General features: G+C 71.1%; 45 protein-coding genes and 2 pseudogenes (1 of these 47 cut by a window edge). 17 read left to right on the top strand and 30 right to left on the bottom strand.

Annotated features, from left to right (window positions below; all coding sequences use genetic code 11):
• From QSK17_RS07055 to QSK17_RS07035, 5 genes are all read left to right on the top strand, one after another.
• Positions 1-230: the 3' end of a DeoR/GlpR family DNA-binding transcription regulator gene (locus QSK17_RS07055; protein ID WP_285703628.1), read on the top strand. 544 nt of this gene lie to the left of the window's left edge; only the last 230 of its 774 coding nucleotides appear in the window; the start codon falls outside the window, past its left edge; it ends in the stop codon at positions 228-230.
• 70 nt (positions 231-300) lie between these two features.
• Positions 301-1794, top strand: coding sequence for an amino acid permease (locus QSK17_RS07050; RefSeq protein WP_285703627.1), 1494 nt, complete (start codon positions 301-303; stop codon positions 1792-1794).
• Positions 1791-3236 (top strand): FGGY family carbohydrate kinase, encoded by a 1446-nt coding sequence (locus tag QSK17_RS07045; protein ID WP_285703626.1) that lies wholly within the window; start codon positions 1791-1793, stop codon positions 3234-3236. Before QSK17_RS07050 ends, QSK17_RS07045 begins: the two co-directional genes overlap by 4 nt.
• On the top strand, positions 3233-4717 hold the full coding sequence (locus QSK17_RS07040; protein WP_285703625.1) for an NAD(P)/FAD-dependent oxidoreductase: 1485 nt from the start codon (positions 3233-3235) through the stop codon (positions 4715-4717). Before QSK17_RS07045 ends, QSK17_RS07040 begins: the two co-directional genes overlap by 4 nt.
• The gene (locus QSK17_RS07035) at positions 4714-5982 is read left to right on the top strand and encodes an NAD(P)/FAD-dependent oxidoreductase (RefSeq protein ID WP_285703624.1); all 1269 of its coding nucleotides are present in this window, start codon (positions 4714-4716) and stop codon (positions 5980-5982) included. Before QSK17_RS07040 ends, QSK17_RS07035 begins: the two co-directional genes overlap by 4 nt.
• A gap of 104 nt (positions 5983-6086) precedes the next feature.
• Here QSK17_RS07035 and QSK17_RS07030 read toward each other — a convergent pair whose 3' ends face one another.
• A complete protein-coding gene (locus tag QSK17_RS07030; protein ID WP_285703623.1) occupies positions 6087-6833 on the bottom strand; it encodes an N-acetyltransferase in 747 nt (248 codons plus the stop codon).
• Positions 6834-6912: 79 nt separating this feature from the next.
• On the opposite strand from QSK17_RS07030, the gene ybaK reads away from it, so the two are divergent.
• Both ybaK and QSK17_RS07020 read left to right on the top strand, forming a co-directional pair.
• Positions 6913-7413 (top strand): Cys-tRNA(Pro) deacylase, encoded by a 501-nt coding sequence (ybaK, locus tag QSK17_RS07025; protein ID WP_285703622.1) that lies wholly within the window; start codon positions 6913-6915, stop codon positions 7411-7413.
• 91 nt (positions 7414-7504) lie between these two features.
• Complete coding sequence (locus tag QSK17_RS07020) at positions 7505-8896, top strand: amidase (protein WP_285703621.1); 1392 nt, start codon at positions 7505-7507, stop codon at positions 8894-8896.
• A 39-nt stretch (positions 8897-8935) separates the two neighbouring features.
• On the opposite strand, the gene QSK17_RS07015 is transcribed toward QSK17_RS07020, so the two are convergent.
• Positions 8936-9418, bottom strand: coding sequence for a hypothetical protein (locus QSK17_RS07015; RefSeq protein WP_285703620.1), 483 nt, complete (start codon positions 9416-9418; stop codon positions 8936-8938).
• Positions 9419-9480: 62 nt separating this feature from the next.
• Between QSK17_RS07015 and murA the strand changes: the two genes are divergently transcribed.
• The gene (gene murA / locus QSK17_RS07010) at positions 9481-10785 is read left to right on the top strand and encodes a UDP-N-acetylglucosamine 1-carboxyvinyltransferase (RefSeq protein WP_285703619.1); all 1305 of its coding nucleotides are present in this window, start codon (positions 9481-9483) and stop codon (positions 10783-10785) included.
• 54 nt (positions 10786-10839) lie between these two features.
• Positions 10840-13167: a transglycosylase domain-containing protein gene (locus tag QSK17_RS07005; protein ID WP_285703618.1), complete on the top strand. Its 2328-nt coding sequence runs from the start codon at positions 10840-10842 to the stop codon at positions 13165-13167.
• On the opposite strand, the gene QSK17_RS07000 is transcribed toward QSK17_RS07005, so the two are convergent.
• A complete protein-coding gene (locus tag QSK17_RS07000; RefSeq protein WP_285703617.1) occupies positions 13151-14260 on the bottom strand; it encodes an LAGLIDADG family homing endonuclease in 1110 nt (369 codons plus the stop codon). The two genes, QSK17_RS07005 and QSK17_RS07000, sit on opposite strands and share 17 nt — an antisense overlap.
• Before the next feature lie 134 nt (positions 14261-14394).
• On the opposite strand from QSK17_RS07000, the gene QSK17_RS06995 reads away from it, so the two are divergent.
• Together QSK17_RS06995 and tnpC are read left to right on the top strand one after the other, a co-directional pair.
• Positions 14395-14589, top strand: coding sequence for a coiled-coil domain-containing protein (locus QSK17_RS06995; RefSeq protein ID WP_285703616.1), 195 nt, complete (start codon positions 14395-14397; stop codon positions 14587-14589).
• Between the two features lie 82 nt (positions 14590-14671).
• A pseudogene (gene tnpC / locus QSK17_RS06990) lies at positions 14672-15874 on the top strand (IS66 family transposase); the annotation flags it as partial.
• 53 nt (positions 15875-15927) lie between these two features.
• On the opposite strand, the gene QSK17_RS36390 reads toward tnpC, so the two are convergent.
• From QSK17_RS36390 to QSK17_RS06975, 3 genes and pseudogenes are all read right to left on the bottom strand, one after another.
• Positions 15928-16320 (bottom strand): PHP domain-containing protein, encoded by a 393-nt coding sequence (locus QSK17_RS36390; protein WP_502889151.1) that lies wholly within the window; start codon positions 16318-16320, stop codon positions 15928-15930.
• Between the two features lie 65 nt (positions 16321-16385).
• A complete protein-coding gene (locus QSK17_RS06980) occupies positions 16386-16688 on the bottom strand; it encodes a chorismate mutase (protein ID WP_285703725.1) in 303 nt (100 codons plus the stop codon).
• 123 nt (positions 16689-16811) lie between these two features.
• Positions 16812-17375 (bottom strand): annotated as a pseudogene (locus QSK17_RS06975) (hypothetical protein); the annotation flags it as partial.
• Between the two features lie 287 nt (positions 17376-17662).
• Here QSK17_RS06975 and QSK17_RS06970 point away from each other — a divergent pair.
• Complete coding sequence (locus QSK17_RS06970; RefSeq protein ID WP_285703615.1) at positions 17663-19978, top strand: serine/threonine-protein kinase; 2316 nt, start codon at positions 17663-17665, stop codon at positions 19976-19978.
• A gap of 87 nt (positions 19979-20065) precedes the next feature.
• Here QSK17_RS06970 and QSK17_RS06965 read toward each other — a convergent pair whose 3' ends face one another.
• Both QSK17_RS06965 and QSK17_RS06960 read right to left on the bottom strand, forming a co-directional pair.
• Entirely contained in the window at positions 20066-21487 is a 1422-nt protein-coding gene (locus QSK17_RS06965; protein WP_285703614.1) for a M1 family metallopeptidase, read from the bottom strand.
• Positions 21488-21626: 139 nt separating this feature from the next.
• Positions 21627-24446: a M14 family zinc carboxypeptidase gene (locus tag QSK17_RS06960; RefSeq protein ID WP_285703613.1), complete on the bottom strand. Its 2820-nt coding sequence runs from the start codon at positions 24444-24446 to the stop codon at positions 21627-21629.
• A gap of 418 nt (positions 24447-24864) precedes the next feature.
• On the opposite strand from QSK17_RS06960, the gene QSK17_RS06955 reads away from it, so the two are divergent.
• Positions 24865-26610 carry a serine/threonine-protein kinase gene (locus tag QSK17_RS06955; protein ID WP_285703611.1) on the top strand — a complete coding sequence of 582 codons (1746 nt, stop codon included), beginning with the start codon at positions 24865-24867 and terminating at the stop codon, positions 26608-26610.
• A gap of 43 nt (positions 26611-26653) precedes the next feature.
• On the top strand, positions 26654-28081 hold the full coding sequence (locus tag QSK17_RS06950; RefSeq protein WP_285703610.1) for a pyridoxal phosphate-dependent decarboxylase family protein: 1428 nt from the start codon (positions 26654-26656) through the stop codon (positions 28079-28081).
• Here QSK17_RS06950 and QSK17_RS06945 read toward each other — a convergent pair.
• The 4 genes from QSK17_RS06945 to QSK17_RS06930 form a co-directional block, all read right to left on the bottom strand.
• Entirely contained in the window at positions 28078-29007 is a 930-nt protein-coding gene (locus QSK17_RS06945; protein WP_285703609.1) for an RluA family pseudouridine synthase, read from the bottom strand. The two genes, QSK17_RS06950 and QSK17_RS06945, sit on opposite strands and share 4 nt — an antisense overlap.
• Entirely contained in the window at positions 29000-29584 is a 585-nt protein-coding gene (lspA, locus tag QSK17_RS06940; RefSeq protein ID WP_285703608.1) for a signal peptidase II, read from the bottom strand. The genes QSK17_RS06945 and lspA overlap by 8 nt, the downstream gene beginning before the upstream one ends.
• Complete coding sequence (locus tag QSK17_RS06935) at positions 29548-29943, bottom strand: TraR/DksA family transcriptional regulator (protein ID WP_285703607.1); 396 nt, start codon at positions 29941-29943, stop codon at positions 29548-29550. Before QSK17_RS06935 ends, lspA begins: the two co-directional genes overlap by 37 nt.
• 186 nt (positions 29944-30129) lie before the next feature.
• Positions 30130-30399: a DUF167 domain-containing protein gene (locus QSK17_RS06930; RefSeq protein ID WP_285703606.1), complete on the bottom strand. Its 270-nt coding sequence runs from the start codon at positions 30397-30399 to the stop codon at positions 30130-30132.
• A gap of 298 nt (positions 30400-30697) precedes the next feature.
• Here QSK17_RS06930 and ileS point away from each other — a divergent pair, with 298 nt between their 5' ends.
• Positions 30698-33856: an isoleucine--tRNA ligase gene (gene ileS / locus QSK17_RS06925; protein WP_285703605.1), complete on the top strand. Its 3159-nt coding sequence runs from the start codon at positions 30698-30700 to the stop codon at positions 33854-33856.
• Positions 33857-33956: 100 nt separating this feature from the next.
• Here the strand turns inward: ileS and QSK17_RS06920 are convergent, their stop codons facing one another.
• The 18 genes from QSK17_RS06920 to mraZ form a co-directional block, all read right to left on the bottom strand.
• Positions 33957-35126 (bottom strand): hypothetical protein, encoded by a 1170-nt coding sequence (locus QSK17_RS06920; RefSeq protein ID WP_285703604.1) that lies wholly within the window; start codon positions 35124-35126, stop codon positions 33957-33959.
• Positions 35127-35174: 48 nt separating this feature from the next.
• On the bottom strand, positions 35175-36038 hold the full coding sequence (locus QSK17_RS06915; RefSeq protein ID WP_285703603.1) for a DivIVA domain-containing protein: 864 nt from the start codon (positions 36036-36038) through the stop codon (positions 35175-35177).
• 49 nt (positions 36039-36087) lie between these two features.
• The gene (locus QSK17_RS06910; protein ID WP_285703602.1) at positions 36088-36375 is read right to left on the bottom strand and encodes a YggT family protein; all 288 of its coding nucleotides are present in this window, start codon (positions 36373-36375) and stop codon (positions 36088-36090) included.
• An 83-nt stretch (positions 36376-36458) separates the two neighbouring features.
• On the bottom strand, positions 36459-36989 hold the full coding sequence (locus tag QSK17_RS06905) for a cell division protein SepF (protein WP_285703601.1): 531 nt from the start codon (positions 36987-36989) through the stop codon (positions 36459-36461).
• A gap of 210 nt (positions 36990-37199) precedes the next feature.
• Positions 37200-37922, bottom strand: coding sequence for a YggS family pyridoxal phosphate-dependent enzyme (locus QSK17_RS06900; RefSeq protein WP_285703600.1), 723 nt, complete (start codon positions 37920-37922; stop codon positions 37200-37202).
• 22 nt (positions 37923-37944) lie between these two features.
• Positions 37945-39378, bottom strand: coding sequence for a cell division protein FtsZ (gene ftsZ, locus QSK17_RS06895; protein WP_285703599.1), 1434 nt, complete (start codon positions 39376-39378; stop codon positions 37945-37947).
• Between the two features lie 245 nt (positions 39379-39623).
• Positions 39624-40292: a cell division protein FtsQ/DivIB gene (locus QSK17_RS06890; RefSeq protein WP_285703598.1), complete on the bottom strand. Its 669-nt coding sequence runs from the start codon at positions 40290-40292 to the stop codon at positions 39624-39626.
• Between the two features lie 160 nt (positions 40293-40452).
• Positions 40453-41850: a UDP-N-acetylmuramate--L-alanine ligase gene (gene murC, locus QSK17_RS06885; protein WP_285703597.1), complete on the bottom strand. Its 1398-nt coding sequence runs from the start codon at positions 41848-41850 to the stop codon at positions 40453-40455.
• Positions 41851-41884: 34 nt separating this feature from the next.
• On the bottom strand, positions 41885-42964 hold the full coding sequence (murG, locus tag QSK17_RS06880) for an undecaprenyldiphospho-muramoylpentapeptide beta-N-acetylglucosaminyltransferase (protein WP_285703596.1): 1080 nt from the start codon (positions 42962-42964) through the stop codon (positions 41885-41887).
• A 37-nt stretch (positions 42965-43001) separates the two neighbouring features.
• Complete coding sequence (gene ftsW, locus QSK17_RS06875) at positions 43002-44237, bottom strand: putative lipid II flippase FtsW (RefSeq protein WP_285703724.1); 1236 nt, start codon at positions 44235-44237, stop codon at positions 43002-43004.
• A 77-nt stretch (positions 44238-44314) separates the two neighbouring features.
• On the bottom strand, positions 44315-45733 hold the full coding sequence (gene murD, locus QSK17_RS06870) for a UDP-N-acetylmuramoyl-L-alanine--D-glutamate ligase (RefSeq protein ID WP_285703595.1): 1419 nt from the start codon (positions 45731-45733) through the stop codon (positions 44315-44317).
• Complete coding sequence (gene mraY / locus QSK17_RS06865) at positions 45715-46791, bottom strand: phospho-N-acetylmuramoyl-pentapeptide-transferase (RefSeq protein ID WP_285703594.1); 1077 nt, start codon at positions 46789-46791, stop codon at positions 45715-45717. Before mraY ends, murD begins: the two co-directional genes overlap by 19 nt.
• Positions 46788-48155: a UDP-N-acetylmuramoyl-tripeptide--D-alanyl-D-alanine ligase gene (locus QSK17_RS06860; RefSeq protein WP_285703593.1), complete on the bottom strand. Its 1368-nt coding sequence runs from the start codon at positions 48153-48155 to the stop codon at positions 46788-46790. The genes mraY and QSK17_RS06860 overlap by 4 nt, the downstream gene beginning before the upstream one ends.
• 48 nt (positions 48156-48203) lie before the next feature.
• The gene (locus QSK17_RS06855; protein WP_285703723.1) at positions 48204-49775 is read right to left on the bottom strand and encodes a UDP-N-acetylmuramoyl-L-alanyl-D-glutamate--2,6-diaminopimelate ligase; all 1572 of its coding nucleotides are present in this window, start codon (positions 49773-49775) and stop codon (positions 48204-48206) included.
• Between the two features lie 40 nt (positions 49776-49815).
• Complete coding sequence (locus QSK17_RS06850) at positions 49816-51546, bottom strand: peptidoglycan D,D-transpeptidase FtsI family protein (RefSeq protein ID WP_502889161.1); 1731 nt, start codon at positions 51544-51546, stop codon at positions 49816-49818.
• 641 nt (positions 51547-52187) lie between these two features.
• On the bottom strand, positions 52188-53246 hold the full coding sequence (gene ftsL / locus QSK17_RS06845) for a cell division protein FtsL (protein WP_285703591.1): 1059 nt from the start codon (positions 53244-53246) through the stop codon (positions 52188-52190).
• Complete coding sequence (rsmH, locus tag QSK17_RS06840; RefSeq protein ID WP_285703590.1) at positions 53243-54223, bottom strand: 16S rRNA (cytosine(1402)-N(4))-methyltransferase RsmH; 981 nt, start codon at positions 54221-54223, stop codon at positions 53243-53245. Before rsmH ends, ftsL begins: the two co-directional genes overlap by 4 nt.
• Positions 54224-54477: 254 nt before the next feature.
• Positions 54478-54909: a division/cell wall cluster transcriptional repressor MraZ gene (gene mraZ / locus QSK17_RS06835; protein WP_285703589.1), complete on the bottom strand. Its 432-nt coding sequence runs from the start codon at positions 54907-54909 to the stop codon at positions 54478-54480.
• A gap of 443 nt (positions 54910-55352) precedes the next feature.
• On the opposite strand from mraZ, the gene QSK17_RS06830 reads away from it, so the two are divergent.
• On the top strand, positions 55353-56363 hold the full coding sequence (locus QSK17_RS06830) for an AAA family ATPase (protein ID WP_502889150.1): 1011 nt from the start codon (positions 55353-55355) through the stop codon (positions 56361-56363).
• Positions 56364-56421: 58 nt separating this feature from the next.
• On the top strand, positions 56422-57648 hold the full coding sequence (locus QSK17_RS06825) for a DUF58 domain-containing protein (protein ID WP_285703588.1): 1227 nt from the start codon (positions 56422-56424) through the stop codon (positions 57646-57648).
• The last annotated feature ends 23 nt before the right edge of the window (positions 57649-57671 follow it).

Below are 57671 nucleotides of genomic sequence, written 5' to 3'. Positions count from 1 at the left end.
CGCTGGCGGGGCTCACCGACTACTACCTCGACGAGGTCGCGACGAAGCGGGTCATCCTCGCGAACACGGCGCGCACCTACGTGCTGGCCGACAGCACGAAACACGGCAAGGTCGCCGCCTACCGGGTGTGCGGCCTGGACGGATTCTCCGGTCTCATCACGGACCGGGAACCACCACCCGAACTCGCATCCGCCCTGGTCAGGGCGGGTGTGGAGGTAATCAGGCCGTAAGCTCGGCCCGGCGGCGCGGCCACGCCGCCGGACCCGGACCGCTCACTTTCTTCGCAGCAGGAGACGATCCATGTCCCATAGTTCCACGCCCGCACCCGGGGTCACGACCGGGAGCGACAGCGCCGCCGACGAGGCGATCTCGCACGCGGGTTACTCCCAGCAGTTCAAGCGCACCCTGAAGTCGTTCGAGTCCTTCGCGGTCGCCTTCTCGTTCATCTCGATCACCACCGGCCTGTTCTCCACGTACGGCACCGTGCTCGGCAAGGGCGGCCCGGCCGGCATCTGGACCTGGCCCATCGTGGGCGCGGGCACCGTGATGGTGGCCCTGGTCTACGGCATGCTCGCCAGCCGGATCCCGCTGTCCGGCTACAGCTACCAGTGGGCGAGCCGGCTGGCCTCGCCGGTGCTCGGCTGGTGGTTCGGCTGGGTGTCGTTCGCGTTCCTCGCGATCGTCGCCGTCGCGGTCGACTACGGACTCGCCCAGACGGCGCTGTTCCCGCTGTTCGGCTGGACCTACACCCCGCTGAGCGGCGCGCTGGTCACCGCGGTCGTGCTCCTCGTGCAGATGGTGCTCATCATCTGGTCCACGCCCATCACCACCAAGATCAACAACCTCGCGGTGAGCGCCGAGATCGTCGCGATGATCGGGCTCACCCTGCTCATCGCCGGGTTCGCGATCTTCGGCGGGCACGCCGAGTGGTCCAACCTGACCTCGACCGGCGTCGCGTCGCAGGACGGCTACTTCGGCTGGCTCGGGCCGTTCATGCTTTCCGCCCTGCTCGGCGCGTTCACCCTGGTCGGCTGGGAGTCGGCGGCCAACCTCGCCGAGGAGACCATCAACCCCAAGAAGGTGGTCCCCCGGGCCATGGTCCGCGCGATCCTGCTCAGCGTCGCCATCGGCATGGTGTTCCTGATCGTGGTCACCGCCGCGCTCGGCACGGACGTCGCGGGCATCACCGCCTCCTCCGCCCCCGTCGCCCAGGTCATCGCGAACGTGGTCGGCGCCGGCGTGGCGCGGGCCTTCCTCGTCGTCGTGAGTGTGGCCATCTTCGCCTGCGGTCTGGTCATCATGGTGAGCTGCAGCCGGCTCGTGCACGCCATGGCCCGCGACGGCCGGCTGCCGTTCTCCGGCGCGCTGAGCCGGGTGCCGCGCGCCACCGGCGGCCCCACCTGGGCCACCGTCGTCGCCGCCGGCGCCTCGCTGCTGATCGTCCTCACCTTCTCCGGCAACGCCGACGCCCTGGGCGAGCTGCTGGGCGCGGGCACGCTGATGCCCGCCATCCTGTACGCCGGGACCGTCGCGCTCTACCTCGGCACCCGGCGCAAGTACCGCCCGCAGCCGGACGACTTCCGGCTCGGGAAGTGGGAGAAGCCCGTCGTCGCTGGCGCCGTCGTCTGGCTGATCATCGAGCTGAGCATCTTCATGATCCCGTCCGACTTCCGCATGGCGCAGCTCTACGCCCTCGGCTCGCTGGTGCTCGGCGCCGTCGTGTTCGCCGTCGTCTGGGCCACCCGCAGGGACCGGCTGACCGCCGAGCCCGGCATGGGGGTGGAGGCGCTGTGACCACCGTCTTGGCCATCGACCAGGGGACGTCCGGCACCAAGGCCATCGTCGTCGGGCCGGACGGCGCCGTCCTGGCGCTCGCCGAGGTGCCCGTACGGCCGGCGTACCTGCCCGGGGGCCGGGTCGAGCAGAACCCGCAGGAACTGCTCGACTCGGTGCTCGCGGCGGGCCGCCAGGCGGTCGCGCAGGCAGGCCGGCCGATCGACGCGGTGACCCTGGCCAACCAGGGCGAGACCGTGCTCGCCTGGGACCCCGACACCGGGCGGCCGCTGACGACCGCGCTGGTCTGGCAGGACCGCCGCGCCGAGGACGTGTGTGCCGATCTCGCCGACCACGCCGGCCGGGTCGCGGAGCTGACCGGACTCGTGCTCGACCCGTACTTCTCCGCGCCCAAGATGGCGTGGATCCGCCGCAACCTCACCTCCGAGGGGGTGGTGACCACAACCGACTCCTGGCTGGTGCACCACCTCACCGGTGCGTTCGTGACGGACGCCTCCACCGCGAGCCGCTCGCTGCTGCTCGACCTGGACGCCGTCGACTGGAGCCCCGAGCTGCTGCGCCTGTTCAAGCTCGACGGCGAGCGGCTGCCGCGGATCGTCGCCTGCGACGAGGTCGTCGGCGCCACCCGGGCGTTCGGCGGGGAGATCCCCGTCGGCGGGCTCATCGTGGACCAGCAGGCCGCCCTCCTCGCCGAGGGCTGCCTGCGGCCCGGCGAGGCCAAGTGCACCTTCGGCACCGGCGCGTTCCTCCTGGCCAACACCGGCGAACGCGCCGTACGGTCCACCTCCGGCCTGACCACATCCGTGGCGTGGCGGGCCAGAGGCGGCACGCCGTACTGCGTGGACGGGCAGGTCTACACGGCGGCGTCGGCGGTGCGCTGGCTCGGCGACCTCGGCTTCATCGGGGGCGCCACCGACCTGGACGCGATCGCCGCGCCGGACAGCCAGGGCGCGCTGTTCGTCCCGGCGCTCGCCGGGCTCGCCGCGCCCTGGTGGCGGCCGGACGCGACCGCCTCGTTCCTCGGCATGACGCTGTCCACCCGTCCGGGCCACCTGGTCCGGGCGGTCCTCGAAGGGGTGGCCGCCCAGGTGGCCGACCTCGCCCAGGTCGTCGCCCGCGACCTCGGCTCTTCCCTGACCCGGCTGCGGGTGGATGGGGGGCTCACGCGTTCGGCGACGCTGATGCAGGCGCAGGCCGACCTCGCCCAGATGCCGGTAGACGTCTACCCGTCGCCGCACGCGACCGCGCTCGGCGCCGCCGCCATGGCCCGGCTCGCGGTGGATCCCGCGCTCGGCCTGGAGGAGGCCGTGCCGGCGTGGACGCCGTCCACGACGTACGAGCCGCGCTGGACGGGTGACCGTGCCGCCGAGTTCCTGGCCCGATGGCGCCGGGGCGTGGACGCGGCCATGGACAGGGCGGATCTGACGGGGAGCGAAGCATGAACACGCGGCAGATGAGGTACGGCCCGCTGCCGGTCGAGAGGGTCGACGTGGCGGTGATCGGCGGCGGGGTCGTCGGCGCCGCCGTGGCCCGCGCGCTGTCCGGGCACGACCTGACGGTCGCCCTGGTGGAGGCGCGCTGCGACGTCGGCGACGGCACGAGCAAGGCCAACACGGCGATCCTGCACACCGGGTTCGACGCCAAGCCCGGAACGCTGGAGTCCCGGCTCGTGCGGCGCGGCTGCGAGCTGCTCGGCGACTACGCGGCCACGACCGGCATCCCGGTCGAGCGGACGGGAGCGGTGCTGGTCGCCTGGACCGACGAGGAGCTGGCCGCGCTGCCGGGGCTGGCCGCCAAGGCGGTCAAGAACGGCTACGACCGGTGCGAGATCATCGGTGCCGAGGAGGTCTATCAGCAGGTCCCGGCGCTGGCGCCGGGCGCGCTCGGCGGGCTGACCGTGCCCGACGAGTCGATCATCTGCCCGTGGACCACCACGCTGGCGTTCGCCACGGAGGCGCTGTCCCGCGGGGCGTACCTGCTGTTCAACACCAGGGTCGAGGGCGTCGAGCCGCCCTCCGGCACGGCAGGGGACGCGGCGGACACCGTGTTGCGGACCAGCCGGGGCACGCTGCGCGCGGGCTGGGTGGTCAACGCCGCCGGGCTCGGCTCGGACGTAATCGACGGCCTCTTCGGGCACACGCGGTTCACGGTCACCCCGCGCCGCGGCGAGCTGTTCGTGTTCGACAAGCTGGCGCGGCCGATGGTGAACAAGATCGTGCTGCCGGTGCCCAGCTCGCGGGGCAAGGGCGTGCTGGTCAGCCCGACAATCTACGGCAACGTCATGCTCGGCCCGACCGCCGAGGACCGGGACGACCGGACGGACACCTCCACCTCGGAGCACGGCTTCGCGTTCCTGCTGGAGAAGGGCAGGAAGCTCATGCCCGCCCTGCTGGACGAAGAGGTGACCTCCTCCTACGCGGGGCTGCGGGCGGCCACCGAGCACGGCGACTACCAGGTGTTCCTGGACGCCGGGCAGCGTTACCTCGTGCTCGGCGGCATTCGCTCCACGGGGCTGACGTCGGCGATGGCCGTGGCCGAGCACGCGCTCGGCCTGCTCGGCGAGGCCGGGCTGCGGCTCGACGCGAAGGCGACGCTGCCGGACCCGCCGCGCATGCCCAACATCGGCGAGGCGTTCCCGCGCCCCTACCAGCGCGCGGACCTCATCGCCGAGGACCCGGCGTACGGCACGGCCGTGTGCTTCTGCGAGCGGGTCACCGAGGGGGAGATCAGGGACGCGCTCGCCTCGCCCATCCCGCCCGCCGACATCGACGGGCTGCGCCGCCGTACGCGGGCGCTGATGGGCCGCTGCCAGGGCTTCTTCTGCGGAGTCGAGGTCGAGGGGCGCCTGTGCGCCGGGGTCGCGCGGGCGAACAGGGAGCACGGGGAGCACGGGGACACCGAGAAGACGGGGGAAGCGCAGTGAGCGGCACGAACGGCGTCGCGCCGGACGTCACGACCGAGAGCCCGGACGTCGCCGTCGTCGGGGCCGGGCCGTCCGGACTGACCGCGGCACGGGAGCTCGCGGCCTCGGGTCTGGACGTGCTGGTGCTCGACCGGGAGTGGGAGGCCGGGGGCATCCCCCGGCACAGCGACCACACCGGGTACGGCCTGCGCGACCTGCACCGGGTCATGAACGGCCCGGCGTACGCGCGGCTGCTCGCCGAGCGGGCGGTCGAGGCGGGCGCCCGCGTGCGGACATCGGCGATGGTCACCGGCTGGGCCGGGGAGCGCTCCCTCGACGTCACCACCCCCGAGGGCCGGATCCGGGTGGACGCCCGCGCGGTCGTGCTGGCCACCGGCGCCAGAGAGCGCCCCCGTACGGCACGGCTGGTGCCGGGCGACCGGCCGCCCGGCGTGATGAACACGGGCCAGCTCCAGAACCTCGTCCACCTGCACCACCGCGAGGTCGGCACGCGGGCCGTGATCGTCGGCGCGGAGCTGGTGAGCTGGTCGGCGGCGCTGACGCTGCGCGAGGCCGGGTGCCGCACCGTGCTGATGACGACGGAGCACCCGCACGCGGAGTCCTACGCCGCGTTCAGCGTGCCCGGCCGGGCGGTGCTGCGGGTGCCGGTGGCGACGCGGACCCGGGTGACCCGGATCATCGGGCACCACGCGGTGGAGGCGGTCGAGGTCGAGGACCTCGCCACCGGGGCGCGGCGCACGGTGCCGTGCGACACGGTGATCTTCACCGGCGACTGGATCCCCGATCACGAGCTGGCCCGCGCCGCCGGCCTCGACCTCGACCCCGGCAGCAAGGGGCCGCTGGTGGACAACGCCCTGCGCACCAGCCGTCCGGGCGTCTTCGCGGTGGGCAACCTGGTCCACCCCGTGGATACCGCCGACATCGCGGCGCTGGACGGCCACCACGTGGCCCGGCACGTACGCGACTACCTGACGGGCGTCCTGCCGCAGGGGCCGGGCATCCCGCTGCGTGCGGAGGCGCCGTTCACCTGGGTGTCCCCCGGCCTGGTACGCCCCGGGGCGGGGACACCGCCGCGCGAGCGGATCCTGCTGTGGTCGGCCGAGCAGCGGCTCGTCGCCCGGATCGAGGTGACCCAGGACGGACGGCGGATCGCCCGCCGGACACTCCCCTGGCCGGTCTCCCCGGGCCGGGTCTTCCGCGTGCCGTCGTCGCTGCTGTCCGGCGCCGACCCACACGGCGGCCCCATCACCATCTCACTCGCCTGACCTCGGCGGGGACCACGGCCCGCCTTCCGAACCATGCCCGTGCACGGTCCGGGAGGCGGGCCGTCGGCCGTGTCACGGAATCCGCGCCAGGCGGCGAACCCCGCTCAGCCCAGGCTGTGCCGTACCCAGACGTTGGGTTCGACGTAGGTGGCGTAGTCCTGTTCCGGAACGCAGCGGACCGGCACCAGGGCCCCGGGCACCTCCACCCAGCCGTCGGCGTCGAACGGCAGGCCGGTCCACTCGCGCCACTGCGCGAGCGAGCCCGGGACCGCCATCGAGGCGGGAGCCACCGAGTGGATCACACCGCCCGCCCGGACGTGGGTGCGCAACCACGGGTCGACCGGCAGCCCGTCGTCGCGGGTACGGAGCGCGTACTCGGCCATCGGCGTCGACGGCTCACGGTGCTTCCCGTTGGGGCGGACGGGGGCGACCAGTTCGGTGAAGCCCCGCGCCCTCACGTTCTCCCGCATCGCGGCCAATATCGTCCCGGACAGGCCCCTCCCCCGCCGGTCGGGCCGGACCATGATCTCGATCGCGCTCACGGTGTCGCATCGGACGCCGCGGCGGTGGTCGGAGAAGGCCCACAACAACGCCTGGTCCCACCCGTTCGGCGGCAGCTCCCCGCGTCCCGGCGCGCCGAGGACGAACGGAACGGCGTATGCCCGCGCCACGGCGACACCCTCCTCGTCCGTGGCGATGAGCGTGAACTCCGGGAAGGTTCCGGCGAGCCGCGGGAAATGCGCCCAGCCGACCGGATCGTTCTGGACGAACTCCGGCCAGTCATCCGGCATGTCGTGAATGGCGTCGCCGAGTTCGGGACGCTCCTCAAGCGTGGTGATCTTGACAGCCATCACGGCAGGCTACCCAGGAGCCGTGGGGAGGGCCAACCGGTTTCCGGCCGCCGGAACGGGATGCCCTACCCTTCGAGAGGTGAGCAAGACCAAGAGCAAGGGTGGGCAGGGCACGCCGGCGACCGTGGCGCTGGCGAAGGCGGCGGTGGACTTCACGCTGCACCCGTACGAGCACGACGCCAACGCGCAGGCGTACGGCGAGGAGGCGGCGGACGCGCTCGGCCTGCCGTACGAACGGATCTTCAAGACCCTGGTGGCCGAGACCGAGGGCGGACTCGCCGTGGCGGTCGTCCCGGTCTCGGGCAAGCTGGACCTCAAGGCGTTCGCCTCCGCGCTGAAGGGCAAGCGGGCGGCGATGGCGGACGCGGCCAAGGTGGAGCGGGTCACCGGATACGTCGTCGGCGGGATCAGCCCGCTCGGGCAGCGCAAGAAGCTGCCCACCGTGGTCGACGAGTCCGCGCTGGGCTTCGAGACGATCTACTTCTCCGCCGGGCGGCGCGGCCTGCAGATCGAGACGGCACCGGCGAACCTGATCGAGCTGACCGGGGCCGTCACCGCCCCGATCGGCAAAACCGGCTGAGCCGCCTCGGCGAACCTTGCCATCGCGGTCCGGCGACGGCTCCGCGAGACTCGGAGGGCCAGCCGTACGAGCGCTCCTGGGGGCAGCACCGATGACCGACCTGCACTACCTGACCGCGACCGAGATGTCGGAGCTCCTGCTGACGAAGCAGGTCAGCGCGGTCGAACTGGCCGAGGCCCACCTCCGCCGGATCGGCGAGGTGAACGACCGGGTCAACGCGATCGTCACGCTGACCCCCGACCAGGCGCTCGACCAGGCGAGACGGGCCGACGCCGCGCTGGCCGGAGGGGAGGTCCTCGGTCCGCTGCACGGGCTGCCGGTCGCGCACAAGGACCTGGTCGACACCGCCGGGGTCAGGACCACGTACGGCTCCCGCCTGTTCGCCGACCACGTTCCCGACGCGGACGACCTCCTGGTCAGACGGGTCCGGGCGGCGGGCGGCGTCATGATCGGCAAGACGAACACACCCGAGTTCGGCACCGGGTCGCACACCGTCAACGAGGTGTTCGGCGTCACCCGCAACCCGTACGACCCGGGAAGGAGCGCGGGCGGCAGCAGCGGAGGCGCCACGGCCGCCCTGGCGTCCGGCATGGTGCCGCTCGCCGACGGCTCCGACATGGGCGGATCGCTGCGCAACCCCGCCTCGTTCTGCAACGTGGCGGGGCTGCGCCCGACGCCCGGCCGGGTGCCGTCCAGGTCGCCGCACGCCGCCTGGTTCACGCTGAGCGTTCCGGGACCGATGGCCAGGACCGTCGCCGACCTCGCGCTCTTCATGCGCGCCATCGCCGGCTTCGACCCCTGCTCCCCGTACGCGGTGCGAGAGGACGGCGAGCGGTTCGGCGCGGGGCTGGAGATGGACGTCACCCGGGCCAGGATCGCCTACAGTCCCGACCTCGGGGGCCTGCCGGTGGACACGGAGACCGCCCGGGTGACCGCGGAGGCGGCCGGGACGCTGTCCGAGATGGGGGCCCGGGTCAAACTGGTCGATCTCGACCTCTCCGACGCCGAGGACGCGTTCCGCGTCCAGCGGGCGTGGTACTACGCGCTCAGCTACGGCGACCTGCACGGGGTGGGACCCAACGTGGCGTGGAACGTCGAGGAGGGCCGCAAGCTCACCGGCGACGACCTCGCCCGCGCCGAGCGGCTCCGCACCGGCCTCTACCACCGGATGAACGCCTTCTTCGACGAGTACGACTTCCTGATCGCCCCGGTCAGCCAGGTGCCGCCGTTCCCGGCGGACGATCCGTACGTCAGGGAGATCAACGGGCGGCCGATGCCGGACTACCTCGCGTGGATGCGGTCCTGCTACTGGGTCAGCGTGTTGTCCGCCCCGGCGATGTCGGTGCCCTGCGGGTTCACCTCCGGAGGGCTGCCCGTCGGCCTGCAGATCGTCGGCCGCCCGTGGGCCGACTTCGACGTGCTGCGCCTCGGCCACGCGTTCGAGCGGGCCACGGCGTTCGGCCTCCGGCGGCCGCGGCTCTGACCCGGGCCGGCAGGACGGGTGGGCCGGCCGAATGGCCCGCTAGTCGGACGCCTCGCGGTAGCTCAGCACGAACTCCAGCACCCAGAAGATCGCGGCGGCGAGGAGCGCCCAGATCAGCAACACCCCGTGCGCGGTCAGGCCGAGCGACTCGGTGGTCCTGAGCCCGCCGGGCGGAGCGGCCTGGATCATGGTCCCCGCCGTCGCCGAGCCCACCTGAAACGCGATGTACGCGCCGAGCAGCCCGCCTCCGGTCACCCCGAGCACGGCGCCGACGGGGGCGCGTCGGTGCGTCAGGAAATAGGCGGCCGCCCCCGAGGTCAGGCCGAGCACCCCGGTGATCACGGCGAACCAGCCGTCCGCGGCGATGAGCGTCTGCGACTCCGGATCGGCGAGGTGCGGGCCCGAGTCGGTCAGGACGAACGTGGACACTGGCGCCACCGCCGACCACACGAGTCCGGCCGCCACGCCGAGCGCGGCCAGCGCCAGCACCGTCACCGCCAATGTGACCAGTTCGACTCTCATATGCCGCACCGTCCCGATGCTACCTACGCGGAGCGGCGGCGGAACGCCGTTAGTCTTGCCACGTGAGTGAAGAGGTGTGGCAGATCGAGCCGTCCGGACCGTTGCGCGGCGACGTCGAGGTCCGGGGGTCCAAGAACGCGGTGTCCAAGCACATGGTCGCGGCCATGCTCGGGACCGGCCCAAGCACGTTGCACAACGCGCCGGAGGTCGGCGAGGTCGGCCTGACGGCGGCCATGCTGGAAGCTCTGGGCATCCACGTGGAGATCTCCCCCGGAGAGATCACGATCGAGCGTGGAGCGGAGATCCGGCCCCGGGTCCCGGAGGAGTACACCGGGCTCAACCGCATCCCGATCCTCATGCTGGGGCCGCTGCTGCACCTGGCGGGCGAGGCGTTCGTGCCCCTCGTCGGCGGCGACCCGATCGGGCGGCGGCCGGTGAACTTCCACGTCGAGGCGCTACGGATGATGGGCGCCGAGATCGAGGTCGGCGACACCGGCATCACCGCGAAGGCGACCCGGCTGCGGGGCAACCGGATCACCCTGCCCTACCCCAGCGTCGGCGCCACCGAGACGATCCTGATGACCGCCGTGCTCGCCGAGGGCAAGACGGTCATCAAGGGCGCCGCGATGGAGCCCGAGGTGGTCGAGCTGGCCCTGTTCCTCCAGCGGATGGGCGCGATGATCGAGCTCAGCCCCGACCGGCGCATCGTGATCGAGGGCGTCGAGCGGCTGCGCGGCGCCTCCACCTGGCTCGCCGGGGACCGCATCGAGGCGTTCTCCTACCTGGTGGCCGGCCTGGTGTCCGGAGGCGAGGTCCGGGTGCACGGCTGCCCGCAGGACCGGCTGGTCACCGCGATCACCACGCTGGCGCGCATGGGGGCGCGGTTCGACATCACTGACGAGTGGCTGACCGCGTCCGCCCCCGGCGGCCTGCGCGCCGCCGCGGTGCAGACCGACACCCACCCGGGGTTCATGACGGACTGGCAGACCCCGCTCATGGTGCTGTTCACCCGCGCCGACGGCATGTCCGTGCTGCACGAGACCGTCTTCGAGAACCGGCTCGTGTACGTGCCCGCCCTGCAGAAGATGGGCTGCGAGATAGAGGTGTTCGCGCAGTGCCTCGGCGGCCCGGCCTGCCGCTACCACGACAGCAACGCCAAGCACTCCGCGGTCGTGCGTGGCGTCTCCAAGCTGCGTGGGGCGGACGTCACACTGCCGGACATCCGCGCCGGGTTCTCGGCGGTGCTGGCCGCGGCGGTCGCCGAGGACACCTCGACGCTGCGTGGCGTGCACCACATCGAGCGCGGCTACCACCGCCCGTTCGAGCAGTTCACCTCCCTCGGGTTGAAGATCAGCAGGGGTATGTAAAAGCTTCCGCGCGGCATCGTGTGGAAAGTGGCGCGTGGTCGTAGTCATTACCTCGTGACCTTTCGACTCGCGTACGCCGGCGCGCTCGGAACGGCCGGCGCGCTCGGCGGCGTCCTGGTCGCCACCCTGGTCCTTCCGGTGGTCGGCGGCGTCGGTGTGGCCGCCAAGGAGGCGGCGCGCACCTTCACCGACCAGTTGCCCGCCCCGCCCGAGGACCCGCTGCCGGAGATGACCCGGGTGCTCGACCGCCACGGCAAGCAGATCGCCCAGTTCTACATTCAGAACCGCGAGTCGGTGCCGATCGACCGGATCGCCCCGGTCATGCGGCAGGCGATCGTCGCGATCGAGGACGCGCGCTTCTACGAGCACGGGGCGCTCGACGCCAGGGGCACCTTCCGCGCGCTGGTGACGAACGCCCAGGCGGGCGGCATCCGGCAGGGCGGCTCCTCGCTCACCCAGCAGCTCGTGAAGAACCTCCTGGTCAACCACGCCGAGACGGACCAGGAGCGGCAGCTCGCCCGGGTCCAGAACCTCGACCGGAAGATCAACGAACTGCGGTACGCGCTGGCTCTGGAGCGGAAGTACACCAAGGACCAGATCCTGGAGCGCTACCTCAACATCGCCTACTTCGGGGCGGGCGCGTTCGGCATCCAGGCGGCGGCCCAGCGGTTCTTCGGCGTGAACGCGTCCCGGCTGACGCTCCCCCAGGCGGCGACGCTGGCCGGGGCGGTGCGCACGCCGTACAACACCGACCCGACTCTGGGGGCGAAGCAGCGGCAGGCGCTGCGCGAGCGGCGCGATCTGGTGCTGGAGCGGATGGCGGAGCTCGGCGTGATCCGCCCGGCCGCCGCGAGGACGGCCAGGTCGAAGCCGCTGGGACTGAACATGCAGGCAGCCGGCGGAGGCTGCGGCCAGAGTCGCTACCCGTACTTCTGCCTGTACGTGCAGCACGAGATCCTGACGAACCCGGCGTTCGGCTACACCGCGGCCGACCGTGAGCGGACCCTGCGGCGCGGGGGGCTGGTGCTGCACACCACCCTGGACCCGCGGACGCAGCGGTCCGCGGAGCGGGCCATCGCGGCGCGCGTCGCCCCCGCGGACACCGAGGTCGCCGCGGAGGCCATGGTGGAGCCCGGCACCGGCCGGATCCGCGCCCTCGCGGCCAGCAAGGGCTACGGCCGCAACCCGGGCAACCGGAAGAACGGGCCGAACACCACCTACAACCTGCCCGCGGACCAGGCGCACGGCGGCGGCCTCGGTTTCCAGGCGGGATCCACGTTCAAGGCGTTCACGCTGGCGACCGCGCTGTCCCAGGGCTGGCGGTTCGGGGAGGGGTTCGAGACACCGGGCCGGTTCGTCCCCCGCGAGGGGTACACCAACTGCTCCGGCAAGCCGGTGAACGACCCGCGCGCCAGGATCTACAACGCGGGCGGCGAGGGCAGCGGCGGCGGGCCGTACAGCCTGGAACTCGGCACGTGGAACTCGGTCAACATCTTCTTCATGAAGCTGGAGCGCAAGGTCGGGCTGTGCAACGTCGTCAACACGGCGCGCAAACTCGGGATCACCCGGGCTGACGGCGCGCCCCTGCAGGAGGTGCCCACGTTCACGCTCGGTGTCAACGAGATGGACCCGACGACCGTGGCCGGGGCGTTCGCCGCCTTCGCCGCGCGCGGCCGCTACTGCCGCCCGGTCGCCATCACCGAGATCGTCGAGCGGGACGGCACCCGCGTCCCGATCCGGCGGAGCTGCTCGCGCGCGCTGCAGCCGGAGGTCGCCGACGCCGTCAACCACGTGCTCCAGGGCGTCTTCGCCAGGGGCACGATGCGCGGGCAGTCGATCGGGCGGCCGGCGGCGGGCAAGACCGGGACGAACAACGGCTACACCTCGGCGTGGTTCGCCGGGTACACGCCGGATCTGGCCGCCGCCGTGAGCGTCGGCGACATGCGCGGCTCCTACCGGTACCCGCTCACCGGGGTGACGATCGGCGGGGAGTACTACGGATCGGTCCAGGGGGCCTCGCTCCCCGGCCCCATCTGGGTGAACTCCATGATCGGCTCGCTCAGGAGGACCCCGCCGAGCCAATTCGTCCGGCCCGACATGGCGAGGTTCGGCGGCGGCTTCACCCCGGGGCTCAAGGAGCTGCTGGAGGCCCAGCGGAAGAAGGCGCGCGAGGCCCGTCTGAAGGCGCGGCACCGGCGTCTGCACCAGCGCGGCGCCGAGCCGTCCGTCCCGGACCTCGTCGAGCTCCTCCAGGGAGCCCAACCGGCCATGGCTGATGGGCAGGATCCGGCCACCGGGACCGGAACGACGACCGTGCCCATGACTGAGACCGGGCAGCCCGACCTGGCGGAGCCGCCGCCCCGCCTCATCTCGGGCAGGTAGCCCTCCTCGTCCGGCTCGTCAACCGATACCGGGCCTGATGTCGGGCCCGGTGACCTCCATCGCGATGATCTTCGCGCTTCTTGTGGTGGCGGGACGCCGGCGCAACGTACGCCTCGCAGTTGTGAAGAATGAAGTCCGAGACGTAGGAGTTGTCATCCTCGACTTCGAAGTTGAAGACTTCGCAGTCGAGGTCGACAGTCTCGACGCTCTTGATCGGTCGGTAGAGGTAACTGTTGTCCTCAAGCGTGCGGGCGTAGACACGCTCTGGCATGTAAGCGACCTGAAACCAGCGGTATTCGCGATCGGTCGAACCCTGCGGGAAGTTTCCTCGCTCAATTCCTGTAGATACTGTGACCCAATGGCCAAGGTCCGCAAGCAGGGTGCGGACTCCCCATGCCAGTGACCTGGAAGCGACCTTGACGTCGCGTCGTCCCGTGGTGTTGGAAGCTCGACCTGGGTTCCTGCCGTCGCCAGCGAGAAACCCTTCAAGAAAGCCATTTTTCGCATCGGCCGGTCCGTTGAGGATGCATGTTGGCACACGCTTAGACTTCGCGCCCATGCCAACAACGGACGCGAACACGTATGCCAGCGGAACGCTTGATGTCCTGAGTTCTCGCGCACCCCTCCCATCACGGATGTAGGTCTGTACGTTCGCGCCGTACTTGGCGAAGATTCGGCACACGCGCTGGGCCAAGGCATCCTCACTCTCACTGAGAGTGATCCCGATTTCCCCGTTCAGCTTTCCGGAGTTCACCTGCAGGTGGCCCTCGGCCGCGTAAATGCCGAGAAGATAACCGAAGTCGTAGTCCAGCGACACCCGGCGTGGCACATGGATCCACTGCTGGTCGGCTCGATACTTGGACTCGTACGAGCAGACCAATCCCCCGTCCGGACTCTCGGCGAAGGATTCGGGCAGATGGGGGAGCAGATCGAGCTCCGCTGTCTCTTCGGCCAGCTTGGGCAGGCATGCCCAAGAGTTCCAGCTCTCGATCCCCCCGTGCGCGTTTCTCCGTCCGAATGGGATGTCGCTGGGCTTCTTCCAGTTGACCCGTCCGTCTGGAGTTCTGACTAGAACGGGGTGCTCTTCGGTCAAAGTCAGTGTGCGTCCGTACCTTCCGGCAAGGCTGATGGTAAGCATTCACGCTGTACGCGGTGCGTGATGAGACGCTTGGCCGTGTGACAATCCGTCACTTTGATCAGACCGGGGCTGCATGGTGAGATCATCCGGTGTCCGCCCTGGAGGAGATGTCACGCGAGGAGCTGATCGCTCTGACGCGTGCGCTGCTGGCCGAGAATGCCCGGCTGACCGAGCGGGTGGGAGCGCTTGAGAAGGAGAACGCTCAGCTCCGCGAGCGAGTTGTGCGGCTGGAGCGGCTGATCTCACGTAACAGCGGCAACTCGGGGATGCCCCCCAGGCAATGACGACCAGCCGGGCAAGCCGCAGCCCAAGGACAGGCCCGCCCGGGGCGGCAAGCGTCGTCCGGGCAAGCAGTCCGGTGCGCCAGGAACCACACTGGCCTGGTCGCAGGACCCCGACGAGATGCTGGATCACTTTCCCGCCGGAGCCTGCGGGTGCGGCGCAGACCTGGCCGAGGCCGTTCATCTGGGCGTCACCGCTGCTCACCAGCAGGTCGAGGTGCCGCTGATGACCGCGCAGACCTTTCAGCACAACCTGCACACGGTGGAATGCCGGTGCGGGAGAGTGCACACCGCACCGCGCCCGCAAGGCGTATCGCCGGCGCCGGTCAGCCTCGGGGTCAACCTGCAGGCGTGGTGCGTGTACCTGATGGTGGCGCACGCGATCCCGGTGCACCGGTGCGTCGAGCTGATCGCCTCGCTGACCGGTGCGACGCCGTCGGCGGGGTTCGTCCACGGCATGATCGCCCGGGCCGCGCGGGCGGTCGCGCAGACCAACCTGCGCATCCGGACGCTGCTCACCTTGGCTTATGTGGTGTGCTGCGATGAGACGCCGATCCGAGTGGGCGCGGGCAAGGCCAAGAGGTATCTGCTGGTCGCCTGCACCGACCGCTACACCTGGTACATGCTGGGCGAGCGCACGCTGGCCAGTTTCAAGAAGTTCATCGTCGCCGACCTGACCGGTGTCGTGGTGCACGACCGGGATCAGAACTACGACTCGCCCGAACTCGGCGAGCGTGACCATCAGCTGTGCGTGGCCCATCTCCTTCGTGACCTGGAGGACTGCGCCGAGACCTACCCGACAGCCGCCTGGCCTGCTCAGATCCAGACCGCGCTGCGCGGCCTGATCCACGCCGCCAACCTCGCCCGCGAGCAGGGCAAGCAGAACATGGACGCGGGCACTCAGGCGATGTGGATCACCAGTTTCCGGCACGGGGTGCGGATCGGCCTGTCGGAGGTGCGCCGTATTCCCGGGCCCGCCAAGACCGTCACCCAGCCGATCGGCCGTGTCCTTTTGGAGGTGCTGCGTGACCGCGAGGCCGACGTGCTGCGTTTCGCCCGCGACCTGCGGGTTCCACCCACCAATAACCAGGCCGAACGCGATGTCCGTCCGGCCAAGACCCAGCAGAAGATCTCGGGACGGCTCCGCTCGGAGGTCACCACCGAACACCGGTATGCGATCCGCGGTTACCTGTCCACCGCCGCTAAGCACGGGGCCGATGTCATGACCGCGATCCGTGACGCGCTTGTCGGCCGAGCCTGGATGCCACCCGACCCGATTCCGGCCTGATTCCCGGCCACGATCCGCGGCGACTTGCGCCTGAAAGCGATCACTCCCTGCGATCATCCAGCGCCGGAACGCGCTGGACGTGAATGCTTACGGCTGATGGTGTAGGCCCGTCCGATGTAGGGGCGCCTCATCGTTCGCACAACACGACGGAACCGACCGCGGTGCGTGAGCACCATGTCGCCGGTTCGAATCTCTTCGACGCCCTTTACTCCTTCGGATGTGATGATCTCCTGGCCTGATAGCAGGCAGCCGATGATGGGCTTGACCCCGGCGCCGGTGGCCTGCTTGTAGAAGTCGTACGCGCCGTGCATGTTGCCGTGGTCGGTGATCGCGATCGCGGGCATGCCCAGCTCGCCCACGAGTTTGAGCACCTGCTTCAGGCGTGCCGCACCGTCGAGCATCGAGTACTCGGTGTGGACGTGCAGATGCACAAACGAATCACCCATGTGACCCCCGACTTCCCGGCGTTCCCCTTCCCGCGCGTCAGAGCCTACGCGCGATCGCGGGCACGTCAGGAGCGCCCGCGTTCCTCCTCGGCCAGGTGGAGACCTGCCTCGATCACGGCGTTCATCACGGGCGCGAGCCGGACCTCGCCCAGGCGGGGGGCACGGTGCGCCATGGCGGCGACCAGGCGGCGCTCCCTGTCCATGTCCCGCCCGGCGAACCCTCCGACGGGCTTGAGCCGCTGCACCGTACCGGCCAGCACCGCCCGGCGCTCCAGGAGCGTGGCGAGCGCCGCGTCCACCCGGTCGATGGCCTCCCTCGCCCGCCCGACGCTCTCCGGGGCCTCATGCCGTACGAGTGCGGCCAGCACCGTGGCGGCCTCCGCGGCGGCGGCGACCACGTCGGCGGGCGCGTCCGGGGCGAGCAGCAGGCCGTCCGCTCCGGCCGCGACGGCGGCGGCGGCGAGCGTGACGTCGCCGCCGAGGTCGGCGAGGACCGGCCGGCCCGACCGCTCGCGCGCCGCGCGCATCAGCGCCATGTCGAGCACCGCGACCGAGCCGTGCGTACGGCTCCCGTTCTCGCAGAGCACCACCCGGTCGTTGCCCTCGGCGACGCAGTAGTCGGCGATCGCGAGCCACTCTTCCAGCGTGGCGGCCGGGCCGCGCTGCACGACGATCGGCAGGCCGAGCCTGGCGGCCGCGCGGACCAACTGGAAGTCCTGCATCCAGGCCGCTCCCACCAGAACGCCGTCCGCCCCCGCGGCGACGGCGTCGAGGTCCTCGGCCGAGAACGGCTCCACGAGCAGCGGGCCGGACCACTCCGCGCGCGCCTCCGCGACCGCCTCGGCCGCGGACCGGCGGCCGTGTAGGGCGCGCAGGCTCAGCCATCGGGCGTCGTCACCGCCGATCACCGCGACCGGCAGCCCCTCCCCCACGGTCAGGGTCCCGATCCGTACGGCGGCGCGGCCGCCTGCATCGAAGACACCGGAGACATCGGAGACGTCAGGCTCCGCGGCCGGATCGGGCGGCGTGGCGGCGAGCTGGGCGGCCTGGGACATGTCGGCTCCTCGGTTAGGCCGGCCCCTCGACCGGCTCGTTGAAAACGAAAAAGGCAGAGACGATCGTCTCTGCCTCAGCCGGCTCCGGATGGTCGCTAGATCACGCGCCTGCGACCGGCCCTCCCGGAACCGGCTGCGTAAACGTGAAATACCGAGCCATGCATCGACCCTACCAGGCGTGCTCCACCGGTCGGAACGATCTGTCTCAGATAGCGGACGTGGTGCCATCGCCCGGGTTGATCCCTTTGTCATCCATGGGACGATCTATGCGTCCAGGAGGGGATTTGATGGCGCACGCGGAAGGCCGGCTGGTGGGCGGCCGGTACCACCTGATCGAACCCATTGGCCGAGGTGGCATGGGAATCGTCTGGCGAGCCCACGACGAGCTGCTCGATCGGACCGTTGCGGTCAAGGAGGTTCGTTACGACAGTGCGATGGGCGACCAGCTCGACGAGCTCAACCGCCGGACCATGCGCGAGGCGCGTGCGGCCGGGCGACTCACCCATCCGAACGTCGTCGTCGTCCATGACGTGATCGAGGAGGACGACCGGCCCTGGATCATCATGCAGCTCGTCCCTTCCCGTTCCCTCGGGCAGGTCATCCGCGAGGACGGCCCGCTCTCCCCCGAACGGACCACCGAGATCGGGCTGCAGGTCCTGGACGCACTGAAGGCCGCCCACGCGCAGGGTGTCCTGCACCGTGACGTGAAGCCGGAGAACGTGCTGATCACGGACGAGGGGCGGGTGGTGCTGACCGACTTCGGCATCGCGCGCCTGGAGGCCGACAACACCATGACCAGGACCGGGCTCATCGGCACGCCCGCGTTCATCGCCCCGGAGCGGCTGCGGGGCGACCCGGCCCAGCGCGAGTCCGACCTGTGGTCGCTCGGCGCCACCCTGTACGCCGCCGTGGAGGGCAAGCCGCCCCATGATCGCGGCATGCCCATGGCGACCATGCACGCCGTGCTCAACGAGGCCCCCGCCCCCGCCGTACACGCCGGGGAGCTGAGCGTCGTCCTCGAGCGTCTCCTGGAGAAGGAGCCGGCGGACCGGCCCAGCTATGACGAGACCGCCGAGCTCCTGCGGCGTTCGATGACCGGTACGGCACGGCCCAAGCCGGGAGGCGCGGCGGCCAAGGGCGCGGCGTCCTCCACGCCGGGAGCGCCGGGGACGCCGGGGACGCCGGCCTCGCGCAAGGAGCCGGCCGATTCTGGAGAGGGCGCGCGCCCGATCCCCGAGACGGGTCAGCGCTCCTGGGACGGCGCGGGTGGAGCCCAGGCGGGCGCCGACTCCCGGCGACGGCCGTACGAGCAGCCCGGGTCCACTCCCGGGTCTACGAACCAAACGGCGGTGGACGGCGACAGCGACACCGAGCCGGAGCTTCCGCTGCCGCAGCTCCCGCAGCCGGGGGCGGAGAAGCCCGCCGGTTCGGCGCCGGGATCGGGCGCCGTCCCGACGGGAACCGGTGCCGCGAAGCCCGCACCGGAGACCACGAAGGTCAGGGGAACCGCCGCCAAGCCCGCGACCGCGAGCGGGACGTCCGGCACGGAGACGTCCGGAACCGGCACGTCCGGGACCGGGAAGCCCGGCATCGGAAGCGCGAGCGTGACGTCAGCCGGCGGGGCAGCCTCGCCGGAATGGGGCGTCGAGCACGGCTCATCGGGCGCGGCGGAGCCGGACGCCGGGACGGCACGGCCCGAGCCGGACGCCGCCCGGCCCATCTCCGAGGCCCCGACCGCCTACTCCGCGCGGCGTCCGGGCGGTTCCATCGACCTCTCCGACAACGGTCCGATGGCCCGGTTCTTCTCCGCCGAGCAGGAGGAGGCCGTACCCGCCGGGCAGGCAGGGCAGTTCGGGCAGGCGGCAGGTGGCCACGCGGCGACCCAGCCGAGCGCCTCGTGGGGCGACACGCCGGCCGTGCCGGCGAGGTCCCGCCCGGTGCCGATGCTCCGAGCGGCCCTGGTGATCGTCCCCGCCCTCCTCATCGTCGCGGCCGTGGCCGGGTACATCGGCCTGCAGCAGGGCGCGAAGGAGACCCCCGCCGACGGCGCCGCGCAGAACTCCGCCGCGCCGGGGAAGGGCTCCGCGACTCCCAAGGCGTCCGCGAGTCCCGCACCGTCCACCGCCTCGCCCTCACCGAGCCCCTCCACCTCGGGCCCCGCGGAGATCCCCAAGGGCTGGCGTCGGTACAAGGACAAGACGGGCTTCTCGATCGCGCTGCCCAAGGGCTGGAAGGAATTCAGGCGGGACAGCGGCAACGTGTACTTCCGGGGCTCCGACCGCAGCCAGTTCGTGCAGATCGGCATGACCAGTACGCCCGGAAGCGACGCGGAGAAGGACTGGAGGAAGCAGGAGAAGACCGCCAGATACAAATTCGGCGGCTACGACCTCATCGACATCAGGAAGGTGAACTACTTCCAGGACGCCGCCGACTGGGAGTTCACCTGGCGGACCTGGAGCGGCAAGGCGCACGTCATCAACCGCGGCTTCGTCACCGACAAGCGCCACGGTTACGCCATCTACTGGCACACCCGGGACAGCCGCTGGAAGAAGGAGTACCACTACTTCGAGACCTTCACGGCGACCTTCACGCCCGCGAAGTGACCGCCGGCCGCGCGCCGGCCGGCGGTCCACTGACCCGGCCGGCGGGCCCTGAGGGAGGAGAAGGGCGCCGCCGGCCGGGACAGGCTCTCACCAGGAGGCGGGCTTGCCCTTCTGGAAGACCCACACGTCGAAGAAGGCGGTCAGGTCCATGCCCGACGCCTTCTCCGCGCTACGGATGAACGCGGCCGTGTCCGCGTTGCCGTGCCGGTGCTCGGCGGCCCAGTCCTTGATCAGCTTGAAGAAGGCCGTGTCGCCGATCTTGCCGCGCAGCGCGTGCAGCGTCATCGCCCCGCGGTTGTACGGCACGCTGCCGAACATGTCCACCGGTCCGGGGTCGGACAGCACGGTCTGCCAGAACGACGACGTCGCCGCGCGCCCGTAGTTGCTGCTGCCGTTGAACGTCTGCTGCGCCGTGGCGCCGCCGGTGTGCTCCGTCCAGAGCCAGGTGGCGTACGTCGCGAAGCCCTCGTTGAGCCAGATGTCCGACCAGCGGGTGGGCGTCACGCTGTCGCCGTACCACTGGTGCGCGAGCTCGTGCGCCATCGTGCCGATGCTCGGGGAGCTGGAGAAGATCGGCTTGGTCTGGGTCTCCAGGGCGTACCCGACGTTCGGCGCCCGGTCGATGATCGCCCCCGTGGAGGCGAACGGGTACGGCCCGAAGATCGTGGAGAAGTACTCCATGATGTCCGGGATCTTGGAGACGGTGTTCGCCGACTGGGCCACCAGGCGCGGGTCGACCGCCGTGTAGATCGGGATCCCGCTCGGGGTCTTCGACTCGGTGACGGTGAAGTTCCCGATGGTCACCGTGGCGAGGTAGGTCGCCATCGGCTCGGTCGAGTCCCAGACGAAGGTGGTCTTGCCGTCCTCGGTCGCCTGCGAGAGGAGCTGACCGTTGCCCACCGCCGTGACGCCCTCCGGCACGGTCACGTGGAAGGTGAAGGTCGCCTTGTCCGTCGGGTGGTCGCTGCCGGGGAACCACGCGGGGGCTCCCTGCGGCTCGCCGGCCACGAACGCGCCGTCGTCAGTGGGCACCCAGCCCTCGAGGGAGCCGTCCGGGTCGGTGATGACCGGCGGCGTCCCCGCGTACTTCACGGTGACCGTGAAGACCTGCCCGGACTTGAGCTTCGGACGCGGTGTCACGGCGAGCTCCTGCCCGTCCCGCGTGAACGCGGCCGGGTGCTTGTCCACCTTGAGTTCCGTGATCTCCGGGCCGCGGAAGTCCAGGTTGAACTGGTCCATGTCCTGCGTCGCGACCGCGGTGATGGTCGTGGTGGCGTCCATGTGCCGGCTCGCGGGGTCGTACGAGAAGGCGATGTCGTAGTGCTGCACATCGAAGCCGCCGTTGCCCTGGTCGGGGAAGTACGGGTCGCCGACGCTCGCCGCGCCCGCCGAGTACCGGGGCGCGCCGGGAGCTCCGGGGGCGGCGAGCGCGGGCTGGGCCGCCGGGACGCCGATCAGGGCGCCGGCCGCGACGGCGAGGGCCGCGCCGCTGATACGGGAGATTCGCATTGAGGGTCCTTCCAGGCGGTTCCGGCCGTTGGGGGGACCGGCCGGAACCGCGCGTACTCGGGGATACGGGATCAGGACGGTCCTGATCCGGGAGAGGGTGATCGGTCCTCGGGCCGGGATCCCGGCCCGAGGACGGGAGCTAGCCGACGACGGAGCGCAGCGGGATGCCCGCCCCGTTCAGGTCGTGGACCATGTCGCGCAGGAAGGGGTGCTCGTCTGCCGCAAGCCCCTCCGGGTTCGGGATCGTGATGTACGACGACCCGTCCGCGGAGGCCGTCCGCGCGGTGTCGGTGTACGTCCGGACCACGGCCTCGGCCCGGCCCGCGTCGGCGTCGGCGACCTGGATGACGATGGGCCGCCATTCCCCGGCGAGGTCGTCCGCCGGGGCCGCCTTGGCCGCGTCCGCGCGCAGCGCCTCCACCTTGCCGGCCGGCGTCGCCGCGAGCGTCCGCGCGGCCCCGGTCTTCGAGGAGGGAAGGAGCAGCGCGTTGGCGACCAGGTGGATGCCGTTCTCGTTGTACGCGCGGAACAGCGGGTTGTAGGCGAACAGCACGGCGTGCCCGGCGCCGGTGGGCTCGTCCACCAGCGCGACCGAGCCCTTCAGCGCGTCGGCATTGGTGGTGTAGCCGTTGGACCAGAACGCGCTGTCGGACGGGTAGGTGAGGACGTTCGCGCCGGTGACGCTCGGGTTCAGGATCGGGTCGCCGTTGTTGAACTGGAAGTCCTCCACCGGGCGGCCGAGGGCGACCTGACTCGTGGTGTCCACGTTCACCCGGAAGTGCGAGCCGATGACCTGGTATCCCGTCGGCTTGGTCTTCTCGGTGGTGGAGGTCAGCCCCGCCGTCCTGGCGACCCGGGTGCCCTCGTTGCGCAACCCGACGTACGTCCCGCCCGCGGCCACCCACGCCTTGAGGTTCGCCAGGCCCTGGGCGGTCAGGCCGCCGTTCGCGCTGCTGCCATCCGGCACCAGCAGGACGCTGCGCTCGGTGAACGCCGGGGTGTTGCCGTTGACGTCCGCGGTCGTGACCGCCTTGACGTCGAGGCCCCAACGCTCGCCGAGGACGTAGCGCGCCTCGCCGTACGAGCCGGAGGTGGTGGAGACGCCCGTGCCGGCGAACAGGCCGACGTCGGGGACGCGCAGCGGCGTCCCGGAGGCGTCCCCCGCCCGGCCCTCGACCGCCACGCCGTACGAGCGGGCGAGCTTGTCGAGGTCGCCCCGGTTCACCGCGCGGGCGGGCAGGCTGACCACGCCGGTGGCGAGGTCGCGCGAGAGCGCCGTGCCCTGGCCGAGAAGGCGGAACGTGAGCTCGGAGGCGGCGGCCGAGTCCATCGGGTAGGAGTAGGAGCCGTTCGCCGGGGCGGCCGATACGACGCCGCCGTCCATGCCCTTCACCGCGTCGGCCTTCGGCGACAGCGCGTCGCCGGTGGAGACGGTCGCGACGCCCATCAGCAGCGGGTTGCTCCAGGACGACACGTCATAGAAGTACGGGAACGGAACGTACGGGTCCTGCGCGATCAGCGCCTGGATCCAGTGCTTCTGCGGCTGGTCCATCGGGATCCAGTACGCCCCGGCCGGTACGGACAGGTTCTTGACCGTGCGGCCGCCGAAGACGTCAGCGTTCGGCACGGTGACCGACTGCTTGAGGCGGTAGACCTCCACGTCCATGTCGCGCAGCCGTTCGACCAGCCTGCGGACGTCGCCGATCTGCCGGTCCGGCAGCAGGAAGTACGACCGGACCTTGACGTCAGGGACCGGGAACTGAACGGTGTTGGTGGGCTGCACGACCTCGTTCGGCTCCAGCGTGCCCGCGGCACCCTGCTCGATCGCGGTCTGCCAGATCTTGTAGTAACCGTCGAGGATCTCGCGCTTGTTGTCGGAGGCCCAGCCGATGGTGGCCCACTGCGTGTTGAACTGCTGCTGCACGCGGTCCTCGACGGCCGACGAGCTGCCCTTCTCGAAGGTCATGCCCGCGGCGCCGAAGCCGGTGGCGGGCACGGTGTCGCCGTACCCCATGTAGAACATGTCGTACGTCGCGTAGTTGAAGTAGCACTCCACGGTGACCGCGCCGCCGCAGGCGCCGTTGTAGCCGAAGCCCGCCGCGTTGGCCGCGCCGATGCGGTTGATCCAGTCCACCGGCTGGGCCGCGATCTCGTGGTGGATCGGGTCGGCGTTCGGCGGGAAGAAGTACTGCCGCCCGCCCATCTCGTGGGCGTCGACGAAGACCTGCGGCGGGTACTCCCGCAGCATCTCGATCTTGCCGCCGGTCTCCGGCTGGGTGCGGGCGAACCAGTCCCGGTTGAGGTCGAAGCCGTAGTCGTTCTGGCGGCGGTTCGCGTCCCGGCCGTCCGGGTTCTGGGTCGGCACGATGACGGTGATCAGGTTCTCGTTGCGCGTCGCGACGTCGCAGGAGAGCCCGTCGGCCAGCTCGTACAGCGTCTTGAGCGCGGCGTCGGCCCCGCTCTTCTCACCGCCGTGGACGTTGCCGGCCACCCACACGATGGCGGGCGAGTCGTCGGCGAGGCGCGCCGCCTTGTCCGGGCGCAGGGACCTCGGGTCGCGCAACGACCGGATCTGCGCGGCGATCTTGTTGAGCTGCCCCGGCACCATGTGGTGGCTGTTGGACACGATGGCGTACGGCAGCTCCTGGCCGGAGACGCTGTGGGCGATCGTGCCGGTGACGACGCGGTCCGACGCGTCTCCCACGGCCTTGACGTACTTCCCGATCTCGTCGGTCGTGAGCGTCCGGGGCTGGCCCTTGCCGAGGGGGAAGCCGAAGAACTGGTCGGGGCTCGGCACGGAGGCCGCGTGGGCGTTCGGGTCGGATACGCATTGCCCGTTGCCCGGGTCCGCGTACGCGGGCGGGCCGAGCGGCGCCACGAGGGCGGTCAGCGCGAGCGCCGCCACTCCCGCGATCTTTCCGTACGGAGATCTTCTGCACGTCGTCGTGCGTGGCCGCATGATCTTTGCCTCCTGGGGGGGGTAAGAGGGATCGTTTTGCCGGCGATGGCGTCCTGGCAGGAATCGATGCGACGAAAGTGAAAGTTGCTGCGGATCGTATAAGTTCGGAATAAAGCGGGCAAGAGATAACAAAACTTGAAATTCGGGATGTCCGAATGTATGGACGCGTGGTCATCGCGCCCGTGAAGCCCCGCACCGGGACGCGGACGAGCTCACGCGCTGGAGCGGTCCAGAGCACGGATCTGGGCTGATCCGAGGTGCCGCCCCCTCCGCAAACGGAGGCGGCCCCGCCGGCTCCTCCACGGCCCGGAATCCGCCGGTCGGCCCCGCTCGCTCCTCCGCCGGTTCCCTCGATCTTCCGACTGCTGGGGCGCTCGTGAGCTGTGGGACGATTCAGAGGTTTTGAGGAGGGAGCCTGGTGGAGGCGGGGCATCGTGTGGCGGGCAGGTACCACCTACTCGAACCCATAGGCCGCGGCGGCATGGGGGTCGTCTGGCGTGCTCACGATGAGCTGCTCGATCGCGCGGTGGCGGTCAAGGAGGTCCTCTACCAGCCGATGAGCGAGGAGGACCGGGCGGCGTTCAACCGCCGGACCATCCGCGAGGCACGAGCCGCCGGCCGCATCTCCCACCCCAATGTCATCGTCGTCCACGACGTGATCGAGGAGGACGGCCGCCCCTGGATCATCATGCAGCTCGTCCGATCCCGCTCCCTCGGCCAGGTGATCCGCGAGCACGGCCCGCTCGTTCCCGAGCGCGTCGCGTCCATCGGCCTCCAGGTGCTCGACGCCCTGTGCACCGCACACGCCGAGGGCGTACTGCACCGCGACGTCAAGCCGGAGAACGTGCTGCTCGCCGACGACGGCCGGGTCGTTCTCACGGACTTCGGCATCGCGACCATGCCGGAGGAGGCCGGGCTCACCATGACCGGCGTCGTCACCGGCACCCCGGCGTACCTGCCTCCGGAGCGGCTCAACGGCGATCCCGCGACCCCCGAGTCCGACCTGTGGTCGCTCGGCGCGACCATCTACGCCGCCGTGGAGGGCAGGGCGCCCTTCGACCGGACCTCGCCGATCGCCACCATGGCGGCCGTGCTGCACAACGAGCCCGACCCGGTCCGGCGCGCCGGTCCGCTCGCGCCCGTCATCGAAGGGCTGCTCGACAAGGATCCCGGGCGGCGCATCGACGCCGTCGAAGCCGCCGAGCTGCTCCGCGCGGCGGCGTCCGGCACGCCCGGGGCCACCCGCGACCGCCACGCCGTACACCGGCCCGAGCCGTTCCCGCCGGCCGCGGCCTCTCCCGGAGCCGGAGCCTCTTCAGGCCCCGGGGGATCCGCGGCTCCTCCCTCGACGGGCGCCCATGCCCTCGACCTCCCCGGATCCGGTGCTCACGGGTCCCACGGGATGGCCGGTTCCAGCGGCGTTCAGGGGACGGGCACCGTCGTTCCCCCCTGGAACGACACGGCGACCGCCCTTCCGTCGTCCCAGCGGCCCGCGCCTCAGAGACCCGAGAAAAGCGCGTCCACAGCCCGGGTGGTCCTGCTCATCCTCCTCCCTGTGCTGCTCGTCGTCACCGGAGTCGGCGGCTGGTACGGCTATCAGGCCCTCGTGGGGGATGCCGGCAACGGGTCGTCACCATCCCCGTCCGCGACCCCGACGACCGGCAACGGGTCGCACACGCCGACGGCCTCGCCGTCGTCCGGCGGCAGGCTGCCGCGCGGCTGGGCGATGCGCCACGACAGGCTGGGCTTCTCCATCGCGGTCCCCCAGAGCTGGACGGAGGAGCGAGACGCGGCCTGGGTGCGGTTCCGTCCGCCCGGGTCCAAAAGCACGTACCTGATGGTCGACTTCACCCGGTGGGTCGACACCGACCAGGACCCGATGCTCCACTTGCAGCAGTTGTCGGAGAACCCCAAGACCCAGAGCGCCTTCCCCGGTTACGAGAGGACCTCGCTGCAGTCGGTGGTCTTCCAGAGACTCCCCGCCGCCGACTGGGAGTTCACCTGGCAGTCGCAACAGGGCGTGATGCACGTTCTCGACCGCTCCTTCCTCACCTCCGACAGGCGAGATGTGGCGATCTACTGGCAGACCTCCGACAGCCGATGGGCCCAGGAAGGCCAGTCCTACTTCGCCTGGTTCGCCAAGACGTTCCGGTCCACCCAGTGACGCCTCGCTGGCGATACCCGGCCGGGCGTGTCCATTGTGGAGCATGAGCGATCCTTTGCACGAACGCGACCAGGCCACCGCGGCGCTGGACATGGTGGCCAAGGCCGTCGGACCCTATCTCGACTCGCTCGGCGACCGTCCCGTTCACGACCACCGCGCCGACGTCCTCCTCGACCTGCTCGACGGCTCGCTCCCGGAGCACGGCGAGGGCACCCTCAGCAGCGTCGAACTGCTGCTGCGCGTCGGCACCGAGGCGGCGACCCACTCCTCGGGGCCGCGTTTCTTCCACTTCATCGTCGGCGGCTCGACACCGGCGGCCCAGGCGGGCGACTGGGTGACCTCGCTCCTGGACCAGGCCGCCGGGCTCTGGCTGACCTCACCGTTCGCCGCCCGGGCGGAAACCGTCGCGCTGCGGTGGCTGAAAGACCTGTTCGGACTCCCCCCGTCCTACGGCGGCGTGCTGACCCCGAGCGCGACCTTCGCCAACCTCACCGGGCTGGCGTGCGCGCGGCAGTGGTGGGGCGAACGTCACGGCCGCGACGTGGCGGCCGACGGGCTCGCCGGGCTGCCGCGGATGCCCGTGCTGGCCGGAGGCTACCTCCACCCGAGCAGCCGCAAGGCGCTGCTTACCCTCGGCTGCGGCCGGGACAGCGCCCGGATCTTCGCCAGGGACGACGCCGGGCGGGTCGATCTCGAGGCCATGGAGCGGGAGCTCGAACGCATCGACGGCCCGGCGGTGATCGTCGGTAACGCGGGCGAGGTGAACACCGGCGACTTCGACCCCATCGGCGACCTGGCGGACCTGGCCGAACGGCACGGTGCCTGGCTGCACGTGGACGGGGCCTTCGGGCTGTTCGCGGCGGCCTCCCCCCGGCTCTCGCACCTGGTCGAGGGGGTGGAACGGGCGCACTCGGTGACCGCGGACGGGCACAAGTGGCTCAACGTCCCCTACGAGAGCGGATTCGCGTTCGTCCACGACCAGGGACTCATGGGCCGGACCTTCGGCCCGTGGGGCGCGGCCTACCTCCCCGCCGGGGACGACCCGCATCTCAACTACAACTGCCTGGGCCCGGAGTCCTCACGGCGGGCCCGGGCCCTGCCCATCTGGGCGACCCTGCGGGCGTACGGCAGGCAGGGCCACAGAGAGATGGTCGAGCGCCACCACGAGCTGGCCCTGCGGCTGGGCGGCATCGTCGAGAACGCTCCCGACCTGGAGTTGCTCGCTCCGGTACGGCTCTGCGTGGTCTGCTTCCGCTATCGCCCGCCCGGCGTGCCCGAGGAGGAGGTGAACGCGCTGAACGCGTGGATCGGCGAGGAGTTGCTCGCCGACGGCCGCGTCTACGCCGGGACCACCACCTACCGAGGGATGACCGCACTGCGCCCCGCCATCCTCAACTGGCGAACCACAGAGGCCGACATCGATCTGCTGGTCTCGGTCGTCCGGGAGATCGCCGCCCGCCGCACGACCTAGCTCTCGTCGCTGACGATCTCCAAGGCGCGGGCCAGGTCTTCGGGATAGGGGCTGGTGAAGGAGACCCACTCCCCTGACGCGGGGTGTTCGAAGGCCAGCGAGACCGCGTGCAGCCACTGCCGGTTTACGCCGAGACGGGCGGCCAGCGTGGGGTCGGCGCCGTACATGAGGTCGCCCACGCAGGGGTGCCGTAGCGCGGACATGTGCACCCTGATCTGGTGCGTCCTGCCGGTCTCCAGCTTGATGTCGAGCAGCGACGCCGCGCGGAACGCCTCCACGGTGTCGTAATGGGTGACCGACTCCTTGCCGCCCGCCACGACAGCGAACCGGCCGTCACCGGACGGATGGCGGTCGATGGGCGCGTCCACGGTGCCGCGCAGGGGGTCCATGTGGCCCTGCACCAGGGCGTGGTAGCGCTTGTCGACGGTGCGTTCCTTGAACGCCCGCTTGAGGTGGGAGTAGGCGAACTCGCTCTTGGCGACGACCATCACGCCAGTGGTGTTGGCGTCGAGCCGGTGGACGATGCCCTGGCGTTCGGCGGCGCCGCTGGTCGCGACCGTGTGCCCGGCCCCCAGCAGCCCGCCGATCACGGTGGGCCCGGTCCAGCCGACCGTGGGGTGGGCGGCCACTCCGATGGGCTTGTCCACCACCACGATGTCGTCGTCCTCGTAGAGGATCGTCATGCCCGGCACCGGCTCCGCGACGGGCATCGGCGCGGACGGCGGTGGCGGGATGGTCACGTCGAGCCAGGCACCCGCGTGTACACGGTCCGACTTGGCGGCGATCGAGCCGTCGACGAGCACGTCACCGGTGGCGATCAGCTCGGCGGCCCGGGTGCGGGAGAAGCCGAACAGCCGGGCCAGGGCGGCGTCCAGGCGTTCGCCCTCGAGTCCCTCCGGCACCGGCAGGCTGCGCTGCTCACCCATCGGACGCCTCCCCCGTGTCCCGCGTACCGTCAATCTGGTAGCCGCGCCAGGCGAGGAAGACGGCGAGGATACCGCCGCACACGATCGCCGAGTCGGCCACGTTGAACACCGGGAAGCCGGTCGCGGGGAAGACCTGGAGGAAGTCGACCACGTGTCCCTGCAGCGGGGCCGGCGCGCGGAAGACCCGGTCGGTCAGGTTGCCGAGCGCGCCCCCCAGCAACAGTCCGAGAGTGATCGCCCACGGCAGGCTGCGGAGCTGCCGTGCCGTGCGAAGGATGGCGATGACGACACCGAACGCGATCACCGTGAAGACGATCGTCATCCCGGTGCCGATGCTGAACGCGGCTCCGGAGTTGCGGATCACGTTCAGCAGCAGCACCTCGGGGATGACCTCCACTGGAGGCTTGTGCTCCAGGAAGACCACCACGAGGGTCTTGCTCACCAGGTCGAGAACGTACGCGAGGACCGCCACGACGCCGAGGATGGCGATCCTCCGCGTGCGGACGGGGCCGTCGGCGATCCTCGCGTCGGTCTGGTCGCTCAGCGGCGCTCCTCCCGCTGCTTGCACGCTACGCACAGCGTCGCCCTCGGGAACGCCTGAAGACGCTCCTTGCCGATCGGCTTGTGGCACGATTCGCACACTCCGTAAGTCCCTGCGGCGATGCGGGCGATCGCCCGCTCGTTCTGCGCGAGCAGGTCGCGCGCATTCAGGGTAAGGGCGATCTCACGCTCACGCTCATACGTCTTCGCGCCGGCGTCCGCCGGATCATCGCCGGCGCCCTCGCTCACGTCTCCTGACGCGAGCTGCTCCTCGGCCCGTGAGATGTCGGCGACGAGCTCTTCGGTCTCGCGCCCTAGCCGCTCCCGCACGTCGGCGAGTTCGGCTTTGGACCAGGTCTCGTCGCTGGTGGCGGGTCTCGCCGCACGCGTCGTCATGAGGGCCTCCCGTTGTAAGGCGCAGTGATCAAACACATGAGCAGTCCGGGCAGCTTAGGTTGCACAAAACGGCTCGGCAAACGACGCGCCGGGCATTTTACCTGCCCCATAAGCGAACGATGCCCCCGTTCCCGCGGCGAACGGGACATCCGTCCGGCGAGCGAATTCCACCCGTACGCGGACGGCTCACCCGGCCCGCAGGCGAGCGGCGCGCTCCGCGATCTCCTCATCGTTCCCCTCGATGTCCACGACCTTGTCGCGACTTGTCGTACCCGAGACAAGCCGCACCGCGCCCCTCGGCACCCGGAAAGCGGAGGCGACGGCCCTCAGGGCCGCCTCCGTCGCTTTCCCGTCCACCGCTCGGGCGCACACCCTGACAACAATCGCGGTGTCTCCGTATGTTCCGCCCACACCCTCACGGGATGAACCCGGCTTCACCCTGATCGCCAGCCGCATTTCGGGAAGCTCCCATCGTGTCTCTGCGTTATCGTTTTAGTTTGCAAGGCGCTGATGGGGACGAGTAGCTCCGTTCCCACTCGCAGGAGCGACCCGGGGACGGTGCGAGCCCGGGGCGAGTCACGGAGCGAAGATCACCCCGGAGCCGCCGGAAGAAAGGCGCACAGCCGAGTAGACCCGGCCGCAAGACGAATGAGAGGGCTCGCCCAGGGGGCGGGTCAAGAAGGGTGGTACCGCGGAGCCGTCCGGCTTCGTCCCTTCACGCAATGTCAACCACGCGTGGAGGTCCCGCCCGACGATGTCTTCCCATTATTTCCGCTCTCTTCCCGCGCAGGTGGACCTGCCCGCCGTCGAACGCGATGTCCTCGAACGCTGGCGGGACGGGAAGGTCTTCGAACGCTCCCTCGAGCAGAACGCCGACGGCCCGTCCTGGGTGTTCTTCGAGGGCCCGCCCACGGCGAACGGCATGCCCGGCGTCCACCACATCGAGGCGCGGGTCTTCAAGGACGTCTTCCCCCGATACAAGTCGATGCGGGGCTACCACGTCCCGCGCAAGGCCGGCTGGGACTGCCACGGCCTGCCCGTCGAGGTCGCCGTCGAGAAGGAGCTCGGCCTCTCCGGCAAGCCCCAGATCGAGGCGTACGGCATCGCCGAGTTCAACGCGAAGTGCCGCGAGTCCGTCCTGCGGCACGTGGACGCGTTCGAGGAGATGACCGAGCGGATGGGCTACTGGGTCGACATGTCCCAGGCCTACCGGACGATGGATCCGCAGTACGTCGAGGCCGTCTGGTGGTCGCTGAAGACCATCTGGGACAAGGACCTGCTGTTCCGCGACTTCCGCATCACGCCGTACTGCCCGCGCTGCGGCACCGGGCTGTCCGACCACGAGCTCGGCCAGCCGGGCGGGTACGAGACCGTCTCCAGCCCCTCCGTCTACGTGCGGATGCCCGCGACGTCCGGCCCGCTGGCCGACCTGGGCGCCGCGCTGCTGATCTGGACCACCACGCCGTGGACGCTGGTGTCCAACACGGCCGTGGCCGTGCACCCCGACGTGACCTACGTCGCGGCGCGTACGGGCGGCGAGGTGCTCGTGGTCGCCGAGCCGCTGCTGGCGCAGGTTCTCGGCGAGCACGCCGAGGTGCTCGCCACGTTCAGCGGCAAGGACCTGGAGCGGACGTCCTACCGCCGGCCGTTCGACCTGGTCGAGATCCCCGGCGCGCACTACGTCGTCCTGGGCGACTATGTCACGGTCGAGGACGGCACCGGCCTGGTCCACCAGGCGCCCGCCTTCGGCGCCGACGACATGGCCGTCTGCAAGCGGTACGGCATGCCGGTCGTCAACCCTATCGGCCCTGACGGGCGTTTCCTGGCAGATGTCCCGCTTGTCCGCGGAATGTTCTTCAAGGACGCCGACGAGCCGCTGACGGACAGCCTCCGCGAGCGCGGCCTGCTGTTCCGGGGCACCCACTTCGAGCACAGCTACCCGCACTGCTGGCGCTGCCACACGGCACTGCTGTACTACGCGCTTCCGTCCTGGTACATCCGGACGACCGCGATCAAGGACGAGCTGCTCGCCGAGAACGAGCGGACCAACTGGTTCCCCGGCACGATCAAGAACGGCCGGTACGGCGAGTGGCTGCGGGGCAACGTGGACTGGGCGCTGTCGCGGTCCCGTTACTGGGGCACGCCGCTGCCGCTGTGGGTCTGCTCCGCGGACGACTCGCACGTCACGTGCGTCGGATCGCTCAAGGAGCTCGGCGAGCTGGCCGGGCAGGACCTGTCCGCGCTCGACCCGCACCGCCCCTACGTGGACGACATCGCCTTCCCCTGCCGCGAATGCGGTGCCGAGGCGAGGCGCGTCCCCGATGTCATCGACGTCTGGTACGACTCCGGCGCCATGCCGTTCGCGCAGTGGGGCGCGCCGCACGTCGGCAAGGAGATCTTCGAGCAGTCCTACCCCGGACAGTTCATCTGCGAGGCCATCGACCAGACCCGCGGCTGGTTCTACTCGATGATGGCGGTGGGCACGCTCGTCTTCGGCCGCTCCTCCTACGAGAACGTCCTGTGTCTCGGCCTGATCCTCGCCGAGGACGGCCGCAAGATGAGCAAGCACCTGGGCAACGTGCTCCAGCCAATGCCGCTCATGGACCAGCACGGCGCCGACTCTCTCCGCTGGTACATGACCACCTCCGGCTCGCCCTGGGCGCCCCGCCGGATCGGCCACGCCGCGCTGGAGGAGATCATCCGGAAGGTCCTGCTGACCTACTGGAACACCACGTCGTTCTTCACGCTGTACGCCAACGCCGAGTCGTGGTCGCCGTCCATGCTGGCGGAGGCTCCGCCCAGCGCCGAGCGCCCGCTGATCGACAGGTGGGCGCTGGCCGAGCTGCACCGGACGGTCGCCGAGGTGACCGCGTCGCTCGACGAGTTCGACACCGCGAGGGCCGGTCGTCGGCTGACGGAGTTCCTCGACGATCTGTCGAACTGGTACGTGCGGCGCTCCCGCCGCAGGTTCTGGTCCGGCGAGGCCGCCGCGTTCGCCACGCTCTACGAGTGCTTGGAGACCGTGACGCGGCTGATGGCGCCCATCGTGCCCTTCCTCACGGATTACGTGTGGGACGTGCTCCGCGGGGTCGACGCTCCCCAGTCGGTGCACCTGGCGGCGTGGCCCACGGTCGACGAGGCGGCGCTGAACCCGGCGCTCTCCGACCAGATGGCGCTGGTCCGCCGTCTCGTGGAGCTCGGCCGTTCGGCCCGTGCCTCCTCCTCGGTCAAGACCCGCCAGCCGCTGGGCCGTGCGCTCATCGGGGCTCCCGGCTGGGCCGCGCTGCCCAGCGAGCTGCGCGAGCTGATCGCCGACGAGCTGAACGTGCAGTCGCTCCAGGACATGTCCGGTTTCTCGGCCGACCTGGTGACGTTCACCGTCAAGCCGAACTTCCGGTCCCTGGGCAAGCGGTTCGGCTCCCAGACCAAGCTGGTCGCCGCCGCCGTCGGCGCCGCCGATCCAGCGGCGCTCGCCCAGGCCCTCAGGTCCGGTACGGCCGCCACCGTCGAGGCCGGTGAGCTGGGCACGGTCGACCTCGGGCCGGACGACGTGATCGTCACCGAGCAGCCGCGATCGGGCTGGGCCGTGGAGACCGGGGCGGTGGACACCGGCACCGGCGAGACCGTCGCGCTCGACCTGGAGATCACCGACGAGCTGCGCCGCGCGGGCCTGGTCCGCGAGGTCATCCGTCTCGTCCAGGACGCACGGAAGTCCACCGGCCTGGCGATCACCGACCGGATCGAGCTGTGGTGGTCGGCAGACGGCGACGAACTGGCCGAGGCTCTCCGGGCCGGGGGCCGACTCATCGCCGAGGAGGTCCTCGCCTCCGAGTTCACCGAAGGCTCCGAGGACGGCCTGCCGCGGCACGAGGACGCCGACCTCGGGCTGGTCTTCCAGCTCCGCCGCGCCTAGCGCCGTGTCCCTCTCGTCGTACGGCCGCCCGGCCGCAGGATGAGAAAAGCCCGGCAGCGGAACCCGTACGCGGGTCCTGCTGCCGGGCGAGGTCCGGAACCTACGCGGTGCACACGGGGCAGGGAGTGAGCCCGGCCTCCTCCGCTTCGGTCCTGGTCTTCGTCTCGACGCTGCCCTCAGGGGCGGCCTTGATCAGGGGGCATCCGGACAGGTGGTACCTGCGGGTGCCGGTCATGAACATCACGACGTCCGGCGACGCCATGTCCGCCGTATCCCCCGTGTCCGCCGTATCCTCCGGCCGCACCATGGGGTCGAAGAGGGAACGGGACACGGTCGCCGTGGTGGAACCGGCCGGGTCCGCCGACCCGGCGCGCCCGGGATCCGCGGTCTCGGCCGGTTCCGCCGGCTCCGTGTTCTTCGTCATGCTCTCAACCGATGGGACGGTCTCCCCGGCGGGCGCCACGGTCTCCATGACCGCGGTCTCACCGGCGGTGATTCCATCTGCCGCGGTTTCCTCTGAGGCGGTTGCCTCTGATGTGGGCTCACTCGGCGTGATGCCGCCTGAAGTGGTCTCACTCGCCACGGCCTCGCTGGGAGTGGTCTCGCTGGAGGCGGCCACTCCCGCCGTACCCTCATCAGGCTCCGCGGCGACCCGTGCGGCCCCTTCCGGAACGCAGGAGGTGCAGGGCGTGAAGCCTTCCTCACGCGCCTCCTCGTGCGTCAACTCCTCGACCTCACGCCCGTGGAGCTGACGGCAGTCCGCCAGGTGGAACCGCTTCCTGCCGGGGACGACCAGCACGATCGCGTCGGGTCCGAGCTCCCGTCCCGCCGAAGCCGAGGCCGGCGGTCGAGAGAGCGGCCGCGCCGGCTGCTGCGGGAAGGCAGACGGCGGCTGCGCCCCGGGAGGCGGAGCGGGCGGAACTCCCATCATGGGGTGCGCCACCGGATGCGCCGGGGCCCCGCCGAACGCGGGATGCCCGACGTGTCCGGGAAGACCCACCTGCCCGGGCACGCCCGGATGGCCAGGGATGCCGGCGTGCGCCAACTGGGGAACCGCCGCGCCCTGAGGAGCCTGAACCGGTTCCTCCGCGGCACGTCCGCCGGCGGGGAACAGCTCATGGCGCCTCAGCAACGCCCCGATCAGCAGGCAGACCGCGGACAGCACGCTGACCACGATCGACCACATCACGAGGAACGGTTTTGCCAGGACCACACCTGCGATGAGCAGGCCGATGGCGACGAGCACCAGCGCGGCACTGATAAGGATCACGGGGGGATCTCCGAGAAGCGGGTCGCGAGGAGGATGCGACCCCTCGCCTTACCGGCGGTCGTTGTGGGGGCCGTCGGGGGTCGGGAACGCGCCAGAGTGCTGTACGGGCTCCTGGCCGAAGGGGTTGGGGCTGCCCGGCATCGGCTGAGGGCCCGGGGCGACGGCGTGCGCCATCGCCGGGGCCGCGCCCACGATCGGGAAGCCGCCGCTGTTCTCTGCCGAGACGTTCAGATCCGCGAGCTGCTGCTCCAGGTAGAGCTTCAGGCGGCTGCGGTACTCCCGCTCGAAGCTGCGGAGCTCCTCGACCTTGCGCTCGAGCTCGTCGCGGTTCTGCACCAGCGAACCCATGGCCTGGCGGTGGCGCTCCTGCGCGTCGCGCTCGAGCGTCTCGGCGCGGGCACGGGCGTCACCGATGATCTGCTCGGCCTGGCGGCGGGCCTTGCCGAGGATGTCGTCGGCCTCACGCCGGGCGCGGGTCACGGTCTCGTCCGCCTCGCGGCGGGCGTCGGCGATCGCCTGGTCGGCGGTCTGCTGGGCGAGGGCGAGCACCCGGGCCGCGGTGTCCATGTTGTCCTCGGCGGGCGGCATGCCCATGCCGACGGGGACGGGCTCGGGACGGACGGGCTCCGGAGGCTTGATGGGCTCGGGCTGCGGCACCATCATCTCGGGCTTCGGCTCGGCGACCGGGGCGGGGGCCATCTGCATGCCCCCGGCCATGTTCATGCCACCCGGCACCTTGCCGCGCATGCACTCGGCCAGCTTGGCGCGAAGCTCCTCGTTCTCCTGGATGAGGCGGTCGAGCTCTGCCTCAACCTCGTCTAGGAAGGCATCGACCTCCTCCTCGTCGTACCCCGGCCTCAGCCTGGTGGTACTGAATTGCTTGTTCCGCACATCGGCGGGCGTCAGCGGCATTTGAGTCTCCTTGGCGCGCTTGGAGTCTGTCCGGAGGGACGGTTCCCGATCAACGAAGCGCGGACACGACTTGGATCAAGACCAAGACCACAATGAACAGCACTGTGAAGCTTAGGTCAAAGGCCACCGTACCCAACCTCAGGGGCGGAATAAAACGGCGGAGAAATTTGAGAGGCGGGTCGGTCAGTGTGTAAGTGACCTCCGCCACTACCAGGACGACCCCTGAAGGCCGCCAGGAGCGGGCAAAAAGCTGCACCGTATCAAAGATCATTCTGCCGATCAACAGAACGAGGTAGAGGGAGAGTGCAGCGACCAAGATCTCACCGACGATCCCCACGGCCGAGCCTCACCTCCGTCCTGTTCCGCAGTCTCCGGTCCCTTTGGGCACCGCTCAGCCGATCACTGTCCATACATGGAACTCTAGCTCTGGTTGAAGAAGCCACGTTCCGCGATTCTGGCCTTATCCTCGGCGGTCACCTCTACGTTGGCGGGGGACAACAGGAACACCTTGTTGGTAACACGTTCGATGCTGCCGTGTAGGCCAAAGACGAGACCTGCCGCAAAATCGACAAGACGCTTTGCGTCGCTGTCGACCATCTCCGTAAGGTTCATGATGACCGGAGTGCCCTCACGGAAGTGCTCCCCGATCGTGCGCGCCTCGTTGTACGTGCGGGGATGGAGGGTCGTGATCCGCGCCAGATCGGTCGTACGCCGCTCGAGCACGGTGGTCGAGGGTCGGGGCGCGGGGACCGATGCGTCGCCGTCCTCGTCGTGCTCCTGGGACGCCGCGTGTCCGCTCTGCCCCCCGGCGGAGAATCCCCGGCGCGCCGACTCGTAGTCATCGTCGGCGTAGTCCTCGTCGTTCGCGTACTCGGTCACGTACCTGTCGTCGTAGCGGTCGTCCTCCACGAGACCGAGGTAGACCGCCATCTTGCGCATCGCGCCGGCCATCTCTCGTCGTCCTCCGTGTCACCGGGTCGGTCACCGCGCCACGCGCCGGTCGGTCCTGCCTGGCAGTCCCGGCCGGTTCCGGCCCGGCTCCCTCCCCCTCATGCCTTCTAGGTCCCTTTTGGAAGGCCAGGGCGGTAGCCGTACCCCCGTGGAGCTGACCGCTGATCGACCTCTACCTGGTTGCGGACACCAAGGTCCACTTGGGGGACATTACCTGACGAAGGGCTTCCTGCGGCCGAGCAACGCCGTACCGACACGCAGGTGTGTCGCGCCATTGGCTATCGCTTCGTCGAGGTCACCACTCATCCCCGCCGATACAACGTCCGCACCGGGGTGATCGTTCCGGAGCGCGCGTGCCAATTCCGCCAGACGGGCGAACGCCGGGCCCGGCTCCTCCCCCAGCGGCGCGACGGCCATGAGACCGCGAATCCGCAGGTTGTCGGCTCGGGCGATGGCGTCGGCCAGCTCGGGAACGGCGGCGGGAATCACCCCACCACGCTCCGCGACGCCGCCCGAGGTGGGCGGCGCGGTGTCCAGCGACACCTGGACGAGGCAGCCGATCTCCCGGCCCGCCTTCACTGCCTCGCGGCTCAGTGCGTCCACCAGCCGGGGCCGGTCCACCGAGTGGACCAGATCGGCGTAGGAGACCACGGAGCGGACCTTGTTGGTCTGCAGCTGGCCGATGAAATGCCAGGTGAGGCCGAGGCCGGCGCATTCGGCCGCCTTGGGGGCGGCCTCCTGGTCCCGGTTCTCACCGACGTCTGTCACCCCGAGCTCGGCGAGCAGCCGTACGTCGGAGGCGGGGTAGGTCTTTGTCACCGCGATGAGCGTGATCTCGGAACGGCCCCGGCCGGCGGCACGGCACGCATCGCGGATGCGCGCCTCCGTCTCGGCCAGGCCCGCCGCGAGCTCCTCGCGTCGTGCGTCGTTCACATGTACTCGCGTGTGGGAAGGGTCACTTGAGGAAATCGGGCACGTCGAGCTCTTCCTCCTGCTCCTCGAACACCACCGGCCGGCGGGTGGCCGGCTGGCTGACGCGCGAGGTGATCGGAGTGGGCGGCTCGGGTGTGGGGCGCGGAATCGAGAAGGGGCCCGTGTTCGACGGGCTCTGCTCGGACCGCGACGGCTCCGCCGCGCCCTCCCGGGAGAACGACGCGGAAGGCTCCGGCATCTCCGGCGCCCGCTCGGGAACCGGCGTCACCGGGGGCTTGGGCGGCTGGACCGCCTCGGGCTGCGGGGCGGGCGCCACCGGGGTGACCGGAGCGGACGGGCTGGACACCGGACGGACCGGCGCGGGCTGCTCCGCCCGCGGCTCGGGCTTGGCTGGAGCGGGGGACGCGGCGGGCCGTGCGGGCGCCGGCGCGGCCGGGCGGGCGGGCTCGGGACGGGCGGGCTGCGGCCGCGCCCCGGCCTGAGCCGGCGCGGCCGCCGGCTTGACCGGCGTCGGCTCGTCGAAGCCCGCGGCGATGACCGTCACGCGCACCTCGTCGCCGAGCGCGTCGTCGATGACCGTGCCGAAGATGATGTTGGCGTCAGGAGCCGCCGCGTTGGACACGAGCTGGGCCGCCTCGTTGATCTCGAACAGGCCCAGGTCGGAGCCGCCCGCGATCGAGAGCAGCACGCCGTGCGCGCCGTCGATGCTCGCCTCGAGCAGCGGGCTGGACACCGCCATCTCGGCGGCGGCGACCGAGCGGTCGTCGCCGCGGGCGTGACCGATGCCCATGAGCGCGGAACCCGCGCCGGACATGACGGACTTCACGTCGGCGAAGTCCAGGTTGATCAGTCCGGGGGTGGTGATCAGATCGGTTATGCCCTGCACACCCGAGAGCAGCACCTGGTCGGCGGCCTTGAACGCGTCCAGCACGCTGACCTGCCGGTCGGAGATGGAGAGCAGCCGGTCGTTCGGGATGACGATCAGCGTGTCCACCTCCTCGCGGAGGGTCTCGATGCCGGCCTCTGCCTGCATCGCCCGGCGCTTGCCCTCGAAGCTGAAGGGCCGGGTCACGACTCCTATGGTCAGGGCGCCGAGCGAGCGGGCGATGTTGGCCACGACCGGCGCGCCGCCGGTGCCGGTGCCGCCGCCCTCGCCCGCGGTGACGAACACCATGTCGGCACCCTTGATGACCTCCTCGATCTCCTCGCGGTGGTCCTCGGCGGCCTTACGGCCGACCTCGGGGTTGGCGCCGGCGCCCAGGCCGCGAGTGAGCTCGCGGCCCACGTCAAGCTTTACATCGGCGTCACTCATCAGCAGCGCCTGGGCGTCGGTGTTGATGGCGATGAACTCGACGCCCTTGAGTCCCTCCTCGATCATCCGGTTGACGGCGTTCACTCCGCCGCCGCCGATGCCGACGACCTTGATGACCGCGAGGTAGTTCTGCGGTGCTGCCACGACGAGGGGCCTTTCCGCTCGTTTACGTTGGATGCGGGCAGTGCCCGCGCTGTCTCAAAACTCTTACCCTCAAGTTGAGATTTAGAGTTATGTCAACCTGAAGATTGATACGGACAGTAGGGTTGCCCCTCCCCCAGGGTCAACTAACCTCGCCACAAGCGCCGTCCGGCGTGTCGCGGCCTGTCCGATTCGCGCGCGCCTCTGATCACGCCTGTCCAGCGTGATCGCGTGTGCCGTGAGAAATGTCACTTCACCGTCACCACGTCGGGCGAGCTCACGTCATAGCTGTCCGCCGGGGTCCTGAGGAGGGGCTGCAGGATCCGCGCCTTCTCCGCCGACCGCTCGGAGTCCCCCCACGTGACCGTACGGCCGTCGGCCAGGATCAGCGAGATGGACGCGGGTGACGGCGCGCGAACCTCGCCGACACGCGCCCCCAGACCTTCGGGAAGGGCGCTCAGCACGGTCAGTGCGGCCCTGGTGGCGGCGTCGTCGGGAGCGGGCCGCTGGACGCGCAGCAGGGGCAGCCGGACGGTCACGGCCGCGTCGCCCAGGAACACGCCGTAGCGGTCCACGGTCACGGCCCTGCCGTTCACCTTCGCCACGGCCACCGGAGTGCGCTCGACGACCGCGACCTGGAGCGTCCCCGGCCAGCCGCGCTCCACGCGCACTGACTCCACCTGGGTCAGCGCGGCGACCCGTCGCCGCACCTCTTCCAGGTCGACCCGGGCCAACGGTGTGCCCGGCGTCACCTCGGAGGCGCGGCGCACCTCGTCCGCGGGCACCCTCACGCTGCCGCTGATCCGCACGTCCCGCACCCCGAGCACGGAGGAGTAGAAGACCAGCCACGTCGCCGCCCCGACCACGCCACCCGTAAGCAGGGTCGCCAGACCCACTCGCCAGATGGTCGTCCTCACGTCTCACTCCGATCGGCGGGCGGCAGCCCTCAGGTGGCGTACTCGCTGGTTCGGCTCCCCACCTTGGCAGCCCAGAGGCCGTCGGACGCCGCGACTCGCCGCGACTCGCCGGGAATCAGCGGGACCCGCCAGGCCGGCGCTCCGCGATCGCCACCACGGCTCACTCGGCGGACAGTGCCTCGACGATCCGCGGGCCGAGCTCGGTCACGTCCCCCGCGCCCATCGTGAGGACGATGTCCCCCGGCCGGGCCCGCCCGGCCACCAGCGCGGGCACCGCGGACCTCTCCGGCGCGTACGCGACGCGATCCTGCGGCAGCGGCACCTTCCCGGCCACCAGCGCGCCGGAGACACCCGGCTCCGGGTCCTCGCGGGCGCCGTACACGTCCAGGACGATCGCCTCGTCCGCCAGGCCGAGTGCGGCGCCGAACTCGTCGGCGAAGAAGCGGGTGCGGGAGTAGAGGTGCGGCTGGAAGACCGCGATCACCCTGCCGCCGTCCGCCACGACGTCACGCGCCGCCTGCAGGTCGGCCGCCAGCTCCGTCGGATGGTGGGCGTAGCTGTCGAACACGGAGACGCCGCGCGCCTCGCCCTTGGCCTCGAACCGCCGCTTGGCTCCGGTGAACACCGCGAGTCCGTCCCTGACCTCGTCGAACGGCAGGCCGAGCTCCAGGGCCACGGCCAGGACGGCCGTCGCGTTGAGCGCGTTGTGCCGGCCCGGGACGGCGAGCCGCACGGTGCCGTGGCCGACCACGGTGAACTCCAGGCCGAGGCCTCTCGGAACGATGTCGACGGCGCGGAAGTCGACGCCCTCGGCCTCGCCGTACGTGAGGACCTTGAGGCCGCGCTCGCGGGCGATCGGCGCGAGCGCCGCGGCGCCCGGGTCGTCGGCGCAGAGCACGAGCACCGAGCCGACCCGCTCGACGAAACGCGCGAAGCTGTCGTAGACGGCCTGCGGCTCGCCGTAGTTGTCCAGGTGGTCGGGCTCGACGTTCGTCACCACCGCGATGCGCGGCGCGAGCATGAGGAACGACCCGTCGCTCTCGTCGGCCTCGGCCACGAAGACCTCGCCGTTGCCCTCGTCCGCGCCGAGTCCGGTGGTGACGAGCTGCCCTCCGACGCAGTACGACGGGTCGGCGCCGCACTTCTGCAGGGCCACCGTCAGCATGGAGGTCGTCGTGGTCTTGCCGTGGGTGCCGGCGACGGCGATGCCGTTCCGCCCGGCCATCACGGCGGCCAGCGCCGCGGCCCGCGGGATGACCCGCAGGTTCTGCCGCAGCGCCTCCCCCAACTCGGGATTGGAGTCCCGGATCGCGGTGGAGACGACGACGGTGTCGACGTTCTTGATGTGCGAGGCGGCGTGGCCCACGTACACGACGGCGCCGAGATCGCGGAGCTCGCCCAGCATCTCCGAGGTGCGGGCGTCGCTGCCCGACACGGGCACGCCGCGCTTCAGCAGGATGCGCGCGATGCCGGACATGCCCGCGCCGCCGATGCCGATGAAGTGCACCCGTCCCAGCTCATCCGCCGGGACGTGTCCTACGAGCTTGACAAGACTCACTGGTGGTTCCCCGCTCCTCGGGCCGTCTTCGTTCTCATCGGGAGGCGATCTCCAGGACCTTGCGGGCCAGGACGACGTCGGCGTCCTTGCGGCCCATCCGCGACGCGGCCTCGGACATCATCGCGACCCGCTCCGGGTCCTGCAGGATGGGCAGGAGCATCCGGATGATCCATTCCGCCGACAGGTCGGCGTCGTCGACCATCAGGCCGCCGCCCGCCTGGACGATCGGCTGGGCGTTGAGCCGCTGCTCGCCGTTGCCGTGGGGCAGCGGGACGTACGCCGCCGGCAGCCCGACCGCGGTCAGCTCGGCGCAGGTCATCGCGCCACTGCGGCACAGCACGAGGTCGGCCGCGGCGTAGGCGAGGTCCATTCGGTCCACGTACGGAAGGATCACGTACTGCGGGTCGCCGGGCGGGGGCTCCACCTCCACCGTGTTCTTCGGGCCGATCACGTGCAGCACCTGAATGCCCGCGGCCCGCAGCGTGGGCGCGGCGTCGAGCGCCGCCCGGTTGACCGAGCGGGCTCCCTGCGAGCCGCCGAACACCAGCAGCGTGGTGCGGTCGGACTCCAGCCCGAAATAGGACCTCGCCTTGTCTCCCAGGGAGAAGCGGTCCATCGTCACGACGTCGCGGCGCAGCGGGATGCCGACGCACTGGGCGTTCGGCAGCGCGGTGTCGGGGTGGCCGGTGAAGACATGGTCGGTCAGCCGGGCGCCCAGGCGGTTGGCGAGCCCGGGCCTCGGGTTGGCCTCGTGGACGACGATCGGGACGCCGCGGCGGCGCGCCGCGAGGTAGCCCGGGGTGGCGACGTACCCGCCGAATCCCACCAGGACGTCCGCCTGGACGCGGTCCAGGACGCCGGCCGCCGCGTTGATCGCCCCGGCGAGCCGGCCGGGCACCGCGAGCAACTGCGGCGTCAGCGCGCGGGGCAGCGGCACGGCGGGGATCAGCGCGAGCTCGTATCCCCGGGCGGGCACGAGGCGGGTCTCCAGGCCTCTCTCGGTGCCGAGACAGGTGATCCCGATCGACGGATCCAGCTGGCGAAGCGCGTCGGCCAGCGCGAGCGCCGGCTCGATATGGCCGGCCGTGCCTCCGCCGGCGAGGACCACTCTCATGTCACTCCCTGCCCTCGGGTCGGATCGAGCGCCGGGGTCATCGGCCCGCGCGGCGAGATCTCACCGCCGGACGACCCAGGCCAAGCCAGCTTAGAGCCCGAGCGGCCGGTCCCGGTCCACGAGCGGCGAGGGCCTCGGCCGCTCCCGGCTCCTGCTTGGCGAACGACAACAACATGCCAAGCGCGGCGAGGGTCGGCAACAGGGCCGATCCTCCGTAGGACACCAGCGGAAGCGGGATGCCCGTGATGGGCAGCACCCCGATCACCGCGCCGATGTTGACTATCGCCTGACCGGCGATCCACGCGACCGACGCGGCGGCGGCCAGCCGGATGAACGGGTCATTGGCCCGCGACGCGATCCGCAGCCCGGCGTAGCCGAGCAGGCCGAACAGGGCGATCACCACGAGGGTGCCCATCAGGCCGAGTTCCTCGCCCAGGATCGAGAAGATGAAGTCGCTCTCGGCGTGCGGCACCCAGTCCCACTTCGCCCGGCTGCTGCCCAGGCCGAGACCGAACCAGCCTCCGGTTCCCATCGCGATCTGTCCTTGGACCGCCTGGAAGCCCGAGGTCTGCGGGTTGTCCCACGCATGCAGGTAACTCGTGATGCGGTCCATCCGGTACGGCTTCACCGTGATCATGATGACCGTGGCGAGCACGAGCAGCCCGAGGACCCCACCGAACAGTTTCACCGGAGCGCCGACCACCCACAGCAGGGTGAGGAAGATCAGCATGAGCACGATCGTCGTGCCGAGGTCGCTACCGAGCATGACCAGGACCGCGACGATGGCCACGCCCGGCATCAGGGGGACCAGCAGGTGCCGCCACTCGATCAGGCCGCCGCGCGCCTTGCGCGCCAGCATGTCGGCGCCCCACAGGACCAGCGCGAGCTTGGCCGGCTCCGACGGCTGGACGGTGAAGCCGCCGATGTAGATCCACCGCTGCGCGCCGAGCTCGGTGGCACCGATGAAGATCACCATGACCAGGCCGATGATCGAGAGCACCAGCAGCGGATAGCCCGCGAGCTGGAAGATGCGCCGCGGCAGCCGGGAGCAGAGCCACATGAGGGGAAGCCCGATGGCGGCCGCGCCGATCTGCCGCAGGAACAGATCGAACGGCGAGCGTCCTTGACTGATCTGCATCGACTCGATGCTGGACGCCGACAGGACCATCATCAGCCCGAGCGCGAGGAGCAGCGCGCTGCACCCGAGGACCAGGTAGTAGGAGACCAGCGGCCGCCCGAGGAGCTCCCGGAGCCGGGCCCGCCATCGGAGCATGTCGTGCGCGTTCGCGGGCTTCTCCGCCGCCTCAGTTGTCATGTGCGCTTTCGTCCTCGAATCTCCCGGCGTGACGTCTAGCCGGAAAGCCGGTGAACCGCGCGTGCGAAGGCGTCCCCCCGCGCCCCGTAACCCGGCCACATGTCCAGCGACGCCCCGGCGGGCGCGAGGAGCACGGTGTCCCCGGGAGATGCGAGCCGCCGGGCTTCCCCGACGACGCGGTCCATGACCCCAGTGTCTTGCCCCGGAACGTCAACCACCGGAACATTCGCCGCGTGTCGCGCCAGAGCCTGCCGAATTCGCTCGCGGTCCTGGCCGAGGAGCACCGCTCCGCGCAGTCGCGGGGCGGCCCGGTGGACCAGGTCGTCGACGTCCGCGCCTTTCAGCTGGCCTCCGGCGATCCACACGATAGACGGGTACGCCGCGAGCGAGGCGGCCGCGGCGTGCGGGTTGGTGGCCTTGGAGTCGTTCACGTAGTCGACCCCGTCCACCGTGGCCACGTGCGCTATCCGGTGCGGGTCCGGGGTGAAGGTCCGCAGGCCACGTCGTACGGCGTCCGCGGGCACGCCGTACGAGCGGGCGAGCGCGGCGGCGGCGAGCGCGTTGGCGACGTTGTGCGGCGCGAACGGCACGATGTCGTGGAGGTCGGCCAGCTCCTCGGCCTCGTGGACTGGATCGGCCACGAAGGCCCGGTCGACGAGGAGCTCCTCGACCACGCCGAGCTGTCCGGGCAGGGGCGTGCCGAGCGTGAAGCCCACGAGCCGGGCCCGTCCGCCGCGGACCTCGCCCGGCCGGTACGGCGCGGCCAGGCGCTCGCACCACTCGTCGTCGGCGTTGTAGACGATCACGCCCGCGTTCTCGAAGATCCGCGCCTTGGCGGCGGCGTACTCCTCAAAGGACCCGTGCCAGTCGATGTGGTCGGGGGCGACGTTCAGCAGCGCGGCCGCGTGCGGCGCGAGGCTCGACGACCAGTGCAGCTGGAAGCTGGACAGCTCGACCGCCAGGACGTCGTACGGCTCGCGCACGGCCGTGGCGATCGGGACGCCGACGTTGCCGACGGCGACGGCGTTGCGGCCGGCCGCGACCAGGATCGAGGTCAGCATCCGGACGGCGGTGGTCTTGCCGTTGGTGCCGGTCAGGGCGAGCCACGCGGCGGCGGAGCCGTCGGGGCCGTCGGAGCCGCGAAGGCGCCAGGCCAGCTCGACCTCGCCGATCACCTCGACGCCGGCCCGCGCGGCGGCGACCAGCAGCGGATGGCCGGGTCGCCACCCGGGCGAGGTGACGAGGAGCGACGTCCCCTCGGGCAGGACCGGCTCGCCGAACCGCACCTCGACGCCGAGGGGGGCCAGCTCGGCGGCCGCCGCCCGCTGGCTCTCCCCCGCGTTCGCCTCCAGCACGACGACCCGCTCGCCGCTCTCGGCCAGGCCGCGGGCGGCGGCGGCGCCGGAGACCCCGAGCCCGGCGACGACGACCACGCTCACTGCTTGGGCATCCATTCGAGGTAGAAGAGGCCCAGGGCGGCGGCGGCGCAGAGCGCGGCGATCAGCCAGAACCGCACCACGATGGTCGTCTCCGCCCACCCCTTCAGCTCGAAGTGGTGCTGGAGCGGGGCCATCCGGAACACCCGTTTCCCGGTCATCTTGAAGAAGCCGACCTGGATGATGACCGACGCGGTGATGATCACGGGCAGGCCCGCCAGGACGACCAGCAGGAGCTGGGTGCGGGTGGTGACGGCCAGACCGGCAATCACGCCGCCCAGGGCGAGCGACCCCGTGTCACCCATGAAGATCTTGGCGGGCGGGGCGTTCCACCACAGGAAGCCCACCAGCGCGCCGAGGACGGCGGCGGCGACGACGGCCAGGTCCAGCGGGTCGCGGACGACGTAGCAGTTGGGGCCTAGTGCCGCGGTGCAGCTGTTGCGCAGCTGCCAGTTGCCGATCAGCACGTACGACGCCAGCACGACACCGGTCGCGCCGCTGGCCAGCCCGTCCAGACCGTCGGTGAGGTTCACCGCGTTCGAGAAGCCGACGATGATGAACAGCACCCAGATCGTGAACGCCACGATCCCGATGGACGCCGGCCCGAAGTCCCGCAGGAACGACAGCCTGGTCTCGGCCGGCGTGATGTCGTACGCGTTGGGGAACTGGACGCAGAGCACGGCGAAGACCGCGCCGACGATGAGCTGGCCGAGGGCCTTGGCGCCGCTGCGCAGGCCCAGGCTGCGCTGCTTGTAGATCTTGATGAAGTCGTCCAGGAACCCGACGAGGCCGAGGCCGGTCATCAGGAACAGCACCAGCAGGGCCGACACGGTCGGCGGTTCCGGCGTCGAGGAGAAGAACGTCATCAGGTGCGCAGTGAAGTACCCGATCAGCGCGGCGATCACGATCACGGTGCCGCCCATGGTGGGGGTGCCCCGCTTGTCGTAGTGCCCCGACGGGCCTTCCTCACGGATGTTCTGGCCGTAGCCGCGCCGCGCGAAGAGCCGGATGGCCAGCGGCGTGCCCGCCATGGAGAGCAGCAGCGACACCGCGGCGGCGATGAGGATGTTCCTCACCGGTCGTCACCTCCGAGCAGGGCCTCGGCGACCCGTTCCAGCGCCTCGGCCCGCGGCCCCTTCACCAGCACCACGTCTCCGGGGGCGAGCCGCGCCGACAGCTCGGCGGCGGCCGTCTCCACGTCGGGCACGTACAGCGCGCCCGGCGCGCCCGCCAGGACCGGCCCGGCGTCCTCCCCGACGACGATCAACCCCTCCAGCCCGGCGCCCGCGGCGAGCCGCCCGAGCTGCTCGTTCAGCGCCGCGCTTTCCTCTCCCAGCTCGCGCAGCGCGGCGATCACCGCGAATTTGCGCCGCCCCTCGCCGATCACGGCGAGGCTGCCGAACGCCGCGCACATCGAGTCGGGGTTGGCGTTGTAGGCGTCGTTGACGACGGTGACGCCGTCGGCCCGCTCGGTGACCTCCATGCGCCAGCGGCTACGCGGCTCGGCCTCCGACAGCTCCTCGGCGATCGTCCCGACGGGGAGCCCCAGCTCGTAGGCGGCCGCGGCCGCCGCCAGGGCGTTCTCCACGGCGTGCGCGCCGTACAGGCGGAGCCGTACCGGGGCGGCGCCGGACGGCGTCCGCAGCGTGAAGGACGCGCGTCCCCGGCCGTCGAGCGTCACGCCCTCGGCCCGGATCCCGGCGTCGGCGGACCGGCCGAAGAAGGTCACCCGGGCGCGGGTGCGGGCGGCCATGGCGGCCACCAGGGGGTCGTCGGCGTTGAGCACGGCCACGCCGTCCTCCGGCAGCGTCTCCACGAGTTCGCCCTTGGCCTGCGCGATGGCCTCCTTGCCGCCGAACACGCCGAGGTGGGCGGTGCCCACGTTCAGCACGACGCCGATCCGCGGCGGCGCGATCCGCGCCAAGTCGGCGATGTGGCCGATGTTCCTCGCGCCGAGTTCCAGGACCAGGAACCGCGTCCCCTCGTCCGCGCGCAGCACGGTCAGCGGGTAGCCGATCTCGTTGTTGTACGAGCCGACGGTGGCGACGGTGGGCCCCATCCGGGCGGCCAGCCTGGCCAGCAGGTCCTTGGTCGTGGTCTTGCCGGCCGAACCGGTCAGGCTGACCACGGTCGCGTCCCGTAGCTCGGACACCACAGTCGCGGCCAGTGCGGCCATGGCGGCCAGGACGTCTTCGACGATCACGGCCGGCGCCTCGACGGGCCGGGACGCCAGGACGGCCACCGCGCCGTCCGCGCACGCCTGCGCGGCGAAGTCGTGCCCGTCCGCACGCTCGCCCTTGATCGCGACGAACAGCGATCCCGGCGCGACGGCCCGCGAGTCGATCACGACGGGACCGCGGACCACGGCCCGGGCGTCGGCCATGCCGGTGAGCGCACCCGAGGTGATCTCGGCGACCCGGGCCAGCGGCAACGGGATCATGCGTCTTTCCTGCTCTCTATCACGTTGATCGGTCGACTCCGCCTCGCCTCACGCACGGTGCGGCGGCGCTTCCCGCCCCGCGTCATGCCCGGCTCGGCTTCCTCTCCTGGAGATGGCCTCGGCGACCACCTCGCGATCGTCGAAGGGGATGACCCGCCCCTCGACGTACTGCCCCTGCTCGTGGCCCTTGCCGGCCACGACAACCACGTCTCCCGCTCCCGCTCCCGAGATCGCGAGGTCGATCGCGGCGGCCCGGTCGGGCTCCACGATCACGTGCGCTCGCTCGCCCTTGGGCACCCTGAGCGCTCCCTCCATCATCGCGGCCAGGATCGCGAGCGGGTCCTCGGTCCTGGGATTGTCGCTGGTGAGGATCGCGACATCGGCCAGCCTCGCGGCCGCCTCTCCCATGATCGGGCGCTTGCCGCGGTCACGGTCGCCGCCGCAGCCCAGCACGACGACGAGACGGCCCTGGGTCACCTCGCGCAGCGAGCCGAGGACCGACTCTACGGCACCGGGCTTGTGAGCGTAGTCCACGATCGCCTGGAAGCCCACCGCTCCGGGCACGCGCTCCATCCGTCCGGGCACGCCGACGAACGAGCCGATGCCGCCCACGGCCGCCTGGAGGCCGACACCGGCCTCGACGAGCGCGACGATCACGCCGAGGGAGTTCGCCACGTTGAACGGGCCGGGCAGGGCCACCGAGGCGTCGGCCTCGACTCCCCCCGGGCCCACCACGCGGAAGGTGCTGCCGTCGGCGTCCAGGCGTACGTCCTCGGCCCGCCAGTCGGCCTCGGCGTCCCCCTTGGCGGAGAACGTCGTCGTCGGGACCTTGGCCCGGCCGAGGAGTTCGCGGCCGTACGGGTCGTCGATGTTGACCACGCCCACGCGGGACAGCTCGGGGGTGAACAACTTCACCTTGGTGGCGAAGTAGTCCTCGAGGTCGCTGTGGAAGTCCAGATGATCCTGCGACAGATTTGTGAATATCGCGACATCGTAGAAGATTCCGTCCACGCGCCCGAGGGCGAGCGCGTGGCTGGACACCTCCATGGCCGCGGCGGTCACGCCCTGCTCCCGCATCAGCCCGAACAGCCCGTGCAGGTCGGTGGCCTCGGGGGTGGTGAGCTCCGGTGTGAACCGCAGGTCGCCCGCGCGGATCTCCACGCCGCCGACCAGGCCGGTGCGGTGACCGGCCGCCCGGAGTCCTGCCTCCAGCAGGAAGGTGGAGGTCGACTTGCCGCTGGTGCCGGTGACGCCGATGACCATGACGTCGCGGGCGGGCCGGCCGTACACCCAGGCGGAGACCTGCCCGAGCAGGGCCCGCGGGTCGGGCACGACCAGCACCGGCAGGCCGGTGGCCGCGGCGGCGTCGCGGCCCTCCTCGTCGGTGAGGATCGCGACCGCCCCCGCCGCCATGGCGTCACGGGAGAACGCGGCACCGTGGGCGTTCCTGCCCGGGAGGGCGACGTACAGGTCACCGCGCTGGATGCGGCGGGAGTCGATGCTGACGCCGGTCACGGCGCCGCGCGGCGCCTTGGCGCCTGGTGAGGGCACCACGGAGGACGTGCCGAGAAGGGCCGTCAGGCCGGACAGCGGACGGGCCGGAACGGCCTCGGGGCGCATGGAGAACGGGGGACGCACGGCGAGAGCGTACCTTCCCCGGTCACTCTCCGGCGCGAAGGACGGCCTTGGGCGCCTTCGTACCGGTCGGCGGGATCTTCATGGTCTTCAAGGCGAAGCTCATGACCTCCTTGAAAACGGGCGCGGCCACCATGCCACCGTAGTGGCCCTTCTTCGGGTCCTGGATGACGGCCAGCGCCATCAGACGCGGCGCGTCCGCCGGAGTGAATCCGACGAACGTGGCCGTGTAACCGCAGTACCCACCGCACTTCTGGTCATACCGCATGGCCGTGCCGGTTTTACCCGCCACACGATATCCGGGGATCGCCGCCTCCGTTCCCGTGCCGTCGTTGCCCACGGCGGCTTCGAGCATCCCGGAGATCTGCCGGGCGGTCGTCTCGCTGATGACCCTCGTCTGCTTGGCGGTGGGGGCCGGGACCAGCCGTCCGTGGTCGTCGGTGGTGCCGGCGACCAGCGAGGGCGTCACCCGCACGCCGCCGTTGGCGATCGTCTGGTAGACGCTGGCCATCTGCAGGGCGGTGACCGAGACGCCCTGGCCGTACGCGACGGTGCAGCGCTGGCTGCCGGACCAGGACTGCCACGGGGGCAGCAGCCCGGCCTGCTCGCCGGGCAGATCCGCGCCGCTGGTGGAGCCGAATCCGAATGCCCGGATCGTGTCGTACAACCGCTGGTCACTGATCTTGCGGGCGGCGAGGATCGTGCCGACGTTGCTGGACTCCGCGATGACGCCCGTAAAGGTGAGCCGCTCCGGCGCGTGCGGGTGGGCGTCCTTGAGCGTCCGGTCCGCGCACTGGATCTGGTCGGGCACCCGGAAGACGGTGTCCGGCGTGACCCCGCCGTGCTCGATCGCGGCGGCGGCGGTGATCACCTTGTTCGTGCTGCCGGGCTCGAAGACCTCGGACACCGCGCGGTTGCTCCGCTCCGTCTCGGAGACGGCGTCCCAGTGGTTCAGGTCCACGCCCGGGGAGTTCGCCATGGCGATGATCTGGCCGGTCTTGGTGTCCATCACGATCACGCTGCCGCTGAGCGCCTTGCTCGCCCGGACCTGACGGTCGATCGCCTGCTCGGCCGCCCACTGGATGTCCCGCTCGATGGTGAGGCGCACGCCGCGGCCCGGCACCGGCTCCTTGCGGGTGCTGCGCGTCATCGGGATGCGCTCGCCGCGCCGGCCGATCTCGATGCTCTGCTGGCCGTCCTGCCCGGCGAGGACCTTGTCGTACGTGCGCTCCATGCCTTCGAGCCCGTGCCCGTCGAAGCCGACGAAGCCGATCAGGTTGCCGGCGAGTTTGCCGCCGGGATACAGGCGGCGGTAGGTCGGTTTGGAGCCGACGCCCTTGAAGCGCAGACTCATGATCCTTTTGGCGCGCAGTGGCTCGACGTCCCGGTCGAGGGGGATGTACCGCTGGTCGGTCTTCGCCAGCGCGGCGGCGACCTTCTCCTTGGGCAGGTTCAGCTCCCTGGCCAGGGTGGCGCCGACCAGGTCCCGCTTATTCGGGTCCACCTCGTGCGGGTCCACGTAGATCTCGGCCGCGTCGACGGTGAGGGCCAGCTCGTGGCCCTTCATGTCCGTGATGGAGCCGCGCTTGGCCGGCAGCGTCTCCGGCTGGACCCGATACTGGGCCGCCTTCGCCTGGAGCACCTTCGAGTCCAGACCCTGGAGCTGGACGAGGCGCCCCGCGAACAGGGACAGCACGAACGCCATGGCGATCAGCCCGGCATGCAGCCGCCGCTCCGGGTCGCCCAACCGGAGCACGGCGGGCGGCCGGGGCGGCTGGTTCCTGGGTGGGGTGTTTCTGGGCTGCTGGTTTCTGGACGGCTGGCCGCCCGGAGGCCGACCGGGCGGGCGGAGACCGCGCGAGCGCATGGTCTCCTGCCGGTCGTCCCCTCTCGGGGCGCGTGCGCCTTCGGAACGCGACTCAGCGCCCTGGCGGCCCGTTCTGACCGGGTCCTCACTCGTACGGCGCGGCCCGCCGGGACGTGCGTCTCTGGACGGGCCGCCGGAAGCGCCGGGGCGGGGTTCCCTCGGCGGCCCGCCGGACCGGCCGTTGGGGGAGCCGGACCGGCCTCCGGAGCCGGGTTTGCCGGAGCCGGACCCCGGCTTGCCGGAGCCCGGAGCGGATTTACCGCCCGAGGCGGGTTTTTCGGAGCCCGAGGCGGGCTTGCCGGAACCGGACGTGGGCCTGCCGGAACCGGACGTGGGCCTGCCGGAACCGGACGTGGGTCTGCCGGAACCGGGGGTGGCCCTGCCACCGCCTGGATTCTGCGGGCCGCGCCGGCCCGAGCTGTTACCGCCCGGTCCCTGGCCGCCGCGCCCGCCGTAACCACCACCGGGGCCCTGACCGCCGCGTCCACCGGAGCCGCGGCCGGGCCCCGGGTTCCGGCCGCCGCCCTCCCTCACCGGCCCGCGCCCTCCGCCTCACGCTTACCCGCGCTGCTGGTAGGGCTGCCGGGCTGCGGATCGGCGGAGACGAAACTCGGGGGTGAAGAGGGGGCGGGGCGCACGTCGGTGCCGCCGCGGGCCTGCTCGGCGAGCGCGCCCGGCTGGGTCAGCGTGCGGACCCGGTTGCCGAGCTCGTCCGCCTGCTGGCGCAGCCGCTCGGTGCCCGACCGCAGGTCGTTCAGCTCGAACGAGTCCTGCGCGAGCACGGTGTTCAGCAGCAGCAGGCTGACCAGGCCGCCGCAGAGCAGGCCGACGACGAGCAGCACGAACGGCGCGCGGGGCGGCCGCCTGCCGACCCTCGCGGCCGCGGCGGCGCTGTTCGAGACGGCCGTGCGCCTTGCCGGACGCCGGGTCTGCCGGACGACGACCGGCTCGGCCGTGGCGGGCGCGGCGGCCGCGGAGGCCCTGCCTGCCGCCGGGGCCGTACCCGCGATGGGCGCCTCGGCCGGCGCGGTCTTGGGCGCGCGCCCGGTGGGACGCGCCGACGGCCGCGCGGCCGAACGTGCGGACGGGCTCGCAGCCGAACGTGCGGACGGGCTCGCAGCCGAACGTGCGGACGGGCTCGCAGCCGGACGCGCGGACGGGCTCGCGGCCGAGCGTGCGGAGGCCGAACGCGTCGCCGTGCCGTTCCTCACACCCGTGCCGTTCACCGCGCTCCGGCCCTTGGGGGCACTCTCGCTCCGCGGAGCGCCGACGGTCCTGGGAACACCGGCGCCCTTCGTGACACCGGTCCCCTTCGACGCGCCCGCGCCTCTGGCACCGCCGGGGGTCTTCGCGGCGTCGGTGGCGGTGACGCCACGCCCGCCACGCCCTACCGGAGACTCGGCCCGAGGGACGGCCTGCTCCGCGGCGGCAGGCCCGCGGGTCCCCCGCGTGAGCGGATCCCCGGCCTCCCCTCCGCGAACCTGCCGTCCGTCGCGACCGCTCTGCGCGCGGTTGGTGGTGTTCGCCGCCGTGCGCCCCCTCGCGGGAACGCGTCGCGCCGCCTGCCGGTTCTCCTGCTCAGTCCTCATCCCTGGCGGATCCTCTCTGCCGCCCGCAACCGGGCCGACGCCGCCCGCGGGTTGCGGGCCAACTCGTCTTCGTCCGGGAGCTCCGCTCCCCTCGTCAGAAGGCGGAACCGGGGCTGGTGGGCCTCGAGCGGGACGGGCAGCCCGGGTGGGCTGGTGTCCCTGGTTCGCGCCGCGAGGACCTGCTTGGTGAGCCGATCCTCCAAGGAGTGGTAGGCGAGCACGACCACGCGCCCGCCCAGCGCGAGCGCGTCGAGAGCGGCGGGCAGTGCCCGCTCCAGAGCGGTCAGCTCCTCGTTCACCTCGATGCGCAAGGCCTGGAAAGTCCTTTTCGCGGGGTTGCCCCCCGTCCGCCGGGTCGCGGCGGGGATCGCCGACCTGACCAGGTCGGCGAGCTGCTTGGTGGAGGTGATGGGCTGCTTGGACCGTTCCTTGACGATCAGGCTCGCCACGCGTGCGGCGAAGCGTTCTTCGCCGTAGTCACGCAGGATGCGGGTCAGTTCCGCCGCGGAGTACGTGTTGACGACCTGTTCCGCGGTGAGGTCCTGGTCCCGGTCCATCCTCATGTCGAGGGGGGCGTCGTAGGAGTACGCGAAGCCGCGCTCTGCCTCGTCGAGCTGGGGCGAGGAGACGCCGAGGTCGAACAGCACGCCGTTGACCCGCGGCCGCCCGATGCGGTCCAGGACGTCGGTCAGCTCGTCGGAGACCGCGCGCACGATGGTGGTGCGCTCCGCGTAGGGCGCGAGGCGCGCGGTGGACCGCTCGATGGCGGTCGGGTCGCGGTCGATGCCGACGAGGTGCAGGGAGGGGTGGGCGGCGAGCAGTGCCTGCGCGTGTCCGCCCAGGCCGAGGTTGGCGTCGACGACCACGGGCTCCGGCCCGGACAACGCCGGAGCCAGAAGATCCAGAACGCGATCGAGCATGACCGGAACGTGACCGGCCGGCTGCTCGGAGAAATCCGACAACGCTGTAACCCCCAAATAAAGCTGCCGCTGCAAAGCTCGCGGATGTGCGGCTGCCGCCGGTGATCTTCTTCTGGATCCCCCACCCAAAGGGCCGGTCCCGGATGGAGCCGACCCGCCCGGCCAGGTCCCCATCCGCGTCGCCTGCCGCGGAACCTGACACCGGGGAAGGTGCATCAGGTGCCGCTGGGAGCGGGTGGAGACCTCGCCGAACGTCACCGACGGGTCTTTCCTGATCTCTCGCATTCGGCGGGAGACCATCTGTCACGAATTCACAGGACTCCGGGCAACACCTCCTCGGAAAGGTCGGAGAACGCCTGCTCCTGATCCGCCAGATAGACCTCCCAGGCCGCGGCGTCCCAGATTTCCAGGCGGGTGTTGGCTCCGATGACGGCGCAGTCACGTTCCAGGCCGGCGTATTGCCGCAGGCTCGGGGGAATCGTGATCCGTCCCTGCTTGTCCGGCGTCTCGTCGGACGCGCTCGCGAAGAAGACCCGGCTGTAATCCCGGACCGCCTTGGCGGTCACCGGCGCGGTGCGCAGAGCCTCGGTGATGCGCTGGAACTCCTCTACGGGGAAGACGTAGAGGCAGCGCTCCTGGCCCTTGGTGATCACAAGACCCTCCGCCAGCTCCTCGCGATACTTCGCCGGCAGGAACAGCCGTCCTTTGTCGTCCAGACGCGGTTGGTGGGTGCCGAGGAACACCGGCTCCACCTCCCGTGCCTTGCGGAGCGCTCAGCGCTTTCGCCCCTGCCCTCCACTGCGCACCACCATACTCCACTTCTCCCCACCGTCAACTGATTCCGGCCCTCGTCGCGCCGTATTTCCTTCGCATTCCCGCAGGTCAATTGAGGTGGTGCGGAGTGGGGCGCTCCGAGGCCCCGCAACCCCCGCACTGGCGTGTCGGAACCGCCGTCCGGCGACCCGGAAGCCCGGCGCGGGCGGGCTTCCGGCGCGCGGTGGCCGCTTGGTGGAGGAAAGTGGAGCGCGTAATGTCACCGGATTCGGACGATCGCGCGACCTCAACGAGAAACGGATTCATAACACTATGGGCAGTTCAACCGGATTTCCGGACAAAGTCGCCCAGGAACCTGAGCCGTCATAAGGTCGGTACACAGAATGGATAAGGAACGCCAAACGCCCCATTCATGGGGGCTCATCCTCATGGAGGCCAGGTGGCAGTAACTCCCGACGTCGCCCCCGACGCTGGCAACCGGCTGGAGGACCTGGTCGACACCGCACATCGGATCGGCCGGGCGATCAAGTCGGTGATCGAGGGCAAGGCCGACGTCATCCGGCTCACCCTCACCGTTCTCCTCGCGGAGGGCCACCTCCTCATCGAAGACGTACCGGGCGTCGGAAAGACGATGCTGGCCAAGGCGCTGGCCCGATCCATCGACTGCCCCGTCAGGCGCGTCCAGTTCACTCCCGACCTGCTGCCGAGCGACATCACCGGCGTCAGCGCGTACAACCAGCAGACCCGGGAGTTCGAGTTCAAGCCGGGACCGGTCTTCGCCAACATCGTCGTCGGCGACGAGATCAACCGCGCCTCCCCCAAGACGCAGTCCGCGCTGCTGGAGTGCATGGAGGAGCATCAGGTCACGGTCGACGGCGTCACCTACGCGCTCGAGTCGCCGTTCATGGTGATCGCGACCCAGAACCCGATCGAGATGGAAGGCACCTATCCGCTCCCCGAGGCGCAGCGGGACCGCTTCACCGCGAAGATCGCGATGGGGTATCCCGAGCCGACGGCCGAGCTGGAGATGCTCGACGTGCACGGCGCCGCCCAGCCGCTCGGAAAGCTGGAACCGGTGGCGACGACCGCCGAGGTGCGCGCGCTCATCGAGGCGGTCCGCGCGGTCTACGTCTCCCAGGCGGTGAAGAAGTACGCCGTGGACATGGTCACCGCGACCAGGCGCTCCCCCGACCTGCGCCTGGGCGCCTCGCCGCGCGCGACCCTCCATCTGGTGCGCGCGGCCAGGGCGCACGCCGCGCTGTCAGGCCGCGACTACGTGATCCCGGACGATCTGCAGGACCTGGCGGTGCCCGTGCTCGCGCACCGGCTCCTGCCCAGCCTCGAGGCGCAGGGGCAGCGCCGCCACCCCGAGCAGGTGGTGGCCGAGCTGGTGCGCCGCGTCCCCGTGCCGGACACGAACTGACGTCCTTCCCGGGCCCGCGGCCCGGGAGCTCCGTTCCAGGAGAGTTCAAGGAGATTCGATGACGGGGCTCAAGGCGCTGACCTCACGCGGCAGATCCTTCCTCGCGTCCGGGGTGGCGGCGCTGCTGTGCGCCCTCGTCCTCGGCGAGCAGGACCTGCTGCGGATCGCCGTGTTGATCATCGCGATGCCGCTCCTGGCCGCGATGGTCGTGGCCAGGACCCGCTACCGGCTGACCTGCGCCAGGCGCCTGGACCCCGCCCGCGTCGAGGCGGGCACCGGCAGCACGGTCACCCTCCGGCTGGAGAACGTGACCCGGCTGCCCACCGGGCTGCTGCTCGTCGAGGACAACCTGCAGTACGCGCTGGGCACGCGGCCGAGGTTCGTCCTCGACCGGGTGGAGTCGCGTGGCGTCCGGGAGGTGGACTACAAGGTCCACTCCGACCTGCGCGGCCGCTACCCCATCGGCCCCCTGTCGGTTCGGATCACCGATCCGTTCGGGATGGTCGAGCTCGCCCGGTCGTTCACCATCACGGACACGCTGGTGGTCGTCCCCGAGGTGGTCCCCCTCCCCCACGTGCGCCTTTCCGGCGAGTGGAGCGGCGGCGGCGACAGCCGTACGCGCTCGGTGGCGGCGGCCGGAGACGACGACGTGGCGCCGCGCGAGTACCGCCAGGGAGACGACCTGCGGCGGGTCCACTGGAGGTCCACCGCCCGGCGCGGCGAGCTGATGGTGCGGCGCGAGGAGCAGCAGTGGCAGAGCAGGGGCGCGCTTCTGCTGGACACCCGGCGGCACGCGCACCGGGGCGACGGACCACGCTCGTCGTTCGAGGTGGCGGTCTCCGCCGCCGCGTCGATCGGCGTACACCTGGCGCACGAGGGCCTCGGCCTGCGCCTGGTCACCGATCAGGGCCCGCAGCAACTCGTCGAGGGCGGCCTTTCGTGGTCGCTGCCCGACACCCTTTCCGTCGTACGGCAGAGCTCGGCGCGTTCCTTGGAACACGGCGTCGCGGCCCTGCGGCAGGGTGGCGGTGACGGGCTCATCGTGGCGGTCCTCGGGGCGATCGACGTCGAGGAGGCACAGGCGTTGGCCCGGCTGCGGCACCCCGGCGTGACCGGGGTCGCGGTCCTGCTCGACGTGACGAGCTGGGACGGCGCCCCCGACGGGTCGTTCGAGGCGGCCCAGGGCGTACTGGCCGCCGGCGGGTGGCGGGTGCTCCGGCTTCCCTCGGGCACCTCCCTCGCCACGGTCTGGCCGGAGGCGGCGTACAAGAGGAGCGCGGCGTGAGGAGTGGTCCGCGAGGAACGAGC

The organism is Microtetraspora sp. NBRC 16547 (genome assembly GCF_030268965.1).
GTDB lineage: Bacteria > Actinomycetota > Actinomycetes > Streptosporangiales > Streptosporangiaceae > Microtetraspora.
The sequence above is the reverse complement of the archived record's forward strand: the minus strand, read 5'-3'. Positions and strand labels throughout refer to the sequence as shown.

Bases quoted from the DNA above. Each gene is read 5' to 3' on its own strand.
- QSK17_RS07050 (WP_285703627.1), top strand. From the start codon at position 301: ATGTCCCATAGTTCCACGCCCGCACCCGGGGTCACGACCGGGAGCGAC.
- QSK17_RS07040 (WP_285703625.1), top strand. From the start codon at position 3,233: ATGAACACGCGGCAGATGAGGTACGGCCCGCTGCCGGTCGAGAGGGTC.
- QSK17_RS07030 (WP_285703623.1), bottom strand. From the start codon at position 6,833: ATGGCTGTCAAGATCACCACGCTTGAGGAGCGTCCCGAACTCGGCGAC.
- QSK17_RS07020 (WP_285703621.1), top strand. From the start codon at position 7,505: ATGACCGACCTGCACTACCTGACCGCGACCGAGATGTCGGAGCTCCTG.
- QSK17_RS07015 (WP_285703620.1), bottom strand. From the start codon at position 9,418: ATGAGAGTCGAACTGGTCACATTGGCGGTGACGGTGCTGGCGCTGGCC.
- QSK17_RS36390 (WP_502889151.1), bottom strand. From the start codon at position 16,320: ATGGGTGATTCGTTTGTGCATCTGCACGTCCACACCGAGTACTCGATG.
- QSK17_RS06970 (WP_285703615.1), top strand. From the start codon at position 17,663: ATGGCGCACGCGGAAGGCCGGCTGGTGGGCGGCCGGTACCACCTGATC.
- QSK17_RS06965 (WP_285703614.1), bottom strand. From the start codon at position 21,487: ATGCGAATCTCCCGTATCAGCGGCGCGGCCCTCGCCGTCGCGGCCGGC.
- QSK17_RS06960 (WP_285703613.1), bottom strand. From the start codon at position 24,446: ATGCGGCCACGCACGACGACGTGCAGAAGATCTCCGTACGGAAAGATC.
- QSK17_RS06950 (WP_285703610.1), top strand. From the start codon at position 26,654: ATGAGCGATCCTTTGCACGAACGCGACCAGGCCACCGCGGCGCTGGAC.
- QSK17_RS06945 (WP_285703609.1), bottom strand. From the start codon at position 29,007: ATGGGTGAGCAGCGCAGCCTGCCGGTGCCGGAGGGACTCGAGGGCGAA.
- QSK17_RS06935 (WP_285703607.1), bottom strand. From the start codon at position 29,943: ATGACGACGCGTGCGGCGAGACCCGCCACCAGCGACGAGACCTGGTCC.
- QSK17_RS06930 (WP_285703606.1), bottom strand. From the start codon at position 30,399: ATGCGGCTGGCGATCAGGGTGAAGCCGGGTTCATCCCGTGAGGGTGTG.
- ileS (WP_285703605.1), top strand. From the start codon at position 30,698: ATGTCTTCCCATTATTTCCGCTCTCTTCCCGCGCAGGTGGACCTGCCC.
- QSK17_RS06915 (WP_285703603.1), bottom strand. From the start codon at position 36,038: ATGCCGCTGACGCCCGCCGATGTGCGGAACAAGCAATTCAGTACCACC.
- QSK17_RS06905 (WP_285703601.1), bottom strand. From the start codon at position 36,989: ATGGCCGGCGCGATGCGCAAGATGGCGGTCTACCTCGGTCTCGTGGAG.
- murG (WP_285703596.1), bottom strand. From the start codon at position 42,964: ATGAGAGTGGTCCTCGCCGGCGGAGGCACGGCCGGCCATATCGAGCCG.
- ftsW (WP_285703724.1), bottom strand. From the start codon at position 44,237: ATGCTCCGATGGCGGGCCCGGCTCCGGGAGCTCCTCGGGCGGCCGCTG.
- murD (WP_285703595.1), bottom strand. From the start codon at position 45,733: ATGGATGCCCAAGCAGTGAGCGTGGTCGTCGTCGCCGGGCTCGGGGTC.
- QSK17_RS06860 (WP_285703593.1), bottom strand. From the start codon at position 48,155: ATGATCCCGTTGCCGCTGGCCCGGGTCGCCGAGATCACCTCGGGTGCG.
- QSK17_RS06855 (WP_285703723.1), bottom strand. From the start codon at position 49,775: ATGCGCCCCGAGGCCGTTCCGGCCCGTCCGCTGTCCGGCCTGACGGCC.
- ftsL (WP_285703591.1), bottom strand. From the start codon at position 53,246: ATGAGGACTGAGCAGGAGAACCGGCAGGCGGCGCGACGCGTTCCCGCG.
- QSK17_RS06830 (WP_502889150.1), top strand. From the start codon at position 55,353: ATGGGGGCTCATCCTCATGGAGGCCAGGTGGCAGTAACTCCCGACGTC.
- QSK17_RS06825 (WP_285703588.1), top strand. From the start codon at position 56,422: ATGACGGGGCTCAAGGCGCTGACCTCACGCGGCAGATCCTTCCTCGCG.